The sequence below is a fragment of the Neomegalonema sp. genome, from assembly GCF_028688855.1.
In the GTDB taxonomy this organism is placed as follows: Bacteria; Pseudomonadota; Alphaproteobacteria; order Rhodobacterales; family Rhodobacteraceae; genus Neomegalonema.
In genome coordinates, this window is record NZ_JAQTXI010000024.1 from 1 (window position 1) to 49,645 (window position 49,645).

At 69.8% G+C, this 49,645-nt stretch carries 46 protein-coding genes and 1 tRNA gene; 32 read left to right on the forward strand and 15 right to left on the reverse strand.

Going from position 1 to position 49,645, the window contains the following annotated elements; genetic code table 11:
• On the forward strand, positions 1-339 hold a 339-nt coding region (locus tag PHN62_RS14785; RefSeq protein ID WP_300151962.1), incomplete at its 5' end, for an isocitrate/isopropylmalate family dehydrogenase.
• A gap of 381 nt (positions 340-720) precedes the next feature.
• On the opposite strand, the gene PHN62_RS14790 is transcribed toward PHN62_RS14785, so the two are convergent.
• Positions 721-2,517, reverse strand: coding sequence for a DUF5939 domain-containing protein (locus tag PHN62_RS14790; RefSeq protein WP_300151964.1), 1,797 nt, complete (start codon positions 2,515-2,517; stop codon positions 721-723).
• 266 nt (positions 2,518-2,783) lie between these two features.
• On the opposite strand from PHN62_RS14790, the gene PHN62_RS14795 reads away from it, so the two are divergent.
• The gene (locus PHN62_RS14795) at positions 2,784-4,664 is read left to right on the forward strand and encodes a SurA N-terminal domain-containing protein (RefSeq protein WP_300151966.1); all 1,881 of its coding nucleotides are present in this window, start codon (positions 2,784-2,786) and stop codon (positions 4,662-4,664) included.
• 118 nt (positions 4,665-4,782) lie between these two features.
• Here PHN62_RS14795 and PHN62_RS14800 read toward each other — a convergent pair whose 3' ends face one another.
• On the reverse strand, positions 4,783-4,980 hold the full coding sequence (locus tag PHN62_RS14800) for a hypothetical protein (RefSeq protein WP_300151968.1): 198 nt from the start codon (positions 4,978-4,980) through the stop codon (positions 4,783-4,785).
• A 207-nt stretch (positions 4,981-5,187) separates the two neighbouring features.
• On the opposite strand from PHN62_RS14800, the gene PHN62_RS14805 reads away from it, so the two are divergent.
• The 8 genes from PHN62_RS14805 (at position 5,188) to PHN62_RS14840 (ending at position 12,761) form a co-directional block, all read left to right on the forward strand.
• Entirely contained in the window at positions 5,188-5,670 is a 483-nt protein-coding gene (locus PHN62_RS14805) for a 2Fe-2S iron-sulfur cluster-binding protein (protein ID WP_300151970.1), read from the forward strand.
• Between the two features lie 26 nt (positions 5,671-5,696).
• Positions 5,697-6,527: an FAD binding domain-containing protein gene (locus PHN62_RS14810; protein WP_300151972.1), complete on the forward strand. Its 831-nt coding sequence runs from the start codon at positions 5,697-5,699 to the stop codon at positions 6,525-6,527.
• Positions 6,528-6,638: 111 nt separating this feature from the next.
• Positions 6,639-7,055 (forward strand): hypothetical protein, encoded by a 417-nt coding sequence (locus PHN62_RS14815; RefSeq protein ID WP_300151974.1) that lies wholly within the window; start codon positions 6,639-6,641, stop codon positions 7,053-7,055.
• Positions 7,056-7,196: 141 nt separating this feature from the next.
• Positions 7,197-7,739, forward strand: coding sequence for a hypothetical protein (locus PHN62_RS14820; protein ID WP_300151976.1), 543 nt, complete (start codon positions 7,197-7,199; stop codon positions 7,737-7,739).
• A gap of 419 nt (positions 7,740-8,158) precedes the next feature.
• Complete coding sequence (locus tag PHN62_RS14825; protein ID WP_300151978.1) at positions 8,159-9,499, forward strand: hypothetical protein; 1,341 nt, start codon at positions 8,159-8,161, stop codon at positions 9,497-9,499.
• Between the two features lie 183 nt (positions 9,500-9,682).
• The gene (locus tag PHN62_RS14830) at positions 9,683-10,795 is read left to right on the forward strand and encodes an NUDIX domain-containing protein (RefSeq protein WP_300151980.1); all 1,113 of its coding nucleotides are present in this window, start codon (positions 9,683-9,685) and stop codon (positions 10,793-10,795) included.
• Positions 10,796-10,861: 66 nt separating this feature from the next.
• On the forward strand, positions 10,862-12,274 hold the full coding sequence (locus PHN62_RS14835) for a nicotinate phosphoribosyltransferase (protein WP_300151982.1): 1,413 nt from the start codon (positions 10,862-10,864) through the stop codon (positions 12,272-12,274).
• Positions 12,275-12,377: 103 nt separating this feature from the next.
• The gene (locus PHN62_RS14840; protein WP_300151984.1) at positions 12,378-12,761 is read left to right on the forward strand and encodes a VOC family protein; all 384 of its coding nucleotides are present in this window, start codon (positions 12,378-12,380) and stop codon (positions 12,759-12,761) included.
• A 7-nt stretch (positions 12,762-12,768) separates the two neighbouring features.
• Here PHN62_RS14840 and PHN62_RS14845 read toward each other — a convergent pair whose 3' ends face one another.
• Positions 12,769-14,634, reverse strand: coding sequence for a transglycosylase domain-containing protein (locus PHN62_RS14845; protein WP_300151986.1), 1,866 nt, complete (start codon positions 14,632-14,634; stop codon positions 12,769-12,771).
• Positions 14,635-14,940: 306 nt separating this feature from the next.
• On the opposite strand from PHN62_RS14845, the gene PHN62_RS14850 reads away from it, so the two are divergent.
• The 5 genes from PHN62_RS14850 (at position 14,941) to PHN62_RS14870 (ending at position 18,492) form a co-directional block, all read left to right on the forward strand.
• On the forward strand, positions 14,941-15,279 hold the full coding sequence (locus tag PHN62_RS14850; RefSeq protein ID WP_018631971.1) for a P-II family nitrogen regulator: 339 nt from the start codon (positions 14,941-14,943) through the stop codon (positions 15,277-15,279).
• Between the two features lie 59 nt (positions 15,280-15,338).
• Positions 15,339-16,760: an ammonium transporter gene (locus PHN62_RS14855; RefSeq protein ID WP_300152046.1), complete on the forward strand. Its 1,422-nt coding sequence runs from the start codon at positions 15,339-15,341 to the stop codon at positions 16,758-16,760.
• Positions 16,761-16,934: 174 nt separating this feature from the next.
• Complete coding sequence (locus PHN62_RS14860; RefSeq protein ID WP_300151989.1) at positions 16,935-17,666, forward strand: heme ABC transporter permease; 732 nt, start codon at positions 16,935-16,937, stop codon at positions 17,664-17,666.
• On the forward strand, positions 17,663-17,887 hold the full coding sequence (ccmD, locus tag PHN62_RS14865; protein ID WP_300151991.1) for a heme exporter protein CcmD: 225 nt from the start codon (positions 17,663-17,665) through the stop codon (positions 17,885-17,887). The genes PHN62_RS14860 and ccmD overlap by 4 nt, the downstream gene beginning before the upstream one ends.
• Entirely contained in the window at positions 17,884-18,492 is a 609-nt protein-coding gene (locus tag PHN62_RS14870) for a DsbE family thiol:disulfide interchange protein (RefSeq protein ID WP_300151993.1), read from the forward strand. Before ccmD ends, PHN62_RS14870 begins: the two co-directional genes overlap by 4 nt.
• A gap of 301 nt (positions 18,493-18,793) precedes the next feature.
• On the opposite strand, the gene PHN62_RS14875 is transcribed toward PHN62_RS14870, so the two are convergent.
• The 4 genes from PHN62_RS14875 to PHN62_RS14890 all read right to left on the reverse strand — a co-directional run bounded on the left by PHN62_RS14875 (position 18,794) and on the right by PHN62_RS14890 (position 22,291).
• On the reverse strand, positions 18,794-19,261 hold the full coding sequence (locus tag PHN62_RS14875) for a MarR family winged helix-turn-helix transcriptional regulator (RefSeq protein ID WP_300151995.1): 468 nt from the start codon (positions 19,259-19,261) through the stop codon (positions 18,794-18,796).
• Positions 19,262-19,448: 187 nt separating this feature from the next.
• A complete protein-coding gene (locus PHN62_RS14880; RefSeq protein ID WP_300151997.1) occupies positions 19,449-20,006 on the reverse strand; it encodes a septation protein A in 558 nt (185 codons plus the stop codon).
• Positions 20,007-20,179: 173 nt separating this feature from the next.
• Positions 20,180-21,100: a signal recognition particle-docking protein FtsY gene (ftsY, locus tag PHN62_RS14885; RefSeq protein ID WP_300151999.1), complete on the reverse strand. Its 921-nt coding sequence runs from the start codon at positions 21,098-21,100 to the stop codon at positions 20,180-20,182.
• A gap of 120 nt (positions 21,101-21,220) precedes the next feature.
• A complete protein-coding gene (locus tag PHN62_RS14890) occupies positions 21,221-22,291 on the reverse strand; it encodes an HdeD family acid-resistance protein (RefSeq protein ID WP_300152001.1) in 1,071 nt (356 codons plus the stop codon).
• A gap of 310 nt (positions 22,292-22,601) precedes the next feature.
• On the opposite strand from PHN62_RS14890, the gene PHN62_RS14895 reads away from it, so the two are divergent.
• Positions 22,602-23,342, forward strand: coding sequence for a thioredoxin family protein (locus PHN62_RS14895; RefSeq protein WP_300152003.1), 741 nt, complete (start codon positions 22,602-22,604; stop codon positions 23,340-23,342).
• A 61-nt stretch (positions 23,343-23,403) separates the two neighbouring features.
• Here PHN62_RS14895 and PHN62_RS14900 read toward each other — a convergent pair.
• Positions 23,404-23,479: transfer RNA gene (locus PHN62_RS14900), tRNA-Val, on the reverse strand.
• Between the two features lie 145 nt (positions 23,480-23,624).
• Between PHN62_RS14900 and PHN62_RS14905 the strand changes: the two genes are divergently transcribed.
• A complete protein-coding gene (locus PHN62_RS14905) occupies positions 23,625-24,395 on the forward strand; it encodes a DUF3108 domain-containing protein (RefSeq protein WP_300152005.1) in 771 nt (256 codons plus the stop codon).
• Between the two features lie 275 nt (positions 24,396-24,670).
• On the opposite strand, the gene PHN62_RS14910 is transcribed toward PHN62_RS14905, so the two are convergent.
• Positions 24,671-25,093, reverse strand: a complete 423-nt coding sequence (locus PHN62_RS14910) for a tellurite resistance TerB family protein (RefSeq protein ID WP_300152007.1) — start codon at positions 25,091-25,093, stop codon at positions 24,671-24,673.
• A 183-nt stretch (positions 25,094-25,276) separates the two neighbouring features.
• Between PHN62_RS14910 and PHN62_RS14915 the strand changes: the two genes are divergently transcribed.
• Positions 25,277-26,125, forward strand: a complete 849-nt coding sequence (locus PHN62_RS14915; protein ID WP_300152009.1) for an MBL fold metallo-hydrolase — start codon at positions 25,277-25,279, stop codon at positions 26,123-26,125.
• 435 nt (positions 26,126-26,560) lie between these two features.
• On the opposite strand, the gene PHN62_RS14920 is transcribed toward PHN62_RS14915, so the two are convergent.
• Both PHN62_RS14920 and ubiG read right to left on the reverse strand, forming a co-directional pair.
• The gene (locus PHN62_RS14920; protein WP_300152011.1) at positions 26,561-27,076 is read right to left on the reverse strand and encodes a L,D-transpeptidase family protein; all 516 of its coding nucleotides are present in this window, start codon (positions 27,074-27,076) and stop codon (positions 26,561-26,563) included.
• Complete coding sequence (gene ubiG, locus PHN62_RS14925; RefSeq protein WP_300152012.1) at positions 27,073-27,861, reverse strand: bifunctional 2-polyprenyl-6-hydroxyphenol methylase/3-demethylubiquinol 3-O-methyltransferase UbiG; 789 nt, start codon at positions 27,859-27,861, stop codon at positions 27,073-27,075. Before ubiG ends, PHN62_RS14920 begins: the two co-directional genes overlap by 4 nt.
• Before the next feature lie 63 nt (positions 27,862-27,924).
• On the opposite strand from ubiG, the gene pip reads away from it, so the two are divergent.
• The 14 genes from pip to PHN62_RS14995 all read left to right on the forward strand — a co-directional run bounded on the left by pip (position 27,925) and on the right by PHN62_RS14995 (position 41,503).
• Positions 27,925-28,887 (forward strand): prolyl aminopeptidase, encoded by a 963-nt coding sequence (gene pip / locus PHN62_RS14930; RefSeq protein WP_300152014.1) that lies wholly within the window; start codon positions 27,925-27,927, stop codon positions 28,885-28,887.
• Positions 28,888-28,996: 109 nt separating this feature from the next.
• Positions 28,997-29,746 carry a UMP kinase gene (gene pyrH / locus PHN62_RS14935; RefSeq protein ID WP_300152016.1) on the forward strand — a complete coding sequence of 250 codons (750 nt, stop codon included), beginning with the start codon at positions 28,997-28,999 and terminating at the stop codon, positions 29,744-29,746.
• Between the two features lie 41 nt (positions 29,747-29,787).
• Entirely contained in the window at positions 29,788-30,348 is a 561-nt protein-coding gene (gene frr / locus PHN62_RS14940) for a ribosome recycling factor (protein WP_300152018.1), read from the forward strand.
• Positions 30,349-30,411: 63 nt separating this feature from the next.
• Complete coding sequence (gene uppS / locus PHN62_RS14945; protein ID WP_300152020.1) at positions 30,412-31,161, forward strand: polyprenyl diphosphate synthase; 750 nt, start codon at positions 30,412-30,414, stop codon at positions 31,159-31,161.
• Between the two features lie 78 nt (positions 31,162-31,239).
• Positions 31,240-32,067 (forward strand): phosphatidate cytidylyltransferase, encoded by an 828-nt coding sequence (locus tag PHN62_RS14950; RefSeq protein WP_300152022.1) that lies wholly within the window; start codon positions 31,240-31,242, stop codon positions 32,065-32,067.
• Complete coding sequence (gene dxr, locus PHN62_RS14955; RefSeq protein ID WP_300152023.1) at positions 32,064-33,245, forward strand: 1-deoxy-D-xylulose-5-phosphate reductoisomerase; 1,182 nt, start codon at positions 32,064-32,066, stop codon at positions 33,243-33,245. Before PHN62_RS14950 ends, dxr begins: the two co-directional genes overlap by 4 nt.
• An 11-nt stretch (positions 33,246-33,256) precedes the next feature.
• Positions 33,257-34,612 (forward strand): RIP metalloprotease RseP, encoded by a 1,356-nt coding sequence (gene rseP, locus PHN62_RS14960; protein WP_300152025.1) that lies wholly within the window; start codon positions 33,257-33,259, stop codon positions 34,610-34,612.
• 62 nt (positions 34,613-34,674) lie between these two features.
• Entirely contained in the window at positions 34,675-37,002 is a 2,328-nt protein-coding gene (gene bamA, locus PHN62_RS14965; protein WP_300152027.1) for an outer membrane protein assembly factor BamA, read from the forward strand.
• A 40-nt stretch (positions 37,003-37,042) separates the two neighbouring features.
• On the forward strand, positions 37,043-37,615 hold the full coding sequence (locus PHN62_RS14970) for an OmpH family outer membrane protein (RefSeq protein ID WP_300152029.1): 573 nt from the start codon (positions 37,043-37,045) through the stop codon (positions 37,613-37,615).
• Positions 37,616-37,754: 139 nt separating this feature from the next.
• Positions 37,755-38,261: a 3-hydroxyacyl-ACP dehydratase FabZ gene (gene fabZ, locus PHN62_RS14975; RefSeq protein ID WP_300152031.1), complete on the forward strand. Its 507-nt coding sequence runs from the start codon at positions 37,755-37,757 to the stop codon at positions 38,259-38,261.
• A 225-nt stretch (positions 38,262-38,486) separates the two neighbouring features.
• A complete protein-coding gene (lpxA, locus tag PHN62_RS14980; protein ID WP_300152032.1) occupies positions 38,487-39,296 on the forward strand; it encodes an acyl-ACP--UDP-N-acetylglucosamine O-acyltransferase in 810 nt (269 codons plus the stop codon).
• Complete coding sequence (locus PHN62_RS14985; RefSeq protein ID WP_300152033.1) at positions 39,293-40,165, forward strand: LpxI family protein; 873 nt, start codon at positions 39,293-39,295, stop codon at positions 40,163-40,165. Before lpxA ends, PHN62_RS14985 begins: the two co-directional genes overlap by 4 nt.
• Positions 40,166-40,298: 133 nt before the next feature.
• Complete coding sequence (locus PHN62_RS14990; RefSeq protein WP_300152034.1) at positions 40,299-41,144, forward strand: alpha/beta hydrolase; 846 nt, start codon at positions 40,299-40,301, stop codon at positions 41,142-41,144.
• 20 nt (positions 41,145-41,164) lie between these two features.
• Positions 41,165-41,503, forward strand: coding sequence for a YnfA family protein (locus tag PHN62_RS14995; RefSeq protein WP_300152036.1), 339 nt, complete (start codon positions 41,165-41,167; stop codon positions 41,501-41,503).
• Positions 41,504-41,571: 68 nt separating this feature from the next.
• Here PHN62_RS14995 and PHN62_RS15000 read toward each other — a convergent pair whose 3' ends face one another.
• From PHN62_RS15000 to PHN62_RS15015, 4 genes are all read right to left on the reverse strand, one after another.
• Entirely contained in the window at positions 41,572-42,699 is a 1,128-nt protein-coding gene (locus PHN62_RS15000; protein ID WP_300152038.1) for a branched-chain amino acid ABC transporter substrate-binding protein, read from the reverse strand.
• A gap of 199 nt (positions 42,700-42,898) precedes the next feature.
• Positions 42,899-45,313, reverse strand: coding sequence for a M10 family metallopeptidase C-terminal domain-containing protein (locus PHN62_RS15005; protein ID WP_300152040.1), 2,415 nt, complete (start codon positions 45,311-45,313; stop codon positions 42,899-42,901).
• Positions 45,314-45,537: 224 nt separating this feature from the next.
• Positions 45,538-47,979 (reverse strand): M10 family metallopeptidase C-terminal domain-containing protein, encoded by a 2,442-nt coding sequence (locus PHN62_RS15010; protein ID WP_300152042.1) that lies wholly within the window; start codon positions 47,977-47,979, stop codon positions 45,538-45,540.
• A gap of 224 nt (positions 47,980-48,203) precedes the next feature.
• Positions 48,204-49,645 (reverse strand): calcium-binding protein (locus PHN62_RS15015; RefSeq protein WP_300152044.1); only part of this gene is annotated, 1,442 nt, incomplete at its 5' end.

The following is a 49,645-nucleotide window of genomic DNA, read 5'->3' on the forward strand; positions in this document are numbered from 1 at the left end:
CTGATGACCCCCGACGGCAAGATCGTCGAGTCCGAGGCCGCCCACGGCACCGTGACCCGCCATTACCGCGAGCATCAGAAGGGCAAGGAGACCTCGACCAACCCCATCGCCTCGATCTTCGCCTGGACCGGCGGCCTCAAGCACCGCGCCAAGCTCGACGAGAACGCGGCTCTGGCCAACTTCGCCGCCACCCTGGAGAAGGTCTGCGTCGACACCGTCGAGGCGGGCGCCATGACCAAGGATCTGGCGCTGCTCGTCGGGCCCGACCAGAGCTGGCTGACCACCACCGGCTTCCTCGACAAGATCGACGCCAACCTGAACAAGGCCCTCGCGGGCTGAGTCCGGCGAGGCCGCCGCCTGACCGGAAGATCAGGGGATGAAATATTTCGGGCGGCCTTCGGGCCGCCCTCTTTTTTTTCCGCGAAACGCCGCCTAGCTCCATGAGAGCGGCGAGGTCGCCGCGACGGCCCGGGACCGCGCGCCGGGGCTGAAACTCGTCATGGATTTCGAATCATGGCCGACAAGAAAGACTCCGGCAAGAAAGCCGCTCCCGCCGCCAAGACCGCCGCCGCCGCGCCGAAAGACGCCAAGGCCGCTCCGCCCAGGAAAGGCAAGTGAGCGGGCCTGACCGCAAGGCTCCCCCCTCAAGGCTCCACAGATGAATCGGCGGCCCCTCTCCGCAAGGAGGGGGGCCTCATGTTTCGCGGAGGACGCCGGACTTCAGACCGCCCCGAGCCGCCAGAAGGGCTGGATCTCGCGGGCGGGGCCGACGGGGCCTTCGTCGGCCTGAGCCGCCACCGAAGTCAGGCGCGTCTGGGCCGAAGGGTGGGTCAGCAGCTCCGCCGAGACTCCCGCTTCTCCGGGCCGCGCCAGCGCGCAGAGCGCCGCCGCCCTCAGGATGGTCTCGCCCCGGAAGACCACGCCGCCTTCGGGTCCGTCCTCGGCCTGCATGGGGCCCATGTGCAGCCCCACCGCCAGATCCGCCACGTCCGGACGCCGCCCGCTTTCGGGATCGGGCGCCAGATCCAGCAGCCAGATCGCCGCGCCCAGAGCGTCGGCCGGATCGGCGAAGACGAAGAGCGCGCCGTCTTCGGCGGCCTCGGTCAGGGCGCCCTTGCAGAGCCGCGCCAGTTCGGCCAGAGGCTCCACGTCGAGCGCGACCTCCGGGCCGGTGGGCCGCAGCGCCAGAGCCGCCGCCGCCTCGACCCGCGCGGGCGAGGCCCGTCCCAGCTGCATCGCGGGCCAGAAGCGCCGGAAGTCATGGTTCATCAGCAGCGCCGAAGGCCGCAGACGCAGCGCCGCGCCTTCGTCCACGCGTTCGAGGTTCAGCACGATCCTGCGCTGGCTGCGGTTCTCGAAGACCAGCGAGCCGTCGGGGGCTGCGCGTCCGCAGCGGGGGAGGTCGTCGGAGGCCATGCAGATGGGCGTCGGCTGGCCTGAGCCGAGGGCGAAGGGGTCGCCCTTGCGCCCGAGATGGTCGCGCAGCCGGTAGAGCCCCGGCGGAACCATGGCCGGAAACTCCCGGCGCTCTCCCGCCGCGAGGCACTGGCGCACCGCCACATGAGGCGAATCGGAGGGGGATTCGGCCGCGAAACGCCCGATGGCCAGAGGTCGGCCTTCGAGGCGCGGCGTGAACATGGGCTCCACGGTTTCGTCGAGCGCGCCGGGCTCCTCGCAGCCGCAGACGGGGCAGGGGGGCGCGAAGAGCGCCTCCTCCAGCCTGGCGTGACGCCCGGCCCTCACGCCACAGGCGGGGCAGATCCGCCGCCAGGCGAGATCCAGAGCGCCGCCGCGCGCCGCCGCCAGACACCAGGCCAGAGCCTTGGCGTCCTCCGCCCCGAGCGCCCGGGCCAGAGCCGCAGGCCGCAGCGGCAGGATCGCCGATTCCGGCGCGGAAAGCAGGAACAGCGCGAATCCTTCGGCTTCGGCGCGGGGAATCTGGGCGGCGCGCAGCCGGGCGGCCAGCTCCGAGACCTTCGCCTCAGGCGGAGGCTTCGCGCCGCCCTTGAGCAGGAAGGGGGGTCTGGCGGGATCGCGCAGATGGGCTTCGGCGGCTCTGGCCTGCCTGTCGAAGGCGGAGACGGCCTGCTCCAGATAGCCCGCCGAGAGCATGGCCTTGCCGATCACGCCGACGGCCTCGGCCTCGACGGAATAGACCAGCCGCGTCCCGTCCTCGCCGTCGGGCTGGACGTGGAGCGCCGCCTGAGTCCGGGCGAAGGGCCCGGAGTCGTAGAATCTTTCGGCCCGCCACCAGAGCCCCTGGACCCATTCGCAAGGCTTTTCGCGCCAGCGGGCCGCGCCGCGACCTCCGGATCCTGCGCTCTCCATCAGCCGGGCGAGCGAATCGTCGAAGGCGGCCTTGACGGGCCTCATGCGGGGCGCGCCCAGCGCCTCGCCGAGCGCGGCCAGGTCGGAGAACAGCGCCCAGACGCGCGCCGGCGACGCCGGCAGCCGCCATTCGCGCGCGGCGCTGCGGACGACGCCGCCCGAAGGAGCCGGATGGGTTCTGACCGCCAAGATGCGCGCGTCCTCCTGGAGGGGTTGCGGAGAATCCCGATGGGGGATGGGTCTGGTTCAGGGGCGCCACCATACCGGACGCCAGGATGCGCGCAACCCTTCCGGCGCGGATCCTTCTGCGGATGAACTTCCCTCCGGGACGAAATCTCCGGCCCGGGCCTTCGCCCATGCGGCTGCGCCGCTTGCGCGGGTGGGGTCGGGCGCCTATCATCCGCGCCCCAGGAAGACCCCCCTCCGAAGCCCCCCGATCTCCGAAAGACCTCCTGATGCTCGAAGCCCTCCGCAAATCCGCCGGCTCTCTGGTCGGCAAGCTCATCCTCGGCCTTCTGGTGGTCGCCTTCGCGGTCTGGGGGATCACCGACGTGCTGATGGGCAACGCCGGAACCACGGCGGCGCGGGTTTCGGGCAAGGAGATCACCACCCAGCAATACGCCCGCGAATTCTCGGCTCTGGCCCGCAGCCTGCGCCTCACCGCCGAGGACGCCCGCAACATCGGCGTGGACCGCATGGCGCTGGACCGCCTCGCGGCGGGCGTCGCCATGGACGCCCAGGCCGAGTCCTTCGGGCTGGTGGCGGGCGACGCCCAGGTCACGCGCGACATCGCCGCCGACCCGAGCTTCGCGGGCGCGACCGGCGGATTCTCCCAGACGAACTACGTCGCGGTCCTGCGGCGCATCGGCATGCAGCCTCAGGATTACGAGGCGGGCGTGCGCTCGCGCCTGACCCAGGAGATGTTGCTTCAGGCCGCCGCCGGAGGCGCCGCTCCGCCGCGCTCCGCCGTCGAGGCGCTGGAGATCCACGAGAACGAACGCCGCGCCGCGCAATATCTCCTCTTCTCCTACGCCGAGGCCCCCGAGCCCGAAGCGCCCTCCGAGGAGACGCTGAAGGCCTTCCACGAAGCCGAGGCGTCGCTCTTCACCACGCCGGAGCTGCGCGCGGGCGACTGGGTGCAGCTCTCCGCCGCGACTCTGGCCAAACCCGGCGATCTGACCGAAGCCGAGATCCGCGCCGCCTACGACGCCGCGATCGCGCGGTTCAGCACGCCGGAATCGCGCCGCGTCGAGCAGGTGCTCTTCGAGGACGAGGCCTCGGCGCGGGCCGCCGCCCTGCGCGTGAAGGAAGGCGAGACGCTGATGCAGGTCGCCGCTTCTCTGGGGCGCTCGCCCGGCGAGGTCCAGCTCGGCTGGACCACCCGCGACCGTCTGCCCGCCGATCTGGGCGCCGCCGTCTTCGGCCTCGAGGGCCCCGGCCTGGCCGAGCCCTATGCGGGCGGCTTCGGCTGGACTCTGGCGGGCGCGACCGAAGTCCGCCCGGCCAGCGTCACGCCCTTCGAGGAGGTCCGCGAGCGGCTGGCCGCCGAGATCGCCGCCGACCGCGCCCGGGCGCGTCTGCCCCAGGCGATCCTCGACATGGAGGATTACATCGCGGGCGGCTCCACCCTGGCCGAGGTGGCCGGACGCCTCGGACTGGAGGACCACCGGATCTCCGAAACCGACGCCGGGGGCTTCGACGCCCGCGGCCTCTCCGCCGAGAACCTGCCGCCGAACTTCCCCGGCTTCCTGGAGGCGCTCTTCGCGGCGCGGCCCGGCGCGGCGCCGACCCGTCTCGACGGCCCCGGCGGCGACGCCTCGGTCTACTTCCTCCAGGCCTCGGCCTCGACGCCCGCGGCGCTGAAGCCCTTCGAGAGCGTGCGCGAGGAGGTTCTCCGCGCCTGGACCGACCGTCAGAAGCGCGACGCCGTGGCGGCGCGCGCGAAGTCCGCCGTCGAGCGGATCGCCGGAGGGGAAAGCCTGCTGGAGGTCTCGGCGGATCTGGGGACGACCGTCCAGGAGGCGCCGCTCTTCGGACGCCGCGAAACGCCGCTGGATCTGGGCGCCGAGGCCGTCTCGCGGCTGTTCCTCGCGGCCGAGGGCGCGCCCGTCGAGGCCGCCGCCCGCGACGACGCCGGACGTCTGGCGGCCGTGGTCGTCGAGATCAGGGATCCCTCCGCCGAGGAGGTCGCGGCCAACGTCGAGACCCGTCTGACCCAGTATGCGGAGCAGCTTCGGCGCGATCTCGAACAGGCCCTGATCGCCGAGACCCTGCGTCAGGGCGATCTGCGCGTCTATCCGGAGGCCATGGCCGCGGTTTCGCAATCGCTCTATTGAGGGGCTCGGGAAGGGATGCGGGCGGGAGGCCGGAGCCTTCCGCCCGTCGTGCCGTCCGGCGGCCTCCCGTCAGGAGGCCCGTTTCTCCCGGGGCGCGCCGGGGCTCGGCGGGAGCGGCTCAGGGCTGGTCGGCGGCGCGGCGACGCTCTTCGGCGCCCTCGGCGGGGAGCGGCGCGGCGTTGGGCTCCGGCCGGGCGACGGCCCGCGCCAGAGTCTCGGGCGGCGGAGCCATGTCCAGCCCGAAGTCGGCCTCTTCCGGCGCCTTTTCGGCGACGGGGGTCAGATCGCTCAGCCACTGCATCAGTTTTTCGCGCATTTCCATCCCCCAGTTGTTCTGGTTTGGATCATCCTACCCTAAAGAAGCGGGCTTGAGAATAACGCCTGTGTGTTTCCCTGAAGGCCGAAGTCTTGTAGGCTTCCGGCGACGCGGGCGTGACGCCGGTCCTCATTCCTCTTCGCCCGGGATCTTCGCCGGAGAATCCTTGCAGAAACGGCGCCAAGCCCCCTCCTTCCGGAGCCCCGCATGTCCGTCTCCTCCACTTCCGTCCGCATGACCGTGAACGGCCGTCCCGTCGAGGCCGAGGCGCAGGCCCTGACCACGCTGGCCGAATATCTCGCCGTGGTCCTGGAGGCCGAGACGCCCGAACGGCGCCGCGCCGAAGGCCTGGAAGGGCCGGCGGTGGTCATGATGAACGGCGAATCGGTGAAGGCGGGGCGGGTTCTGGCGGTTTCGGCGGCTTCGGCCCAGATCCGCAGCTTCGGCGGCCTGGCGCGTCATGACGGCGTGCTGACGCCGCTTCAGCGGGCTTTCGTCGAGGCGGGGGCGATGCTCTGCCCCGACTGCGCCCCGAGCCTCGTCATGAGCGCGCTGGATCTGCTCAACCGCAACCCCATCCCCTCCGGGGAGGAGGTCCGGGACTGGCTGGAGGATTCGCTCTGCCCGGTCTCCGACGCCGACCGCGCGGTGTCGGCCGTTCTGGCCGCCGCCGCCGCGACGCGCTCCTGAGTCTCCGTCCTGAAGGAAGTCGAAGCATGGCCGCTCCGGATCATCTGCGCCCCTCCACGCTGCCCGAGGCTCTGGAGGCCCTGAAGCGCCCCGGCGCGCGGGCTCTGGCGGGAGGTCAGGCGCTGCTGCCCCTGCTGCTCGACGGGAGCGAGCAGGCGCGCAGCCTGGTGGAGATCGGGCATCTGGCCGAACTGCGCGGCCTCGACCGCGACGAGGAGGCCTTCTTCGTGGGCGCGGGCACGCGGCCCGTGGACGTCGCGGACACGCCCGTCGTCTGGACGCTGCTGCCCGCCTTCGCCGAGATGGCGGGCGCCATGGGCGATCCGCAGTTCCGCAACCGCGCGACGCTGGGCGGCGCGCTCGCCGAGAATCACCCTTCCTCCTGCTGGCTGGCGGCGGCTCTGGCGCTGGAGGCCCGGATCCAGACCGACCGGCGCGAATTCCTCGCGGAGGAATGGACGCTCGGCGCCTTCGAGACGCCTCTGGAGCCGGGCGAGGCTCTGGTGGGGCTGCGTCTGCGGATTCCGCGTCGGGCGGGCTGGGCGCGGATCCGCGCGGGTTCGGGCTCGGGTTCGCCCTTTCCTCTGGCGAGCGTCTTCGCCGTCGAGACCCGCGAGGGCGCGGCGCGTCTGGGCGTGGCGGGCGGGCGCGACGGCGCCTTCCGCTGGCGGGCGGGCGAGGCGGCGCTGGAGGAATCGGGCTTCGCGCCGGACTCCCTGGCGGGGCTCGCGCCCCGCTCCGACGGGATGTCCGCCGACGAGCGGGCCGACGCGGCGCATCGGGCGCTGCTGGCGGGGCGGGCGGCGGCTCTGGCCGTGGCGCGGGCTCTGGAGATCCGGTCGGCGCCGGGGCTCTGAGGTCCGGAATCCTTCCGCCTGGCGGTTGATCCCGCCCCGGGCCTTACCTTCTCGCAAGAAGTGGCGGCTATCCTCGCGGCAGGACCTGAAAGGTCGGCGGGAGGATGGACGATGAAGCGTATGGTGATGGAGGCCCTCGCGGCCTATGCGCTCTGCGTGGTTCTGGAGTCTCTGGTTCTGGGCGGCGCGGGCGCGCAGGTCTGGGGCGGGGTGCTGGGAATGAACGTCTTTGCGGCGTCCTTTCTGGCGGGCTGGGCGCATCTGCGGCGGCTCGGCGAGGGGGCGGCGCGGCCCGAGGGCGGCTTCTGGTGGAGCGCCTCGCTGGGGATCGGCCTGGGGCTGGCTCTGGGCGCGGTGGGCGCGGCGAACGCCTTCCGCGCGGTGGCGGCGATGCTGCCCGGCGGCGATTCGAATCTTCTTCTGGCGTGGATCTTCGTCTTCGGGACGCTCTGCGCGCGCATGAGCTTCCGGACGCTGGCGGCCTGGCGCGACCTGCCGCCGCTGGAGAAGGGCGAGCCCGCCGCCTGAACCGGAGTTCGCCTGAGGCGCACATTTCCGGGGCGAGGCTGGATCAAGGCGGAAACGGGGCGCGGATCATCATAATATGGTCCGAATCCTGCGTCAGATTGCCTGTCATGACGGCGCCGGAGGCGCCCTGGAGGACCTGACATGAACAATCCCTTCTCCCGACCGGTTCTGCGTGGCGGCGTTCTGGCTCTTGCGGCTCTGAGCATGGCGGCGGTCTCCGTCGATCAGGCCGAGGCGCGCGGCCGCAACGACAACGCCGGCGCGGCCATCGCTGCGGGCGTGGTGGGTCTTGCGGTCGGCGCGATGATCGGCTCGGCTTCGGCCAGTTCGCCGACCTATTACGCCGCTCCGCCCGCGACCCCCTATTACCCGACCTACTCGGCCCCGACCTACGTCGCGCCGACCTATGCGGCCCCGACCTACTACCCGGCCCCGACCTACTACGCGGCCCCGACCTACGTGCAGCCGGCTCCGGTCTATGTGCAGCCCGCTCCGGTCTATGTGGCGCCGCCGGTCTACCGGGCGCCCACGACCTCGATCAACATCGGCGTGGGCGGCGGCTGGTCGAGCGGCCCGCGCTGGTCTCCGCCGCGCGGCCATGGCGGCTGGGGCGGCGGCGGACGCTGGGACGACCGCGGCCATCGCGGCGGCGGACGCTGGGACGGCAAGGGCGGATGGCGCTGAGCCTCCGCAGTCCGCGGCGATCTCCTTCATGACTTCAGACGGCCCCGCGAGGGGCCGTTTTCCGTTCTCCGCGCTCCGGATCCGCAGCGTCCGGAGGGCCCGCGCCAGATTCCACGCCAGATTCCACGTCCGCTTGCGGGGGCTGGGAGAGCGGGGCGATTCGGGCGTCGGCTTTCCTCGGGCGTCCTTGCGCGGGGTCGGCGCGCGTCCCGGGCGAAGAGATTCCGGCTCTGGAATGAACCATTTCCGGATCTGCGTATTCCGGCTGCAACGTTTTCCCGGATCTTCTCTGTTTACGGCGTATCGGGGGTGATCTTCAAGATTATATCTTGGAGATTGTATTAATTTGAACCATAGTGCGAGGACATATCTAAACAGGAAGAGCCTTCTGGCTCCCGGATCGTTTCAGAGAGGCCCCCATGCCCGCATTCCGCAAACTCGCCGCGTCCGCCGCCATCGCGGCTCTGCTCGCGGCTACGGCGCAGATTCCCGCCGCCCACGCCGACGGCAAACGCTGGGGCGGCGGCCACGGCGGAGGCTGGAGCGGCTACGGCGGCCCGTCGCGTCCCTCGGTCCATTACGGCAATTCGCGCGGCGGCGGCGTGCTTCTGGGCGCGGTCGCGGGTCTGGCGGCGGGCGCGATGCTCGGCGCGGCCAGCAGCGCCTCGGCCGGAACCACCGTGATCCAGAACAACGGCTACGGCTACGGCGGCGGCTATTACGGCGGCGGCCAGGTGATCGGCGGCTACGGCGGCGGCTATTACGGCGGGGGTCAGGTGATCCAGTCCGCGCCGGTCGTCTCCGGCTGGACGACGGTCGTGCAGCCCGCGGTGCGCACCACCACCGCGACGCGCGTCTACTACCCGCAGGCCCAGACGACCTATGCGCAGGTTCCGCGCACCGTGGTCGACCGCCAGGCCGTGACCACCATGGAGACCGTGCCCCAGACGACCTACGTGCAGGTTCCGCGCACCGTCACCGAGACCGTGCCCCAGACGACCTACGTGCAGGTTCCGCGCACCGTCACCGAGACCGTGCCGCGCACCACCTACGTGCAGCAGGAGAAGACCGTCTACGAGGAGCAGTCGCGCACCGTCACCGAGACCGTGCCCAAGACCGTCATGCAGAACGTGGACCGCGTGGTCACCGAGACCGTGCCGCGCACCACCTATCAGCAGGTCGAGGAGACCGTCTACGACACCGTTCCCGTGGTGGTCTACAAGCAGGTTCCGCGCACCGTGACCAAGACCGTGCCCCAGACCACCTATGAGGAGGTCCAGCGCACCGTCACCGAGGCCGTGCCCCAGACCGTCTACGAGAACGTGCAGCGCGTGGTCACCGAGACCGTGCCCCGCACCGTCACCGAGACCATCCCCCAGACCACCTACGAGCAGGTCGCCCGCACCGTCACCGAGACCGTGCCCCAGACCACCTATCAGCAGGTCGCCCGCACCGTCACCGAGACCGTGCCCCAGACCACCTACGCGCAGGTTCCGCGCACGAGCTATCAGGACGTGGCGCGCACCGTGATCGACACCGTGCCCCAGACCTCCTACGGCTACGTCGCCGGCCCGACCACCTATTCCCAGAGCATCGCCCCCATCGGCGGCGCGGTCTGGGGCGGCGGCTTCGGCGGCTGCGGCGGCGGCGGAATCGTCGTGGGCTCGCCCTGCGGCGGCGGTCTGGGCGGCGGCGGCTTCATCGGGGGCGGCGGTTTCGGCGGCGGCGGCTTCATCGGCAAGCCCTGCGGCGTCTGCTGATCCGGCCTTCCGGAGATTTCGACGAGGTCCAGGCGAAGGCGCGCTCCCGGAGACGGGGGCGCGCCGTTTTCGTGCGGCTTCGGCGGAGGCGTCGTTTTTTCTTGATAAGCTTTTGCGAATCGGGCCTGATCCTCCTGTCGCGGGGAGGCCCCGCGGCGTTCGTCGACCGCGGAGGACGCGATCATGCGCGAGAAGCGCCACAAGCTGGCTGTCGTCGTCGGACGATTCCAGCCCTTTCACGCAGGTCACCTCGACCTGCTGCGCCAGGCCGCCCGGGAGGCGGATCATCTGCTGATTCTGGTCGGCGGAGCCTGGCGGCCCCGCAGCTGGCGGAATCCCTTCACCCACGAAGAGCGCCGGAGCTTCATCCTCGCCCATCTGGCGGCGGCGGATCTCGGAGTCGAGGCGGCGATCCTGCCCCTGCTCGACACGCTCTACAGCGACCGCGCCTGGACGGCCAATCTGCGTCTGGCGGTGCGGCGACGGATCCAGGCCCTCGGGCTGGAGCCCGAAGCGGTCGAGATCCGGCTCTTCGGGCATGAGAAGGACTCGAGTTCGCGTTATCTGCGCTGGTTCCCCGAATGGAGCTGGCGCGACGTGCCGCCTCATCTGCATCGGGGCGAGGTGGTCAGCGCCACCGATCTGCGCGAGGCGGCCTTCCTCGGGAGCCTGACCGGCGCCGAGGCCGAGCGGTTCGGCCCCCTGAGCCTCGCCCTTCTGGAGGACTGGATGGCGCGTCATCCGGCGGAGGCCGGGCGTCTGCGGGCCGAAGGCGCCTATATCCGCGGCTATCGCGCCAAGATCAAGGCCGCCGAAGCGGCCTTCGGCTGGCCGATCACGATCAACGCCGTGGATGCGGTGGTGATCCAGTCGGGTCATGTGCTGCTGGTGCGGCGGGGCGTGGCGCCGGGCGAGGGGCTATGGGCTCTGCCGGGGGGGCATCTCGCCCCCGGAGAGACGGCGCTCGACGCCTGTCTGCGCGAGCTTTACGAGGAATGCCGTCTCGACGCGCCGCGCGGCGCGGTGGCGGCGCGTCTGAAGGGGCGGCGGGTCTTCGACCATCCCGAGCGCTCCGAAAGGGGCTGGGTCCGCACCGAGGCCTTCTTCTTCGAGCTCGAGGACCGCCCGAAGCTGGAGAAGATCAAGGCGGGCGACGACGCGGCGGAAGCCTTCTGGACGCCCCTCGCCGAGGTCACGCCCGAACGCATGTTCGAGGATCATTTCGACATCCTTCAGGCCTTCACGCCGGAAGCGCCTCTGGCCTACGGGCCCTTGCTGATGGCCCATGGCGCCTGAAGCCTGAAGGTCTGGCTCCCACGGCCTCCGGGAGGACCGGAGGCCCGCAGTCCCGAGGAGGACTCGATGACTCCGAATTTCTTCCCGCCGCTGGATGCGGCCAATCCCATCCTCGACAGCGACAGCTACAAATATTCCCATCCGCGCCAATATCCCGAGGACGCCGACCTCGCGAGCGCCTATGTCGAGCCCCGCAAGGCCTGGGAGGGGATCGAGGAGATCGTCTTTTTCGGCCTCCAGGCCGAGCTTCTGAAGCTTCAGGGCCCGGTGGTGACGGCGGCCCATCTGGCGGAGGCCGAGCCTTTCCTGAGGGCCCATGGCCTTGATCTCCACGTCCAGGGCTGGCGGCGCATCGTCGAGACCCATGGCGGACGCCTGCCCATCCGCATCGAGGCTCTGCCGGAGGGGACCATCTCGGGTCCGGGCGCGCCTCAGATGCGGGTGGAGAACACCGATCCGGCCTGTCCCTGGCTCCCGGCCTTCCTGGAGACGCGGCTTCTGCGGAGCGTCTGGTATCCCTCGACGGTGGCGAGCCTCTCGCGCCATGTGGTCGGCGAGATCCGCAAGCGCATGCTCCTCACCGACGGAACCGACGAAGGCGTGGAGTTCAAGCTCCATGACTTCGGGGCGCGGGGCGCGAGCAGCCATGAATCGGCGGCGCTCGGCGGGGCGGCGCATCTGATCAGCGCGCGGGGCACCGACACCGTTTCCGGGCTGATCCTCGCGCGCAACGTCTACGGCGCGGAGATGGCGGGCTTCTCGATCCCGGCCACCGAGCATTCCACCGTGACCAGCTTCGGGCGCGAGGGCGAGCTCGCCTTCATGGACCGGCTTCTGGACCTCTTCCCGACGGGAATCCTCGCCTGCGTTTCGGACAGCTACGACCTGATGCGGGCGGTGCGGGAATATTGGGGCGAGGCCCTGCGCGAGAAGATCCTCGCCCGCGACGGGGTTCTGGTGGTGCGTCCCGACAGCGGCGACCCTCTGCAGATCGTGCCCGAGGTGATCGAGGCGCTGATGGAGAAATTCGGCTTCTCGGAGACTCCGACCGGCTACCGGCTGCTGAATCCCAAGGTGCGCGTCATCCAGGGCGACGGGGTCAACCGCTTCTCCATCGTCGAGATCATGGAGGAGATGATGCGGCGGCGTCTGGCCATCGGCAACATCGCCTTCGGCATGGGCGGGGGTCTGCTCCAGAGCGTCAACCGGGACAACTTTTCGTATTCGATGAAGCTTTCGGCGATCCGTCGGGGCGGCGTCTGGCGGGACGTCTTCAAGGATCCGGTCACCGCCAGCGGCGGGAGCAAGACCTCGAAGCGCGGGCGTCAGGGCGCGGTCCGGGAGGAGGGGCGTCTCGTCGCGCGCCGCAAGGAGGAGATCGCCAAGGGCCGCGACGCCCTCGAACCGGTCTTCGAGAACGGCGAGATCCTCCGCCGCTGGAGCTTCGGGGAGATCCGCGCGCGGGCGAAGGGCGGCTGAGGCTCGCAAGAGAGATATTCGCGGAATATTCTGCGAATAATCTTGATATGTTCTGTGATTCCCTTGAGACAGGGCGCTCCAGAGTCCAACCCGGAGCGCCCTGATGAATTTCTACGTCACCCTTGGAGACCGCGATCCCGAGGCCTCCGCCGCCTTTTACGACGCCGTCCTGGCGGTTCTCGGCTGGTCGAAGCTGACGGAGTTCCCCGGCTGGCGCGCCTATTCCGAAGGCGGCCTCCCCGGGGGCTTCACCTTCTGGATCGTCAGGCCCTTCGACGGCGAACCCGCTTCGGTCGGCAACGGGACGATGGTCGGCTTTCCGGCGAAGACCCGCGCCCAGGTGGACGCCTTCCATGCGGCGGCTCTGGCCCATGGCGGATCGGAGGAGGGCGCGCCCGGCCTCCGGCCCCATTACGGGCCGGACTGGTATGCGGCCTATCTGCGCGATCCCTCCGGGAACAAGCTCGCGGTGGTCTGCGCCCCCTGAGTCCGGCTTACTTCTGATCGGCGCCGTAGTTCGGCCATTGCGTCGAGGGGCGCCAGTCGGGAGCGGCGGCGGCGTAGCGCGAATCCTGCGTCCGCAGGCCCGGCGCGGGACGCGGCGGAATCGGCAGGGCGGCGTAGGCCTCGGTCATGATCTCGCGCCAGAGGTCGGCGGCCAGCGTCGCGGCGGCGCCGGAGGCGGGAGTCCCGTCGTCGCGGCCGATCCAGAGCACGCAGATGAAATCCGCCGTGGCGCCCATGAACCACACGTCGTCGCCGGTCTCGGCGCCCATGGCCAGAGCCTCGCGGCCCGGAGGAAGGGCGCGGCGGGCGAGGGCGTCGGCCTGGCTGCGCGCCGCCAGAGCCTGGATGGTCAGGCGCGTCGCCTGATCGGGCGCGGCGCGGATGCGCGTCCCGAGGACCGGAGGCGCGCGGCGGAAGATCGTGCGGCGCGGCGCCTGGGGCGTCTCGCCGGGGCCGAGCGCCTCCACCACGCCGAAGGGCGTGACGGCGAAGCCCTCGTCGGCCAGCGTGGCCAGAGCCCCCGCCACCTGAAGCACCGTGGCCCGCACGCCCATGGCGGTCTTGCCGTGGGCGGGGGGCTCGACGTCGAAGCCGAAGGCGCGCGTGACCTTGCGCAATTCGGCGTAAGGCAGCGTGAGGGCGGCCTTGTTCACCTCGGCGGGCCGGGCGCCCGGCCGCAGCAGAGCCGCCACCGTGGCCGCGCCGCCGCCGTCCTTGGCGATGGAGGCCGTGGCCGCGAAGGGCGCGAAGAGCAGGCCGATGGGGCGTTTCAGGGTGGTGGCGCGGTTCCGGACGCCGGAATCCCCGACCCTCCTGCCTCCGGCCATGGCGCGCACGGCGCCGTCGCGCGAGAGCAGCACGGCGGCGGCCTCGGCGCGCGGATCCAGTCCGGGGACGGCCTCCATCACGGTCTCGAAGGCCTGGTCCATGGCGTGCTGAAGCCGCAGGTCCAGCGTGGTGCGCAGATCGGCGTCGACGCCCGGAGCCCGCGCCTCGGCGGGCGCCTGGTCCAGCGCCCAGGAGATGAAGACCGGATCCGGGCCGGGCGGCGCCGCGACCGAAAGACGGGCCGGAAAGGCCCGGGCCGTCGAGATCTCCTGAGAGCTCGCCAGCCCGGCTTCGGCGAGCAGGTCGAGCGCCCGCGCGGTGCGCCGCCGGACGGCCTCGGGATCGGCGAAGGGATCGGCGCCGGCCGGAGCCTCCAGAGCCCCCGCCAGAGCCGCCGCCTGGGCGAGGTCGAGCCGGGCGGCCGGGCGATTGAACCAGCGGCGTCCTGCGGCGTCGAATCCCCGGATTCCCTCGGCGAAGAGCGCGCGGTTGAGCATGAGCCTCTGACGCTCCGCGGCGTCGTAGCGCCATTGGGCGGCCAGGCTCCGGATCAGCCTTTGCGGCTGGGAGTCGTCCTCCCGGGCGGCCTGGGGCTGGGCGGCGCGGACGGCGCCGAGGCCCTGCGCCAGAGCCCGCGAGACTCCGGATTCCACCGAGCCCGCCCAGAGCCTCGGCTCGACGGCGGCCAGCACCCGCGCCAGATCGGGCGAGGCCTCCTGCAGCCCGAGGACCCGGGTTTCGGGGGCGTCGATCCAGACGTATTCCTTGCCGCGCGCGTCCTGGAGCCTGAGCCCCTGCGGAGGCGGCGCGGCCAGCGCCCGCGCGGCCGAAGGCAGATCGGCCCGATAGGCGGCGACGATCCCGACTCCGACGGCGCCGCAGATCAGCCCGAGCCCGAGGAGGCCGCGTCCGAAGGCGGCGGCGAAGGACAGCCGCCCTCCGGAACGGCGCGCCGGATCCCGCGCAGGCGCCGGACGCCCCTCGAGAGGCGGGTGGGACGGAGCATCGGCGGGGGTGCGGGGCATCTCGACAAGTCTCCTGAGCCGGCGGAGAGGCGCAGATTGGGCGGAACGCGGTCAAGGAATGGTTAACGCGGCGCGAGGCTTCGGGGGTGATCGGGGCGCGGCGGGGATTTGTCAAGGTGATCGTTTTTTGATCTTAACCTGAAATGAAGCCTGTTTTTTAGGCTAATCATGATCGGGAACCTGAAGACCCCTGCGGAGCATGTCGGAAATAATTCATCACAAACAGCATGTTGAATGATGAAGCCCGAAATGGCGCCGAATTTGTATTGCTCTGCAATATCCACCGCAGAGAAGGGCGCCGAAGCCATGAAATTCATCATCGCCATCATCAAACCCTTCAAGCTGGAGGAGACGCGCGAGGCGCTGACCGCCATCGGCGTCACGGGCATGTTCGTGAGCGAAGGCAAGGGCTTCGGCCGCCAGAGCGGACATACCGAAATCTACCGCGGCGCCGAATACGCCGTGACCTTCGTGCCCAAGCTGCGGCTGGAGCTGATGGTGGCGGACGACCTCGCCGACCGCGCCGTGGAGGCCATCCGCGGCGCCGCCCAGACCGGCCGCATCGGCGACGGCAAGATCTTCGTCCTCGACGCCCTTCAGGCCACGCGCATCCGCACCGGCGAAACCGGAGAGGACGCGCTGTGAACCTGCCCTCCGCCCATCAGACTCCGCCCTCGCCGACCAGCAAGAAGGAAGGCTTCTCCATGATCCATCGTTCTCCCTCCCGCTGGCGGCCGTCCGGCCTTGCGGCCGCGGCCGCCGCTTCAGCCGCCGGGCTGCTCCCCGGACTGGCGCGCGCGCAGGAGCTGTCTCAGGAGGTCTCCGCCGAGATCGCCGCCGCCGTGGCCGCGGCTCTGGCCGCCGCCCAGCCCGCCGCCGAGGCCGCGGCGGAAGCCGCGCCCGTCTCCGGGATCGACAGCGGCGACACGGCCTTCATGGCGATCTCCACGCTGCTCGTGCTGATGATGTCCATTCCGGGCCTGGCGCTGTTCTACGGCGGCATGGTGCGCAGCAAGAACATGCTCTCGGTGCTGACGCAGGTTCTGGCCACGGTCTGCATCGCCTGCGTGGTCTGGGTCTTCTGGGGCTACAGCATGGCCTTCACCGACGGCGGCGGTCTGAACGACTACGTCGGCGGCTTCGACAAGCTCTTCCTGCGCGGGGTGGACCTCGCGTCGGAGACCGGGACCATGCCGGAATACATGTTCGTCGCCTTCCAGATGACCTTCGCGGCGATCACGCCGGCTCTGGCTCTGGGCTCCTTCGCGGAGCGCATGAAGTTCAAGGCCATCGTGCTCTTCGTGCCGATCTGGCTGACGCTGGTCTATTTCCCGATGGCCCACATGGTCTGGGGCGGGGGCCTCCTCGCGCAGTGGGGCGCTCTGGACTTCGCGGGCGGCACCGTGGTGCACATCAACGCGGGCGTGGCCGGTCTGATCGGCGCGCTGATGGTCGGCCCCCGGCTCGGCTTCGGCAAGGAGCATCTCGCGCCGCACAGCCTCACCATGACCATGATCGGCGCCTCGCTGCTCTGGGTGGGCTGGTTCGGCTTCAACGCGGGTTCGGCGGCTGCGGCCAACGGCGTCGCGGCTCTGGCGACGGTCAACACCCTCGTCGCGACGGCGGCGGCGGGCCTCGCCTGGCTCTTCGTGGAATGGACCGTCAAGGGCCATCCCTCGCTTCTGGGCCTGGTTTCGGGCGTGATCGGCGGTCTTGTGGCGATCACTCCGGCGGCGGCCTTCGTCGGGCCGATGGGCGCGGTGGCGCTCGGCCTGATCGCGGGTCCGGTCTGCTTCGTCTTCTGCACCACGGTGAAGAACAGGCTGAAGTACGACGACTCGCTGGACGTCTTCGGCGTGCATTTCATCGGCGGCGTGATCGGCGCGGTCCTGACGGGCGTGTTCATGGCGCCGGGGCTCGGCGGCCAGGGCGACGAGAGCTTCAGCATGGGCTCCCAGCTCTACGCGCAGATCGAGGGCGTGGTCTTCACGATCCTCTGGTCGGGCGTGCTGTCCTTCCTGATCTTCAAGCTGATCGACCTCGTGATCGGCCTGCGGGTCGATGCGGACAAGGAACGCGAGGGCCTCGATCTCACGGAGCATGGCGAACGCGCCTGGAATCTCTGAGTTCCTCCACCAGTCGGTCTCCGCAGACCGAAACTCGGCGGCCTCCGCAAGGGGGCCGCTCTTTTTTCATGCGGGGCTTGCGGAGGCTCGCCGGCGATCACGAGACTTAAAGACGACGCGCCGCGACGGCCCGTCCGCTTGCGTCCGGAGGGGGAGGGCGGCTAAATCGGGCTCATGTGGCGAGCTCTGGCGAATCCGAATCGGTTCATGCGCGTCTCGGGGCTGATCCTGCCCTGGGCGTTCCTTCTGGCGACGGCGCTGTTCGCCGTGGGCCTCTACTGGGCGCTCTGGGTCGCGCCGCCCGACTTCAGGCAGGGCGACGGGGCGCGGATCATGTTCGTCCATGTTCCGGCGGCGGCGCTCTCCATCGGGGTCTACGCCGTGATGGCGGCCGCGAGCGTGACGGCGCTGATCTGGCGGCATCCGGTTTCGGATCTGACGGCCAAGTCCTGCGCTCCGGTGGGGGCGGCCTTCACGCTGATCGCGCTGATCACGGGCTCTATCTGGGGCAAGCCCATGTGGGGCGCCTGGTGGGTCTGGGACGCGCGGCTGACCGCCGAACTGATCCTGCTGTTCTTCTATCTCGGCTACATGGCGCTCTGGAACGCCGTCGAGGACCAGACGACGGCGGCCCGGGCGGCGGCGATCCTCTGTTGCGTGGGGTCGGTTTCGGCGCTGCTCTCGAAATATTCGGTGAATTTCTGGAACACGCTGCATCAGCCCGCGAGCCTCTCCGTCGACAAGGCCGAGCATGTCCATGACGCCTTCTATCTGCCGCTGCTCGTCATGATGGGGGCCTTCTACGCCTATTTCATGGCCTTCCTGCTGCTGGGGGTGCGCAAGGAGATCCGGGCGCGCCGGATCCGCAATCTGCGGGGGGCTCTGGCCCGGGAGGCGGGCGCATGAGCCTTCTGCCCGTCTACGACAAATACGCGCCCTACGTCTGGAGCGCCTACGGCCTGACGGCCCTGATCCTGATCGGGCTGGCGCTGTGGCTGGCGCTGGAGGCCCGCCGCGCCGCCCGGACCCTCGCCGAGCTGGAGGCGAAGCAGGCCCGCAAGACCTCTCCCGCCTCCGCGGCGCCGGGGCCCTCCGCTTCGGCGGCCAGATTGCGCGAGGCGCCATGAGCGAAACCCCCGAGGCCTCTCCCTCCCCTCCGCAGACGCCGACGCCTCCGACGGGGCGCGCGCGGCGGCTCTGGCTGAGGTTCCTGCCTCTGGCGGCCTTCGCCTGTCTGGCGGCGGCCTTCTTCATGGCGCTGATGCGTCCGGCCACCGACGCCTTGCCTTCGCGGCTGATCGGCGTCCCGGCGCCGGCCTTCGCCCTGCCCAGCCTTAAGGAGGGAGGGGGCGAGATCACGCTGGAGAGCTTCAAGGGCGAGGGCCCGGCTCTGGTGAATTTCTTCGCCTCCTGGTGTCCGCCCTGCCATGCGGAGCATCCGGAGCTGATGAGGCTGGCGGCTTCGGGCGAGGCGCGGGTCTATGGCGTCTCCTACAAGGACGCTCCGGCCGACACGCTGAATTTCCTGGAGAAGCTCGGCGATCCCTTCCGCGAGGTGGCGGTGGATCAGCGCGGGCGCACGGCCATCGACTGGGGGGTCTCGGGAGCGCCCGAGAGCTTCGTCCTCAGCCCGGAGGGCGTGGTGGCCTACAGGCATTTCGGGCCGATCAATCCCGGCGATCTGGACCGGCTGATCCTGCCCGCGCTGCGCAAGGCCGCGCAAGGGCGCTAGGGCGCCTTCCAGCGCAGCCGAAGGGCTTCGCGTCGCGCACATGCGGCCACACAAGACGTGGGAGCGTTTGAACGATCCGACATGATCCGGAAAGGCTCTCGAGCCTTCTGCGGCCGAGGGGTCGGCTCCGGCGCCGCGCAGCCGCGACAAGGCGCCGTGGTCGGTCCGGACGCGATCCGGCGCGACTGGAGGAGGCTCCGGGTTTCCTTCGGGCCGCTTTCCCCGCGCGGCCTTCCGGGTAGGCTGACGTCCTTCCTGCTCCGCTCCCTGCGCGCCCGCCCCGACGCGTCGGGATGGCGGCTCAGCGGCGCGAGTCGGCCAGAATCTTCAGATTGGCGAGGAAGCCCTCGCGCTGATCGACGGGCAGCAGCTCGACGATGCGGCGTTCCGCGTCGACCACCTTGGGGGCGGCTTCGTCAAGGGTGCGCTGCCCCTCGGCGGTGATGCGCACGGCGTTGGCGCGCTGGTCCTGCTCGGTGCGGCGCGTGATGACGAGGCGACGCTTCGAGAGCCGGGCGAGCATGTCGGCCAGCGTCGAGCGGTCCACGCCGGTGCGGCGCACGAGTTCCGATTGCGTGACTCCTTCGTTCTGGCTGAGGGCCATGAGCACCGCGAACTGACGGGGGGTCAGGTTCTGGGTCCGCAGCGCCTGAGCCGTCATGTCGGCGGCGCGCTGCTGGGCGCGGTGAAGGAGATGGCCCGGCGAGTCCTCCAGCTGGAAGTCCCCCTCGGCTCCGCCGCCTCCGCGTCTGGTGGATTGTGTCGGCATGTGCGCGTTCCCTTGTCTCGGAGCGCGCTGTCCGGCTTGACCGGCTCATAACTTCAAAATTAAACGCGCCCTGACAGATTATTAATATATTCAGGGCGCGTTTGCAATCGGGTCGTCCCATTATGGCATGATGAGGCGAAAATGCGGCGAGAAATAGTTCCGTATGCCCCGGAAAAGACGCAAGGCCTCAGGGCGCCTTGTCCGGGTCGGGCTCGATTCCGTAGCGCTTGAGGACCGGATATTGCGCGCCCGCGAAGATCATGGTCAGCGGCAGGATGGCCCAGACCTTGAAGTTCACCCAGGCGCCTTCGGAGAAGCTGCGCCAGACCACTTCGTTCAGAACCGCCATGGTCAGGAAGAACAGGCCCCAGCGGATGGTGAGCACGCGCCATCCGCGGTCGGTCAGCGAGAAGACTTCGCCGAAGACGCCCTTCAGGAAGAGCCTGCCCGTCGAGAGCCCGCCGAAGAGCGCCGCCGCGAAGAGCAGATAGACCGCCGTAGGCTTCATCTTCACGAAATCGGGATCCTGAAGCGCCAGCGTGATTCCGCCGAAGACCCCCACCACCAGAAAGGTGATGAGCGGCGCGGCGGGCACCCGCCCGATCTTGAACCAGTAGGCCGCCACCGCGACCAGCGAGGCGAAGATCGCGGCTCCCGTGGCCCAGTAGATGTCGCCGAGGTAATAGGCCCCGAAGAAGAGCAGGAGAGGGCCCGCTTCGAGAGCCGCCTTCCACAACGGGCTCATCTGCGGCGCCTGCCCGGAGGGGGCGACGATTCGAGGCGGGGCTTGATCCACGTTGCGATCTCCATGTGGCGCGCCCCGGAGGGCGGCTTGATCCTTCGAATGGTCCGGCGAATGGTCCGGTCGGGCGCCCTTGCGGGCTCGGGCTCGGGCGCGGGGGCGCCTGCGAGGATGGCTCAGAGCGCTTTCGCGCCCGTCAACGCGCGGGCGAATTCCTGAGCCTCGAAAGGCTGCAGGTCGTCGATGGCCTCGCCGACTCCGATGGCGTGGATGGGCAGGCCGAACTTCTCGGCCAGAGCCGCCAGCACGCCGCCTTTCGCGGTTCCGTCGAGCTTGGTCATGATTAGCCCGGAGACTTTGGCGATTTTTTGGAAGACCTCGACCTGGCTGAGGGCGTTTTGTCCCACCGTGGCGTCCAGGACGAGCAGGGTGTTGTGCGGCGCGGTCGGGTCGAGCTTCTGGAGGACGCGCACGATCTTGTCGAGTTCGGCCATGAGGTCGCCGCGATTCTGGAGCCGTCCCGCCGTGTCGATGAGCAGCACGTCCGCGCCGCGCTCCTGAGCCTCGCGCAGGGCGTCGTAGGCGACGCCCGCGGCGTCGGCGCCTTCGGCCTTCGCGATCACCGGGACGCCCGCCCTCTGGCCCCAGATCCTGAGCTGTTCGACGGCGGCGGCGCGGAAGGTGTCGGCGGCGGCCACCACCACCGATTTCCCCGCGCCCTTCAGCTGCGAGGCCAGCTTGCCGACCGTGGTGGTCTTGCCGCCTCCGTTCACCCCGACGACGAGAATCACCTGAGGGCGTTTTGCGTAGAGCGGCAGGGGCCGCGCCACGGGGGCCAGGGTCCGGGCGACCTCGGCGGCGAGCAGGCGCTTGACCTCTTCGGCGGGGATGCTCCGGCCGAAGCGCCCTTCGGCCACGGCGGCGCTGGCGCGCCGGGCGAGGCTCACGCCGAAATCGGCCTGGACGAGCAGGTCTTCGAGCTCCTCCAGCAGGGCGTCGTCGACCACGCGCTGTTCGACGACGATCGCGTCCACGCCCTGCTCGATCCGGGCGTTGGACTTGAACAGGCGTTCCTTGAGCTTTTCGAAAAACCGCATGGGGCCTCGCTGGGAAGATCGGATCTCAGATAAGGCTTCGCGCGGCGCTTGGGAAGCGTCGCGCCGTCGGGAAGCCTGCGTGCGGGAGCGTTCGGGGCGCGGGAGGCGCTGCGGGGCCCTTCAGTCCTCCTCGGCGAGGGGCGGCGAGGCCGCGGCCGGAGGGGCGACGGGAGTCCGGATCGGAGAGCTGGGCGCGGAGAAGCTGCCCGGCGGACGCGCGGGACGGTTCTTCGGCGGAACGAAGGGCCTGGGCGGCGCTTCCGCCGCGACCGTCCGGGCCTCGGGCGGCGCGGCGGCGGGGGCGGCGGTCGGCTTGACGGGGTCCGGGCTGGGGGGGGCGGCCTGCGCCTCCGGACGCGAGGCCGCCGCAGGGGAAGGGGCGGCGGCGGGCTGGACGGGAGAGGGCTGGGCGTCAGGAGGCTCCGCGGCGGGCGGCGGCGCGGAAGGCCGCGGGACCGCCGCCAGCGGCGCCGGAGGCGGCGCGGGCGCGCGCAGGGCCCCCTGCGGCGCGACGGGCGGGGCGGGCGGAATCAGCGGCGGCTCGAAGGCTTCGTCCGGGTCGATCTCCTCCAGATCCTGCGGCAGGGCCAGCGCGAGGAAGAGATAGCTCCAGCCCTCGAAGATCATCGAGATCCCCACCGCCAGCCCGAGCAGGCTGAAGAGTCCGAGGATGCGCGTGGCGGCGCCTTCCTCTCCTGCGGCCTGGGCCAGATCGGCGGGCGAGGTGAAATAGGCGTTCATCAGCCAGAGGCCGAAGCCCAGCGAGATCAGGCCGCTCAGCATCACCCATCCCCAGCCCTTCTGGGGCCGCGCGGCCATCGCCAGAGCCACCCGCGCGCCGCCGCCGAGCAGGATCATCACGATCAGCAGCGCCGTGAGCGTCAGCACGCCTTCGAGCGGGTTCCAGACCAGCAGCGCGCCGCCGATCAGCGCGATCAGCCCCGTGACGAAATGCCAGAGCCTCGGCCTCCAGCCGGGGACGTTCAGCGCGTCCCAGAACTGCACGGCGCCCTGGACCATCAGCGCCGCGCCGACCACCGCCGTCACGGCCACGCTGGCGAGCACGGGCCAGAAGAGCGCCGCCGTCCCGCCGAGCAGCGTCAGCAGGCCCAGCGTGATCAGCAGGCCTCTGCGCGGCCGCAGGAGCGCGGAGGCGTCCGACGGCTGTCCGGAGGAGGTGGGATGGGTCATGATGAGGATCGCCTGTCCAAAGCCTGGGCCGAGACGCGCGTCAAGACGCGCAGGAGGATGCTCCTTCAGGAAAGCATGCGGCGGCGCGGCGGCGCAAGCGGCGAATGCTCGGGAGGCGGAGGAGCGCCGGAAGCCGCGCCGCAGCCCGCCGAAGGCCCCGCGCCGGGGGCGGAGCGAGCACGGGCTTGTGAAAAACGGGTTTTCCATTTGAACGAATTTGGCGCTATCTCCGGATGGTCCGGCCGGAGAGGGCTGACGGAATGCGCGGAGCGCGGCGGCCTCCGGAGGCGCGGCGAAAGGGGCCTGAAGCATGGGATTCGTGCGAATCGATCTGGCGGCTGCCGTTCTGGCTCTGGGCTGCGCCGTGGCGGCTCCGGCTTCGGCGGAGATGGTTCTGGTGGAGCTTTTCACCAGCCAGGGATGCAGCGCCTGCCCGCCCGCCGACGCCCTGCTCGCCGAACTCAGCGAGAAGGAGGACGTCATCGCCCTGGCCTTCCATGTCGATTACTGGGACGCCTTCGGCTGGAGCGACCCCTTCGCCTCGCCGGAGTTCTCGCGGCGTCAGGAGGATTACGGCCGCCGTTTCGGCGTGCGGCGCTACACGCCCCAGATGATCGTGAACGCCTCCGCCGAGATGGTCGGACACGAGCGGCGCGCGGTGGGCAAGGCCGTGCGGGCCGCGATGCGCGACTGGCGGCCTCTGGTGCGGGTGTCCCTCTCGCCGCCGGGCGAGGGGAGGAAGGGACGCGTCAGCCTCTCCGCCCTGACGGAGGGCGCGCCCGTCGCCTTCGGCGAGGCGACCGTCTGGCTGGCGGGCTATGATTCCTCGAGCGAGATGCTCGTGGAGGGCGGACAGAACGCCGAACGTCGCCTGTCCTATTGCAACATCGTGCGCGAATGGCGGCCTCTGGCGGTCTGGAACGGCGAGGCCCCGCTCTCCCTGGAGTTCGAGAGCCCCGAAGGCGACGGCGGATTCGCGGTGATCGTGCAGGAAGGCGGCGTCGGCCGGATTCTCGGCGCGGCCCAGACGCGCCATCAGCCCGAACCCTGAAGCGGACATGAAAAAGCCCCGCCTTGTCACGGGCCGGGCGCTTCGAAGATCCTGAAAACCATGGTGGGCGGTACTGGACTCGAACCAGTGACCCCAGCGGTGTGAACACTGTGCTCTACCAACTGAGCTAACCGCCCTCCCGGGTGCCGCGTTGATAGCGGGGCCGCGACCGGGGGTCAAGGGGGTTTCTCGCGGGAAAGCTCACGGAATCGTCAGAATTCCGCGCGGAGGGCGTCGGCGGCCGCCTTGAGCTCGCCGTTATCCTCGGCGAGAAGGCGGCCCATGAGCTTCATGAAACGGCGCGTCGCGGCCTTGACGGCGGCTTTGACCCTCGGCCTGGGCGCGATCCCCGGCCTGGCCCAGACCTCTCCCGGAGGGGATCCGCCTGCGGGCGGCTTCTCCTACGAGTTCCGCGTCTATCTCGGCGGGATTCCGCTCGGGACCCTGACCGCCCGGGGAGGGAGCGCGGGCGGCGCCTACGCCGCTCAGGGCGAATTCCGCATGGCCTCCCTTCTGGCGATGGTGATCGATTCCGACGCCTCGGCGGAGGCCTCGGGGCGGATCGGGCCGGAGGGGCGCGCGATTCCCGAACGCTTCTCCTATCGGCTGCGCGACCGCAAGGAGAGCTCGGAGCTGATCCTGAGCTATGATCCGCAAGGGCGTCCCCTTTCGATCCAGCGCATCCCGGACGCGCCGAAACGGGACAGGGAGCCTGATCCCTCCGAGGTTCCGGACGCCATAGATCCGGCGACGGCCATCTATCTGCTGGGGGCGCCGCGGGTCGATCCCTGCGCCTTCGACCATCAGGTCTTCGACGGGCGCAAGCTGCATGGCGTGCGGCTTTCGGGGCCCGCGCGCCAGGAGCCCGACGGATCCGTGGTCTGCCAGGGCCTTTACGAGCGCCTGAAAGGCTTCAGGGACAAGGACATGACCCCGGAGCGCGCGCGTCACGTCTTTCAGGCCCGCCTGACCGCCCTGCCGGAAGGCGGGTGGCGTCCGGAGCGGATCTGGGCCGACACGACCTGGGGTCAGGCCTCGGTGCTGAGGCGCTGAGGGCTCGGGGCGGCGGAGAGGTGCGGCTCTGGCGCCGGACTTGCTTTCCTTCGCTCCCGACAGTTTCGCAGTTTGTCTTCGACCCTCGACCTTGCGCCCGGCGTCTCGCACCGCCGGGCGTTTTTTTGCGTCCGGCGCGGGATCGGGCCTGCGGGCGGGAGCTCTGGCGCCGGACTTGCTTTCCTTCGCTCCCGACAGTTTCGCAGTTTGTCTTCGACCCTCGACCTCAAGCCCGGCGCCCGCAGCGCCGGGTTTTTTTTGGTCGGGCGCGTCGGTCAGGCGCGGGTGTGGCGGGCGCGCGATCCGCGTTCGATGGCGGCGGCGTTCAGGCGGTCGATGCCCAGTTCGTGGCGGAGCATCTCCAGGAAGCGCATCTCCGGAGCGTCCACCTTCTGATCGGCGGCGGCCACGTCGCAGGCGAGGGCGTAGGCCGTCTCGAAGAGATGCGGCGGCAGGGCCTTGCGCACCAGACCCACCAGAGAATCCAGGCCGTCTTCGCGCTGCAGATGCCGCAGCGTCAGATCGGTCAGGGCGGTCAGGCGCCCCCCGTCATAGCCCTCGAAGACGGGCAGCAGCCCGACGATGGACTGAATCTCGCGTCTTTCGCTCTCGCGCATCTCGCCGCTGGCGGCGGAGGTGACGAGCATGACGGCGATCAGCGCGTCTTGCGCCGACATGGCGTAACCGGACAACGGCATGGCTTCCCCTCTCTGAGCTCCGCCCCGAGTCTGGACTGGCGCGACGGGGCTTGGCAAGAGGCGCGGCGGACGCACAGGAATCCCTTGGGGCGCTTGCGCCGGAGCGCCGGATCTGCGACCCCGACCGGACGGAGGCCCGGCCGATTCGCGAAGGTCCGGCCGAAGCGGAAGGATGGAGGGAGAATGACCGGCGACCTCTGGCGGACCACCATCATGGGCTGCGGCTCCTCCGGAGGCTCGCCGCGCCTGGGCGGCCCGGACGGGCGCGGCAACTGGGGTCTCTGCGATCCGGCCGAGCCGCGCAACCGGCGTCGGCGCTGCGCGCTCATGGTCGAGCGGATCGGGGCGGCGGGCCGCACGCGTCTGCTGATCGACATGGGGCAGGATCTGCGGGTTCAGCTGCTCGACGCGGGGGTTGGCGAGCTCGACGCGGCGGCCGTGACCCATCCTCACGCCGACCACATCCACGGGCTGGACGATCTGCGGGCGGCCGCGCTGAACATGAAGCGGCGGATTCCGCTCTGGGCCGACGCGCCCACCCAGGAAGTCCTGCTGCGGAGCTTCCATTACTGCTTCACGACTCCGCCGGGCTCCAGCTATCCGCCGATCTTCGAGCTGCGCGCCATGGCGGGCGCGGCGCGGATCGAGGGCGCGGGCGGCGACATCGACCTGCGCAGCTTCCGGGTGGGGCATGGCGCCATCGAGGCTCTGGGCTACCGCTTCGGCGACGTGGCCTATACGCCGGACGTGAACCGCATCCCCGAAGAGGCCTGGGAGGCTCTGGCCGGGACGCGGGTCTGGATCGTCGATTGCCTCCAGCGCCGCCCTCACGGCAGCCACGCCCATCTCGACATGACCCTCGGGTGGATCGAGCGGCTCAAGCCGGAGCGGGCGATCCTGACCAACCTCAACGTGGATCTCGACTACCGCGCGCTTCTGGCGGAGCTGCCGCCGGGGATCGCCCCCGCCTATGACGGCATGACCGTCGAGCTTCCGGCCGCGCCGGGGGGCGGGATTCGAATTTCGTCTTGACCGGGGGCGCCGCGCCGTTTAGGCAGGACGCCGCCCGCAAGCCTCAGGCTTCGGGCCGCATCGGTTTGTGAGCTCGTAGCTCAGTCGGTAGAGCAACTGACTTTTGTCTACGGGAGCCCGCTCCGGAAACGGAGCGGTGAACAGGCGTCAAATTCGGGGAACCCCTCCGCGTCACGGCGAAGGCGATCCCGAGCCAAGCCCGAGCCTTCATCAGGCCCGGGAAGGTGTAGAGGCCAGACGGCGCCCGCCTCAAGCTCCTTCGGGAGACTGGCGAAGGGATGGTCCAGACCACGAACTCCGGAGCCTCCGGAGGCGGCGAAAGCCGAAGTGGGAGGTAATCAGTGGGTCCCGGGTTCGAGTCCCGGCGAGCTCACCAAACCGAAGCCTTTTTGCGAGACGGCGGAGAAGGATCCCTCCTCGGGGGCCGGGCGCGGTTCAGTCCCGGATCACGATCCTTCCGCGCGGCGACCAGCGCCGCAGGATCCATTCGAGATCCGCGCGCCTGAAGGCCAGACATCCCGCCGTAGGCCGCCTCGGGCTCCGATGCAGATGCAGGAAGACCGCGCTCCCCGCGCCCGGCTCGACGGGACGGCGGTTGTGGTCGATGACGCCCACCAGATCATACATGCGGTCGCCGCGCCGCATCCGCTCCGCCGAGAAGCGGTTCTCGCGGCGCAGGTCGTTATAGGCGGGGTCTTGCGGATCGTCCGACCAGCGCATCCAGGGCAGGATCGGGCGCCAGCCCTTCAGCGGCGCCGGGCCGGGCCGGTCGGGACGGCGACGCACGGCCTCCAGCCGCCAGACGCCCGCCGGAGTCGCGCCGTCGCCCTCGCGCTTTTCGGCGGCGGGCCTGATTCCCCCGCGCCCGATGGAGCAGCTCAGCCGCCGCCCCCGGAACCGCGCGACTCCGCGCCGGTCCACGACGAGATCCGCGAATCCGGGGGTCTTCACGCTTCCGCCGCGATCAGCAGGGCCGCTGCGGGCTTCACGGCGGCGGCGGCGTAATTGCAGCGCAGATCCCGCGGATCGCGCCGCCAGGAATCGCGGAAGGGCGAATAGACGAATCCCGAAACATCCGCCGTCTCCAGCCCCGCGACGATGAAGGCCGCGTCCAGCTCGACGGGATTGACGAACTTGCGCCAGTCGTGAGTCCTGCGCGGCAGCCAGCGCAGCAGATATTCCGCCCCCACGATGGCCATGGCGAAGCTCTGCGGCGTGCGCGCGAGCGTCGAGGCGACAAGGATGCCGCCCGGCCGCACGACCTCGGCGCAGGAGGCCACGAAGCCCGCCAGATCCGCCACATGCTCGACCACTTCGAGGCAGACCACGGCGTCGAAGACCTCGCCCGCCTCGGCGAGGGCCTCCACCGTCCCGGCGCGGTAATCGATGTCAAGGCCCATGCGCTCGGCGTGGAGCTTCGCCACGGGGATGTTGCGCTCGGCGGCGTCCACGCCGACGACCTGCGCGCCCATCCGCGCCAGAGGCTCCGAGAGGAGCCCCCCGCCGCAACCCACGTCGAGGATGCGCAGGCCCTCCAGCGCGCGCGGCGCCCTGGGGTCGCGGTCGAACTGGCCGCAGATCTGGTCCCGGACGTAATCCAGCCGCACCGGATTCATCTTGTGCAGAGGCCGGAAAGGCCCCGTCGGATCCCACCAGCTTTCGGCCATGCGGGAGAATTTCTCGATCTCCTGCGGATCGGCGCTGGGGGCGTTCAGAGGATCGCTCGAGGCCGTCATGAAGCTGTCCTTCCGTGGTTCGGTCGGTATAAGGGGAGCTTCCGCCCCCTGCCGGAGAGCGCGATGATCCTCGCCCGTTCGCTGCACCCGCCCGTCGAGCCCTACGCCGTCCACCGGCTGAAGGTCTCGGATCTGCACGAGATATATGTCGAGGAATGCGGCGACCCGCAAGCGCCCGCCGTCCTGACCGTGCATGGCGGGCCGGGCGCGGGGACCAATCCGCTGATGCGGCGTTTCTTCGATCCGCGCCGCCATCGCGTGGTGCTCTTCGACCAGCGCGGATGCGGGCGCTCGACGCCTCTGGCGGAGGTGCGCGAAAACACCACCTGGGATCTCGTGGCCGACATGGAGCGCATCCGCGCGCATCTCGGAATCGAGACCTGGGCGCTCTTCGGGGGCTCCTGGGGCTCGACCCTGGCGCTGGCCTACGCCCAGACCCATCCGGAGCGGGTGCGGGCGATGATCCTGCGCGGCATCTTCCTGCTGCGCAGGAGCGAGCTCGACTGGTTCTACGGCGGCGGGGCGGCCCATGTCTGGCCGGAGCTCTGGGCGCGGCTGATCGCGCCGATTCCTCTCGAGGAGCGCCACGACCTGATCGGCGCCTATCACCGGCGGCTGATGGGCCCGGATTCGGAGGAGCGCCGACTCTGCGCCCATCTCTGGGGGCAATGGGAGAGCTCGACCATCGCCCTGCGTCCGCCGCCGCCCCATGCGACGCCGAATCTCTTCAACGCCCATGCTCTGGCCTTCGCGCGCATCGAGGCGCATTATTTCGTGAATGGCGGCTTCCTCCGCGAGGACGGGCAGCTGCTCAAGGAGGCGGGGCGCCTCGCGGGGATTCCGGGCGTGATCGTCCAGGGCCGCTACGACATGATCACGCCCCCCGTCAGCGCCTTCGACCTCAAGGCGGCCTGGCCGCGGGCGCGTCTGGTGGTGGCGCCCGAGGCGGGCCACGCCGTCAGCGAGCCGGGGATCGCCTCGGCCCTGCTGGAGGCGGTGGAGGATCTCGCCGCCGGGAGGCTTTGAGGGGCCTTCCGTCCAGGGTCTCCGATTTGGTCTTGCCAGAGGGCCGCGCATCGCCGAGTTTGCGAGCCGTTTCCGCCTCGCCCCCCTTCCGCCTGTCCGGAGTCTCCCCATGACCTCGCCCGCCCCGACGGCCCCCGCTCCCGACGCCGCGCGTTGGCCGCGCGTGCTGCTGAAGCTCTCCGGCGAGGCTCTGGCGGGGCCTCAGGGCTACGGCCTGCATCAGCAGACGCTCGACGATCTGGCGCAGCAGATCAAGGCCGCCCATCAGCGCGGGGTCCAGCTCTGTCTGGTGGTGGGCGGAGGCAACATCTTCCGCGGGCTTTCGGGCGCCGCCAACGGCATGGAGCGCGCCTCCGCCGACTACATGGGCATGCTCGCCACGGTGCTGAACGCCCTGGCGCTCCAGAACGTCCTGGAGAAGGCCGGGCTGGAGACGCGGGTGCTGTCGGCGATCCCCATGGAGGCGGTCTGCGAGCCCTACATCCGCCGCCGGGCCCTGCGCCATCTGGAGAAGGGCCGCGTGGTGATCTTCGCGGCGGGCACGGGCAACCCCTTCTTCACCACGGATTCCGGCGCGGCCCTGCGCGCCATCGAGATGGGATGCGGCGCCCTGCTCAAGGGCACCCAGGTGGACGGAGTCTATGATTCCGATCCGCACAAGAACCCCGACGCGGTCCGCTACGACCGCGTGGGCTATGACGAGGTGCTCGCGAAGAACCTCAACGTGATGGACGCGACGGCCATCGCCCTGGCCCGCGACAACGTCCTGCCGGTGGTGGTCTTCGACCTGCACGCGCCGGGCGCCCTTGCGGACGTCTTGTCCGGCAAGGGAAAATTCACCATTGTGGAGGAGCGTTAGGGGGCTCGTCGCGCCCCCGCGCACAGAGCATGGATTCGCACATGTCCGACGCCGATTTCGACCTTGATCCCATCAAGCGCCGCATGGAGGGTGCCATCGCCTCGCTCAAGCAGGAGTTCCAGACCCTGCGCACCGGGCGGGCCGCCTCCTCGATGCTGGAGCCGATCACCGTGGTCGCCTATGGCGCGCCGACGCCGCTCACCCAACTGGCGAGCGTCAGCGTGCCCGAGGCGCGCATGCTGGCGGTGAACGTCTGGGACCGCAGCCTCGTCGGGGCGGTGGAGAAGGCCATCCGCAACTCCGGCCTCGGGGTCAACCCGATGGTCGACGGCCCGATCATCCGCATCGTCGTGCCCGAACTGAACGAGGAGCGCCGCCGCGAGCTGACCAAGGTCGCCGGCAAATACGCCGAGGCCGCCCGCGTGGCCGTGCGCAACGTGCGCCGCGACGGGATGGACCAGCTCAAGAAGGCGAAATCCTCGGGCATGTCCGAGGACGAGCATGATCTTTGGGGCGAAGAGATCCAGAGCCTGACGGACGTCTACGTCAAGCGGGTCGACGAAGCCCTGACGGTCAAGGAAAAGGAAATCATGCAGGTCTAGGGCTCCGGCCCGAAACCCGCCGGAGCATCAGGCGCCACGGGGGCGGCGCGACAGGAGCGAGGAATGCTGAAGCTGCGCCCGCAGACGCCCTCCGCCACGGGAGAAGGCGCGCCCTCCGCGCCTCCCCGGCATGTGGCGATCATCATGGACGGCAACGGCCGATGGGCCAAGGCGCGGGGTCTGCCGCGCCTGGCGGGCCACAAGCGCGGAGTCGATTCCGTGCGCGAGGTGGTCCGCGCCGCCGCCGAGGCGGGCGTGGGGCGGCTGACGCTCTACGCCTTCTCGACCGAGAACTGGCGGCGCCCCGAAGAGGAGGTGGCGGGGCTGATGGATCTGCTCCGCTATTACCTGCGCCATGAGGCGCGCAAGCTCGGGCGCGACGGAATCCGGCTGAAGTTCATCGGAGACCGGGGCGGCCTGGCGGCGGATCTGCAGATGGCCATGGCCTCCGCCGAGTCCGCCGACTGCGAGGGCGAGCGCATGGTGCTCCAGATCGCGCTGAACTACGGCGGGCGGGCGGAGATCCTCGCGGCGACGCGGCGTCTGGCGCTGCGGGTCGCGGAGGGCGAGCTCTGCGCCGAGAACATCGACGAGCGCGAATTCGCTGCGGCCCTGACCACCAGAGGCGATCCCGACCCGGATCTGGTCATCCGCACCAGCGGCGAGCGGCGGATCTCGAATTTCCTGCTCTGGCAGGCGGCCTATGCGGAATACATCTTCACGCCGGTCCTCTGGCCGGATTTCGGGCGCGAGGCCTTCTTCGCGGCTCTGGAGGAATATGGCGCGCGCGAACGCCGCTACGGCGGAGTCTGATCCGGCGTTTCTTCAGAGGCGCGGGGCTGATAGACACGAAGACCGTCGGGAAGACGGAAAAGCCGGAAAAGGGACCTCATGAGCGGCGGTTTGCGGGAGAAGCTGGGCGCCGATCTCGGCGCGCGGGCGAAATCGGGCGTGGTCCTCGTGGCCGTGGCGGCGCTGGCTCTGGGCCTCGGGGGCGGAACCACGGCCCTTCTGGCGGCTCTGGCCGGAGCGGCCATGGGTTGGGAATGGCGCGGAGTCTCGCTGGGGCGTCAGGAATCCGACGGATTGTCGAGCGCGCCGCTCATGGCGGCTCTGGCGGGGGCGGCTCTGGCGACCTGGGCTTCCGGGCCTCTGGCGGGGGTCGCGCTTCTGATCCTCGGCGGCGGCCTCGGGGCCTTCCTCGACCAGCGGCGCGGCCTCGACTGGCGATGGGGCGTGCTCGGGGCTTCGGCTCTGGGGGCGGCGCTCTGCGCCTTCGTCTGGCTGCGCGGCGACGCCGTTTCGGGTCTGCGGACGGCGGTCTGGCTGATCGCCGTGGTCGCGGCCACCGACATCGGCGCCTGGGCGGCGGGGCGTCTGATCGGCGGGCCGAAGCTCGCGCCGAAGATCAGCCCGAAGAAGACCTGGGCGGGGCTGGCGGGCGGCGTGACGGCGGCGGCGGTCGTCGGGGGCCTGGGCGCGCTCTGGATCCCCGAGGGCGGCGCGGCGGGACTTGCGGTCTTCGGCGCCTTGCTGGCGGTGGCGGCCCAGGGCGGAGACCTCGCGGAATCGGCCTTCAAGCGGCGCTTCGGCGTGAAGGACGCCAGCGCGCTCATTCCCGGACATGGCGGCGTCATGGACCGCGTCGACGGCCTCATGGCGGCGAGCCTCGTTCTGGCGCTGATCACGGCGGCTCTGGGCGGGGGGGCGCTCTCATGACGCGCCGTCGCGTGACGCTGATGGGCTCCACCGGATCGGTCGGAGCCAACGCCGTGGACGTGATCCGGCGCCGGGGCGGAATCGAGGCCTACGAGGTCGTCGCGCTCACGGGCGGACGCAACGTCGCGGTTCTGGCCGAGCAGGCGCGGGAATTGCGCCCCGAGCTCACGGCGATCCAGGACGAAGCCGCCTGGCCGGCGCTCAAGGAGGCCCTCGCGGGCGAGGGCCTGCGGATCGAGGCCGGAGACGCCGCCGTCGAGGCGGCGGGCGGCCTGCCTGCGGACTGGCGTCTGGCGGCCATCGTGGGGGCGGCGGGTCTGCGGCCTTCCCTGGCGGCGGCGCGGGCGGGGGGCGTGCTGGCTCTGGCGAACAAGGAATGTCTGGTCGCGGCGGGCGAGGCCTTCCTCGCGGCGGTGGAGCAGGGCGGCGGCAAGCTCATCCCGGTGGATTCCGAGCATAGCGCCCTGTTCCAGATCTTCGAGGCGGACCAGATCAAGGCCGTGGACCGGCTGATCGTCACGGCTTCGGGCGGTCCCTTCCGCGAATGGAGCCGCGAGCGCATGGACTCCGCCACGCCCGAGCAGGCGGCGGCGCATCCCAACTGGTCGATGGGGCTGAAGATCTCGGTGGATTCGGCGAGCCTCTTCAACAAGGCCCTCGAAGTGATCGAGGCGGCGCGGCTCTTTCCGGTGCGCCCCGACCAGATCGAGGTGCTGGTCCATCCGCAATCGGTGGTCCATGCGATGGTCGGCTATGCGGACGGCTCGGTTCTGGCGCATCTCGGGGCGCCGGACATGCGGACGCCCATCGCCTACGCCCTCGGCTGGCCGGAGCGCATCCCGGCCCCGACGCCGAAGCTCGATTTCGCGGCGCTCTCCCGCCTCGACTTCCAGGCGCCCGACGAGGCGCGTTTTCCGGCCCTGCGCCTCGCGCGGGAGGTTCTGGAGGCCGGAGGGCTCGCGCCCTGCGCCCTGAACGGCGCCAAGGAGGCGGCGCTCGAAGCCTTCCTTGAGCGCCGCATCGGCTTCCTCGACATGGCCGCCGCCGTGGAGGCGACTCTGGAGGCCCTTGCGCCGGGCGGAGAGGCCTACGATCTGCAGGACGTCTTCGCCATGGACGCGCGCGCCCGCCGCTTCGCCACGGACTGGACTCACGACCACCGCCGCGCCTTCGCCTGAAAGGGATTCCCGTGCTCGACGCCATCTCCTCCATTCCCTATCTCGGCGTGCTGCTGACCTACGTCCTGCCCTTCCTTCTGGTGCTGAGCGTGGTGGTGGCGGTGCATGAATACGGCCATTACATCGTCGCGCGCTGGCGGGGCGTGCATTCCGAGGTGTTTTCGGTGGGCATCGGCCCCGAGGTCTTCGGCTGGAACGACAGGCGCGGCACGCGCTGGCGGATCTCGGCGCTTCCGCTGGGGGGCTACGTGCGCTTCCGGGGCGACGCCGACGAGGCCAGCGCCACCGTGGACGAAGCCGCCATGGCCAGGCTCACGCCCGAGGAGAAGGCGCGCAGCTTTCCCGCCGCCTCGCTGCTGAGCCGCGCGCTGATCGTGGCGGCGGGTCCGGTGTTCAACTTCGTGCTGGCGGCCTTCATCTTTTCGGCGATGGCCTTCGGGCGGGGTCTGCCGGGCGACGCGCCGGTGGTGGGCTCGGCCCCGCAGACCAGTCAGGCCTGGGAGGCGGGCCTGCGTCCCGGAGACCGCCTCGTCAGCTACGACGGCCGGGCTCTGGAGAGCTTCTCGCAATTCCTGAACGCCCTGGATCCCGCCGATTCCGCGCCGAAGCCTCTGGTCCTGCTGCGCGACGGGCGCGAGATGACGCTCCCCTTCGCCTATGTCCGGACGGCCCGCGTGACGGGGGTGAGCCCCGGTTCTCCGGCGGCCGAGGCGGGCCTGCGCAAGGGCGACGTGATCCTGTCCCTCAACGGCGAGCCCACCCCCAATTTCGACGAATTGTCGCAGCGGATCGAGTCCCTGGGCGCGGCTCCGGCCCTGATCGAGGTGGCGCGCGGCGACGGAAGGCTGACCCTCTCCGTCACGCCCGAGATCCGCGAGATCCGCCTCCCGACGGGCGAACTCAAGACCCGCGCCCTGATGGGGCTGCGCAACGACGAATTCTTCGGCGCCTCGGCGGGCTTCGAGCGCATGGGGCTGGCCGAATCGGCCGTCCACGGCGTGAAGGAGACGGGCATGATCCTCGGCCTGACGCTCCGGCATCTGGGCGACCTGATCGTCGGGAGGGGGGATCTGGACACCATCAGCGGACCGGTCGGAATCGCCGAGGTTTCAGGCCAGGCCGCCCGCATGGGGCTGGATACGGTGATCCGCCTGACGGCCATCGTCTCGGCCTCTATCGGACTTCTTAACCTTTTCCCAATACCAATTCTGGACGGGGGACGGTTAGTGTTCTATGCCATAGAGGGAATTCTGGGACGGCCCCTGAGCCTGCGCGCGCAAGAAATCGGCGCGGGCGTGGGGGTCGCGCTGATGTTGATGCTGATGGCTTTCGCCACCTTCAACGATCTGACGAGGATTTTCTCCTGAGCCCGTCGCGGCGGGCGCGGCGCAGCGGAGCGGACATGTCGATGAGGGCCGGAATGAGGCGCGTGAGGATCTTGGATAAATCGGCCGGGCGCCTCTGCGCCGTCAGCCTTCTGGCTCTGGGGCTGGCCTGGGCGGCGCCTTCGCCGCTCGGAGCGCAGCAGACGGCCGTGATCGGCCGCATCATCGTCGAGGGCGTCCAGCGCGTGGACGCGGCGACGGTCCGCAGCTACATGCGCGTCCAGGAAGGCTCGCCCGCCGACGCGGTGGCGATCAACGAATCGTTGCGGGCGCTCTACGACACGGGCCTCTTCGCCGACGTGCGCGTCGAGCCCGCCGGGTCGGATCTGCGGGTGACGGTGGTCGAGAACCCCGTGATCAACGAGATCGCCTTCGAGGGCAACCGCCGCATCGACGACGACGCCCTCGCGGGCGTGGTCCAGAGCCAGGCGCGCCGGGTCTTCACCCGCGCCCGCGCCGAGGCCGACGCCGCCGCCATCCTGGAGGCCTACCGCAGTTCGGGCCGCCATGCGGCCACCGTCGAGCCCAAGATCATCCAGCTCGACCAGAACCGCGTGAACCTCGTCTTCGAGATCGTCGAGGGCGAGCGCGCCGAAGTGCGGCGCATCGACTTCGTGGGCAATCAGGCCTTCTCCTCGGGCCGTCTGAGGGATGTGGTCTCGACGCGCGAATCGGCCTGGTGGCGCTTCTTCTCGACCACCGACTTCTACGACGCCGACCGCATGGACTACGACCGCGAGCTGCTGCGGCGCTTCTATCTGAACAACGGCTACGCCGACGTCCAGGTGACCGCCGCCACCGCCGAGGTCGCGCCCGGCGACGACGGCTTCTACATGACCTACTCCATCGAGGAAGGCCCGCTCTACCGCTTCGGCGCGGTGGACGTCGAGGTCGACGTCGAGGGCGTGGATCCCGAGACCCTGCGCGGCGCCATCCTGACCCGCTCCGGCTCCTGGTTCAGCGCCGAGCAGGTCGAGAAGAGCGTCAGCGACATGACCTACAAGCTCGGCGAGAACGGCTACGCCTTCACGCGCATCGAGCCCCGCCTCGACCGCGATCCCGAGGCCCTGACCGTCGGCGTGACCTACGCCGTGACCTCGGGCCCGGCGGTCTACGTCGAGCGCATCGACGTCACGGGCAACAGCCGCACCCTGGACCGCGTCGTCCGCCGCGAGTTCGAGCTCTCCGAAGGCGACGCCTTCAACGCCGTGCAGCTCCAGCGTTCGCGCACCAACATCCGCGCGCTCGGCTTCTTCAAGACCGTCGAGCTGACCTCGCGCGAGGGCTCCGCGCCCGACCGCATGATCGTCACGGCGGCTCTGGAGGAGGCGTCGACGGGCTCGCTGCAATTCGGCCTCGGCTTCTCCTCCAGCGAGAACGTGTCGGGCGAAGTCGCGCTGATCGAGCGCAACCTCCTGGGCCGCGGACAATATCTGCGCCTGCGCGGCCGCCTCTCCAGCACCCGCACCCTGGTGGACATGAGCTTCACCGAGCCCTATTTCCTCGGGCGCGATCTGGCGGCGGGCTTCGACGCCTATCACACCGAGGTCGACAACCAGTCCTCCTCCTCCTACGACACGCGCAACACGGGCTTCCGTCCGCGTCTGAGCTTCCCGGTCGGGCAATACGCGACCTTCTCGCCGCGCTACCAGATCTCGCGCGACGAGTTGCGCGACGTGCCTTCCGACGCCTCGCCCTTCATCAAGCGCGACGTCGGCCAGGAATGGACCTCCTCCGTCGGCTACAGCGCGAGCTACGACCGCCGCAACGACCCCATCGAGCCGACGCGCGGCTACATCCTGCGCGCCGATCAGGACATCTCGGGCCTCGCCGGAGACACGCGCTACGTCCGCACCCGCCTCAGCGGCAAGGCGCACATGCCCATCTACCGCGACAGCGTGGTGGGCAGCCTCGAAGTCGAGGGCGGCGCGATCCTGGGCTTCGGCGGCTACGACGTGAAGACCACCGACCGCTTCTTCCTCGGCGGCGACAGCTTCCGCGGCTTCGAGCCCGGCGGCCTCGGCCCGCGCGATTCGGGCGACTCGCTGGGCGGCAACTATTTCGCCATGGCCCGCGCCGAAGTCACCTTCCCGCTCGGCCTGCCCCAGGAATACGGCGTTTCGGGCGGCGTCTTCGCCGATGCGGGCACCGTCTGGAACGTGGACAAGCCGACCACCAGCTACACGGACGCGAGCGGGAATCCCGCCGTCGCCACGGTGGACGACGGCCTCAAGTTCCGCGCTTCGGTGGGCGCGAGCCTCTTCTGGTCTTCGCCCTTCGGCCCCATCCGTCTGAACTTCGCGACTCCCATCGTGAAGGAGGATTATGATGAGGCCGAGTATTTCCGCCTGACCGCCGGCACGCGCTTCTGACGCCTGACGGAACCCAGGCTGACGCAAGAGGGCCCTTCTCATGGCGCGAGTCCTTCCCTCTCCGCGCCGCCTTGCGGCGGCGTGGATCGCGGCCTTCCTGCTGACGGCGGCTCCGGCCTTCGCCGAGGAGGCCGCGCCGCCGCCTCAGGTGGTGACCATCAAGATGGATCGGGTGCTCGCGGAATCCGCGGCCGGCAAGGAGGCGGGGCGCAAGCTCGAAGCTCTGGCCGAGGGGCTGCGCAACGACTTCCGCGCCCGCGAACGCGAGCTCAAGACCGAGGAGCAGGCCATCGCGGTGGTGCGCTCGCAGATCGACGAGGCCGAGTTCCTGCGCCGCGTCCAGGCCTTCGAGCAGCGGCGGCGCCAATATGACGAGGACCGGCTCGATTCCGAGGAGCGCCTCGCCGCGACCCGCAAGGGGGCGCTGGTGGAGCTGCGCCGTCAGCTCGCGCCGGTGCTCCAGGAGATCATGATGCGCCGTCAGGCGCGGGTCATGCTCGACGAGAGCCAGATCATCCTCGCCGCCCGCGAACTGGACGTGACCGAAGAGGCCATCCGCGCCTTCGACGCCGTGGCCCATCCCTTCGAGGTGCGCCTCCCGGATCCGGAATGAAGGGCCGCAAGACGACGCGGCGGGGCGCGCTTGACCTTGGTCGGGCGCTTCCGGCAGATTGATCGACCGGGCGGACGCGGAGGAGTCGGGGGATTCGCGGTCCGCAGGACATTCAGGGCCCCCGGAGGGAGATGACGGCATGGCGCCTGCGGAGGCTTCGGCGGAGCCGGCGGAACGGAGCGAAAAGGGCGAGAGCTTCGGTCTCGACCGCATCCTGCGGATGATTCCGCATCGCTATCCGTTTCTGATGATCGACGCGATCCGCGACCTGCATCAGCGCGAGCGGGCGGTGGGGATCAAGAACGTCACCATCAACGAGCCGCATTTCACCGGGCATTTCCCCGATCACGCGATCATGCCCGGCGTGCTGGCGATCGAGGCCATGGCCCAGACCGCCGCCGTGCTGGTGGTGCACAGCCTCGGCATGGAGGGGCGGGGCATGCTCGTCTACTTCATGACCATCGACGAGGCGCGCTTCCGCAAGCCGGTCTTCCCCGGCGACCGGCTGGAGCTGCATGTGGCCGTCGAGCGCAACAAGGGCCGCGTCTGGCGCTTCAAGGGCGAAGGCCGCGTGGAGGGCGTCGTGGTCTCCGAGGCGACCTTCAGCGCCATGATCATGGATCCGCCCGAGAAGCCCGCCGTCTGACCCCGCCGCCCGATCCCGGACGCCTTCCCGGCTCCGCCCTGCGGAAAGCCGGGGCGGAGGCCTCCGGCTCCGTCGCGCGGGCGGGAAAAGGCCGCGACCTCTCCGGAGGAGCCGACGGAAAGGGCCGCTCCAGCGCGTATGGAGAATTCATCCGCAGCGCAAAAGGCGCCAGGCTGAAGACCCGATTCCGGACATCCGCCCCCCTCCCTCGGAGCATGACCCCCCATGAGCGTCCATCCATCCGCCCGCATCCATCCTTCGGCCGTCGTGGAGGCCGGGGCGAGGCTCGGCGCCGATTGCGTCGTGGGGCCCTTTTCGGTCGTCGGGCCGGAGGTGGTTCTGGGCGAGGGCTGCGTCCTGCATTCTCACGTCGTGGCGGTCGGCTGGACCGAAATCGGCCCGCGCACCGAGATCTTTCCCTTCGCCTCGCTCGGGCACAAGCCGCAGGATCTGAAGTTCCGGGGCGAGCGCTCGCGCCTGAGCATCGGCGCGGACTGCCAGATCCGCGAGGGCGTGACCATGAATCCCGGCACCGAAGGCGGCGGCGGCGTCACCACGGTGGGCGACGGCTGCATGTTCATGGCGGGCGCCCATGTGGCGCATGACTGCCGGATCGGCGACCGCGTGATCTTCGCCAACAACGCCACCTGCGCGGGCCATGTGACGGTCGGCGACTTCGCCTTTCTCGGCGGACTTTCGGCGGTGCATCAGTTCGTGCGGATCGGGACTCAGGCGATGCTCGGCGGCATGAGCGGGCTGGAGCGCGATCTGATCCCCTTCGGCATGGCGGTCGGCGACCGGGCGCGGCTCTCGGGGCTGAACGTGGTGGGCATGAAGCGCCGGGGCTTCAACCACTCCCAGGTGCTGGAGCTGCGCGGCGGCTATCGGCGCATCTTCGAGGAGCCCGAAGGCGGAAGCCTCGAAGAGCGCGCCCGCGCCGCGCTGGCGGCCGCGCCGGAGAATCCCGCCCTCCGCGAGATGGCGGAGTTCATCCTCGAAGGCGGCGACCGGCGTTTCTGCACGCCCGCGACATGAAGGCCGCGCCGGAGGCTCTGGGGCTGATCGCCGGGAGCGGCGCCCTGCCCCGGGAGATCGCCGAGGCGCGCCGCGCGGCGGGAGATCGCTGTTTCATCATCGCTCTGGAGGGCGCTTGCGGCGCCTGGGTCGAGGCTCATCCGCACGAGCGTCTTGCGGCGGGTCGGGCGGGGGCGATCTTCGCGGCCCTGCGGCGGGCGGGGGTGAGGCGCGTGGCCTTCGCGGGCGGCTTCCTGAGGCCGCGTCTGCGGGCGCTCCGCTTCGACTGGACGGGGCTGCGGATGGTCTTCCGGGCGGCGCGTCTGATGCGGCGCGGCGACGACGGGCTCTTGCGGGGTCTGGCGGAGATCTTCGCGGAGCAGGGATTCGAGCTGGTCGGGGCGGCGGAGCTGCTGCCGGAGGCGGTGGCGCGTCCGGGACTTCTGGCGGGGCCTGCGCCCTCGGCGGAGGATCTGGCGGACGCGCGGCGCGCGGCGCGGATCGTGGCGGCGCTCGGGCCGCTGGACGTGGGACAGGGCGCGGTGGTGGCGCGGGGGCTCTGCCTGGCGGTGGAGGCCATCGAGGGCACCGACCTCCTCCTGGAGCGGCTCGCGGCCCTGCCTGCGGCGCGGCGAGCCTCGGCGCCTGCGCCTTCGGGGGCGCTGTTCAAGGGCCGCAAGCCCGGTCAGGATTCCCGGCTCGACCTGCCCGCCATCGGCCCCCGCACCCTGGAGAAGGTCGCGGCGGCGGGGTTGAAGGGGGTGGCTCTGGAGGCGGGCGGAACCCTGATTCTCGAAGCGGGCGCCTGCCTCGAACTGGCGGACCGGCTTGGGCTTTTCGTCTACGGGCTGGAGCTTTCGCCGCATCCGGAGTCCGGGGAGCGGGTCTGAACCTCCGGACGCGCCCGGAGCGGGATCTTGCGGCGCAAGCGCCACAGGACGCAGGGCGCTCAACCGTCGCGCGATCCGGTCATGGCGTCCGGGGCCGGGCTCTGGCAGATTGCCCCTTCTGAAGGAGGGGACGATGCGCCCGTGGACCGCGACTCTCAAGGCGGCGCTTCCGGCGGCGTTCCTCGCCGCGCTCCTGGCCTATGGGCTGACGCTGCTTTACGCGTGGATGAATCCGGAAAGGCTGATCTATCAGCTGGATCGCCGTCCGGTCACGCCGGAGGAGGCGGGCCTTGGAGGGCTCTTCTCCGCCGAGGAGATCCGCGCCGCCGACGGCACGATCCTGACCGTCTGGGCGACGCCCGGCGCGCCGAGGCGTCCGGTGGTGCTTTATCTCATGGGCGAGGCGGGCGGTCTGGCGGATCGGGCGGCGCGTCTGCGGCGCTTCGCCGAAGAGGGCTACGGCGTGGCGGCTCTGGCTTGGCGCGGGTCGAGCGGCGCCCCGGGCGCGCCCTCGGAGGAGGCTTTCCTCGCGGATGCGGCGGCCGTCTATGACGCCCTGCCGGAGCTGCTCGGCCAGCGCCCGACGAGCTGGCGCGTGGTGGCCTATGGCGAGAGCCTCGGGAGCGCGGTGGCGGCGCGTCTGGCCGCCGAGAGGCCTCTGGGGGCGGTGGTTCTGGAATCTCCCTTCGTGTCGATCCGGGCTCTGGCGGAGGAGAATTTCGCCTTTCTGCCTGCGGGAGTCGCGCCGGACTCCTTCGACATGCTGACCTCCGTGCAGGCATTGCAGATTCCGGTCCTGGTGATGTATGGCGGGCGCGACGCCGCCGTGCCGCCCGAGCAGAGCGCGCGCATCTTCGACGCCGCTCCGGAGCCCCGACGCGTCTTCCATGCGCCCGAGGCGGGACATGGGGCGCTCTGGAGCCATGGCGGCTTCGAGGTCACGGCGGGCTTCATCGAATATTTCGCCCGCTTCCGATAGGGCGGAAGGAAGGGGGATTCATGCCGGTCTGGCTGACGACGGGCGCGGTCTATGCGGGGGCGGCCCTCATGGAGATCGCCGGATGCTTCGCCTTCTGGGCCTGGCTGAGGATGGGGAGGTCGGTCTGGTGGCTGGCGCCGGGGATGCTGGCTCTGGCGGCCTTCGCGGCCCTGCTGACCCTCGCGCCGACCGAGGAGGCGGGCCGGGCCTACGCCGCTTACGGCGGAGTCTACATCGCGGCCTCGATGCTCTGGCTGGCGCTGGTCGAGGGACAGAAGCCCGACCAATGGGACATGCTCGGGGTGGCTCTGGCTCTGGCGGGGGCGGCGGTGATCCTCTTCGCGCCGCGCGGCGGCTGAGGCCTTGACGCAGAAGGCCCGCACGGTCTCCCGCGCGGGCCTCCCGAAGCTCGATGAGGCGCCGAAGCTTATTCGGCGGGCTCGACGACCGCGGCCGAAGCCGGAACCGAGGCGCCTTCCACCCATTCATAGACCACGAAGGCCGGGGATTTCAGATCGCCGTTCTCGTCATAGGACAGCGCGCCGAGCACCGTCGGGATCTCGAGGCCGCCCTTGAGCGCCTCGGCGACGGCCGCGGCGTCCTCGGCGTCTGCGGCCGCCTCGATGCCCGCCTTCAGCACCTGCACGGCGGCGTAGGCGTTGATGGTGAAGGGCTCCACGGCGAAGCCCTTGGCGGTCAGGTCGTCCACGGCCTCCTTGGCGATGGGGTTGTCGGTGGTGTCGAGGGCGCTGGTGAAGAGCGTGCCTTCGCCCGCTTCGGTGGCGATGGCCCAGTATTCGTTGGTCGAGAGGCCTTCGCCGCCGAGGATCCGCGCCTCGACGCCCTGATCCTTCAGCTGACGCGCCAGAAGGCCCGCCTCGGGATGATAGCCGCCGAAATAGATGGTGTCGGCGCCGGCGGCCTTCAGACGGCCGACGAGGACGCTGAAGTCCTTCTCGCCGGGGGTGACGGTCTCGTAGAGGACTTCCGTGACGCCGCCCTTGTTGACGGCCTCCTTGAAGGCGTCGGCGAGGCCCTTGCCGTAGGGGGCCTTGTCGTGGATCACGGCGACCTTGGCCTCGGGCAGGTTCCGGAGCACATGCTCGGCCAGAACGAGGGCCTGCTGATCGTCGCGACCGCAGGTGCGGAAGATGGTCTCCAGGCCGCGCTGGGTGAGCGCGGGCGTGGTGGCGGTGGGGGTGATCATCAGCACGCCGTTTTCGGCGAGCAGGTCCGAAACCGGCATGGCGTTGCCCGAGGTGACCGGTCCGATGACGAAGTGCACGCCCGCGCCGAGGAGATTGTTGGCCGCCGAGACCGCCTGACGAGCCTCGCCGGCGTCGTCTTCGAGGCGCACGACGAGCTGCTGGCCGAGGACGCCGCCCGCCTTGTTGATGACGTCGACGGCGCTTTCGACGCCCTCCTTGACCTGAATGCCGTAGGCGGCCACGCCGCCCGTGACGGGGGCGATGACGCCGATGACGATCTCCGCCTGCGCGACGGATCCGAAGGTCACGCCCGCCATCAACGCCAGAGCAGTCGCAGTGAGACGCATGTCTTTCCTCCACGGGAGGCCTTGTTTCGGCCTCCGCAATCTTCCGGGCCGGAGGACCCGATGTCCGGCGCTCCTCGTGTTCAGGCTTCGAGCCTGAGACTTTCGGGCGCCCCTGAAGCTCAAGATGTCGGTCGGATTCCCGCAAACCGCAAGCCTTTTCGCGATGAGGGAAAAGGCTCCGGTCGGTTCGGGAGGGGACTCAGAAGAGGAAGTCGCTGTCGGCCAGAGCGGTCACGCCCTCGAGCCTGATGGCGAATTCGGCGGCTCCGTCTGAATCGGTGTTGCCGTAGAGCGTGCCGGTCGCGGCGTCGAAACGCAGCTGGCCCGCCGTCGTGAAGGCCGCGTTCGCGGCGATCAGCCCCGTGAAGCCCTGACGACCGGCGACGGACGGATCCGCGTCGAAGGCCGAGAAGTCGATCAGATCCTGACCTCGCGTGAAATCGCCGATCACGTCCGCCGTGGCGGTCGTGGCGCCGCTGTCCAGAGCGCTGCGGAAGACGAAAAGGTCAGACCCGGAACCGCCATAGAGGACATCGCGCCCATGCCCGCCTTCAAGCGTGTCGTTCCCGCCTCCGCCCCAGATGATGTTGTCGCCCGCGTCGCCGCGCAGATCATCCGCGAAGTTCGAACCCTGGAGGTTCTCGATGGAGACGTAAGTGTCTCCGGCGGCCTCGCCGGTGTTGAAGGCGGAGTTCCCCAGATCCGCCGTCAGTCCGACGGCCGCATTGGCGTAGGTGACGCGGTCGCTGCCCGCTCCGCCGTCCAGACGATCGGCTCCGAGCCCGCCGTTGAGGACGTCGTTGCCGTCCTGGCCATAGAGGACGTCGTTCCCGGCGCGGCCCCGGAGGATGTCGTTCCCGAGCCCGCCCCAGATGATGTTGGCTCCCGCGTCGCCGCGCAGATCATCCGCGAAGCCCGACCCCTGGAGGTTCTCGATGGAGACGTAAGTGTCTCCGGCGGCCTCGCCGGTGTTGAGGGCGGAGTTCCCCAGATCCGCAATCACTCTGACGGCCGCATCGGCGTAGGAGGCGCGGTCGCTGCCCGCTCCGCCGTCCAGACGATCGGCTCCGAGCCCCCCGTTGAGGATGTCGGTGCCGTCCTGACCATAGAGGACGTCGTCTCCGGCGCGGCCCCGGAGGATGTCGTTCCCGAGCCCGCCCCAGATGATGTTGGCTCCCGCGTCGCCGCGCAGATCATCCGCGAAGCCCGACCCCTGGAGATTCTCGATGGAGACGTAAGTGTCTCCGGCCGCTTCTCCGGTGTTGAAGGCGGAATTCCCCAGATCCGCAATCACTCTGACGGCCGCATCGGCGTAGGAGGCGCGGTCGCTGCCCGCTCCGCCGTCCAGACGATCGGCCCCGAGCCCCCCGTTGAGGATGTCGTTGCCGTCCTGACCATAGAGGACGTCGTTCCCGGCGCGGCCCCGGAGGATGTCGTTCCCGAGCCCGCCCCAGATGATGTTGGCTCCCGCGTCGCCGCGCAGGTCGTCCGCGAAGCCCGACCCCTGGAGGTTCTCGATGGAGATGTAGACGTCTCCGGCGGCCTCGCCGGTGTTGAGGGCGGAATTCCCCAGATCCGCAATCACTCTGACGGCCGCATCGGCGTAGGAGGCGCGGTCGCTGCCCGCTCCGCCGTCCAGACGATCGGCCCCGAGCCCGCCGTTGAGGATGTCGTCCCCGTCCAGCCCGAAGAGTTCGTCGTCTCCGGCGGCGCCCTTGAGGGTGTTGGTGAAATTGTTGCCGGTGATCTTGTCGGCTCCGGAGCCGCCATAGCCGTTCTCGATCACGACGCCATAGGCGATGGTGTAGACGGTCAGGATGTCGAGGGTGGGATTCGGAGCGTAGGAGGCCCATCCGCCTCCGCCCTCCTCGACGAGAAGCGAGGCGGCGCGCAGATCGATGATGGTTCCGAAGGTCGAGGCGCTGAAGTCGATGGCGTCGACGCCTCCGGCGTCCCAGATCGCGCGGATCTCGCTGGTCAGTCCGTAGGAATCCTTGCCGGTCCTGTAGGAGGAGTTCGCGCCGTAGATGGCCTGAAGCGCCGCGATGTCGAGCGCGCCGTAATGGTTGACGTCGATGTTGGGCGTATAGGACGGGAAGTAGATATCCTTCTCTTCGTTGGAGTTGAAGTAGGACATGCGCGTGTCGAGGCGGGGGAACATATCGGAGAGCGCCCTGCTGGAGCGGGGATGCGTCAGCCCGACGGCGTGTCCGATCGCGTGGACCACCGTGAAGTCATGCTCCGTGAGCGTGCCGGTCCCGATCACCACCGTCGACTGATGGGCCGAGAGCTCCCGATAGGCGTATCCGGGGTCGCTGCCGCCCGGAAATTTCAGGCTGTGGAGCAGGATGTCCGAGGCGGCGGTGTCGGCGACCTCCGAGAAGGTCAGGGTGGTGAAGGAGGAGATTTCGGCGAAGGCGTCGCGCGCGAGCGTCTTCTGACTGTCGCTCCAGGCGTTGGATTTGGACGACATGTGCGCATAGTAGCCGTAGAAGCCCCCCGCTGGCGCAAAGGCGTAGGTCAGGCTCGTGGCGGTCCACTTGTCGGACGCGCACGTGAGCGCCCCCAGAAGCGGATGCGTGGAGGGATCGATGTTGCTGGCGCCGAGGGACATCCCGTTCTCCATGGATCTGCGTTCATGTCACGCCCCTCCGGAAGCATGGTTTCGGCCTCCGCAATCTTCCGGGCCGGAGGACCCGATGTCCGGCGCTCCTCGCGTTCAGGCTTCGAGCCTGAGACTTTCGGGCGCCCCTGAAGCTCAAGATGTCGGTCGGATTCCCGCAAACCGCAAGCCTTTTCGCGATGAGGGAAAAGGCTCCGGTCGGTTCGGGAGGGGACTCAGAAGAGGAAGTCGCTGTCGGCCAGAGCGGTCACGCCCTCGAGCCTGATGGCGAATTCGGCGGCTCCGTCTGAATCGGTGTTGCCGTAGAGCGTGCCGGTCGCGGCGTCGAAACGCAGCTGCCCCGCCGTCGTGAAGGCCGCGTTCGCGGCGATCAGCCCCGTGAAGCCCTGACGACCGGCGACGGACGGATCCGCGTCGAAGGCCGAGAAGTCGATCAGATCCTGACCCCGCGTGAAATCGCCGATCACGTCCGCCGTGGCGGTCGTGGCGCCGCTGTCCAGAGCGCTGCGGAAGACGAAGAGATCGGACCCGGAATCGCCATAGAGGAAATCGCGTCCACGGCCTCCTTCGAGCGTGTCGTTTCCGGCGCCGCCGCTCAGGGCGTCGTTCCCGGCGCCGCCCCAGATGATGTTGTCGCCCGCGTCGCCGCGCAGATCATCCGCGAAGTTCGAGCCCTCGAGATTCTCGATGGAGACATAGGTGTCTCCGGCGGCCTCGCCGGTGTTGAAGGCGGAGTTCCCCAGATCCGCCGTCACAGCCGACGTCGCCTCGGCGTAGGAGGCGCGGTCGCTGCCCGCTCCGCCGTCCAGACGATCGGCTCCGAGCCCGCCGTTGAGGATGTCGTCCCCGTCCTGGCCATAGAGGACGTCGTTTCCGGCGCGGCCCCGGAGGATGTCGTTCCCGCCTCCGCCCCAGATGATGTTGGCTCCCGCGTCGCCGCGCAGATCATCCGCGAAGTTCGAGCCCTGAAGATTCTCGATGGAGACGTAGGTGTCTCCGGCCGCCTCGCCGGTGTTGACGGAGGATTGCGCCAGATCCGCCGTCAGCCCGACGGCCGCATCGGCGTAGGTGACGCGGTCGCTGCCCGCTCCGCCGTCCAGACGATCGGCTCCGAGCCCGCCGTTGAGGATGTCGTTGCCGTCCTGACCATAGAGGACGTCGTTCCCGGCGCGGCCCCTGAGGATGTCGTTCCCGGCGCCGCCCCAGATGATGTTGGCTCCCGCGTCGCCGCGCAGATCATCCGCGAAGCCCGACCCCTGGAGGTTCTCGATGGAGACGTAAGTGTCTCCGGCGGCCTCGCCGGTGTTGAGGGCGGAATTCCCCAGATCCGCAATCACTCTGACGGCCGCATCGGCGTAGGAGGCGCGGTCGCTGCCCGCTCCGCCGTCCAGACGATCGGCTCCGAGCCCGCCGTTGAGGATGTCGTTGCCGTCCTGACCATAGAGGACGTCGTTTCCGGCGCGGCCCCGGAGGATGTCGTTCCCGAGCCCGCCCCAGATGATGTTGGCTCCCGCGTCGCCGCGCAGATCATCCGCGAAGCCCGACCCCTGGAGGTTCTCGATGGAGATGTAGACGTCTCCGGCGGCCTCGCCGGTGTTGAGGGCGGAATTCCCCAGATCCGCAATCACTCTGACGGCCGCATCGGCGTAGGAGGCGCGGTCGCTGCCCGCTCCGCCGTCCAGACGATCGGCCCCGAGCCCGCCGTTGAGGATGTCGTCCCCGTCCAGCCCGAAGAGTTCGTCGTCTCCGGCGGCGCCCTTGAGGGTGTTGGTGAAATTGTTGCCGGTGATCTTGTCGGCTCCGGAGCCGCCATAGCCGTTCTCGATCACGACGCCATAGGCGATGGTGTAGACGGTCAGGATGTCGAGGGTGGGATTCGGAGCGTAGGAGGCCCATCCGCCTCCGCCCTCCTCGACGAGAAGCGAGGCGGCGCGCAGATCGATGATGGTTCCGAAGGTCGAGGCGCTGAAGTCGATGGCGTCGACGCCTCCGGCGTCCCAGATCGCGCGGATCTCGCTGGTCAGTCCGTAGGAATCCTTGCCGGTCCTGTAGGAGGAGTTCGCGCCGTAGATGGCCTGAAGCGCCGCGATGTCGAGCGCGCCGTAATGGTTGACGTCGATGTTGGGCGTATAGGACGGGAAGTAGATATCCTTCTCTTCGTTGGAGTTGAAGTAGGACATGCGCGTGTCGAGGCGGGGGAACATATCGGAGAGCGCCCTGCTGGAGCGGGGATGCGTCAGCCCGACGGCGTGTCCGATCGCGTGGACCACCGTGAAGTCATGCTCCGTGAGCGTGCCGGTCCCGATCACCACCGTCGACTGATGGGCCGAGAGCTCCCGATAGGCGTATCCGGGGTCGCTGCCGCCCGGAAATTTCAGGCTGTGGAGCAGGATGTCCGAGGCGGCGGTGTCGGCGACCTCCGAGAAGGTCAGGGTGGTGAAGGAGGAGATTTCGGCGAAGGCGTCGCGCGCGAGCGTCTTCTGACTGTCGCTCCAGGCGTTGGATTTGGACGACATGTGCGCATAGTAGCCGTAGAAGCCCCCCGCTGGCGCAAAGGCGTAGGTCAGGCTCGTGGCGGTCCACTTGTCGGACGCGCACGTGAGCGCCCCCAGAAGCGGATGCGTGGAGGGATCGATGTTGCTGGCGCCGAGGGACATCCCGTTCTCCATGGATCTGCGTTCATGTCACGCCCCTCCGGAAGCATGGTTTCGGCCTCCGCAATCTTCCGGGCCGGAGGACCCGATGTCCGGCGCTCCTCGCGTTCAGGCTTCGAGCCTGAGACTTTCGGGCGCCCCTGAAGCTCAAGATGTCGGTCGGATTCCCGCAAACCGCAAGCCTTTTCGCGATGAGGGAAAAGGCTCCGGTCGGTTCGGGAGGGGACTCAGAAGAGGAAGTCGCTGTCGGCCAGAGCGGTCACGCCCTCGAGCCTGATGGCGAATTCGGCGGCTCCGTCTGAATCGGTGTTGCCGTAGAGCGTGCCGGTCGCGGCGTCGAAACGCAGCTGCCCCGCCGTCGTGAAGGCCGCGTTCGCGGCGATCAGCCCCGTGAAGCCCTGACGACCGGCGACGGACGGATCCGCGTCGAAGGCCGAGAAGTCGATCAGATCCTGACCCCGCGTGAAATCGCCGATCACGTCCGCCGTGGCGGTCGTGGCGCCGCTGTCCAGAGCGCTGCGGAAGACGAAGAGATCGGACCCGGAATCGCCATAGAGGAAATCGCGTCCACGGCCTCCTTCGAGCGTGTCGTTTCCGGCGCCGCCGCTCAGGGCGTCGTTCCCGGCGCCGCCCCAGATGATGTTGTCGCCCGCGTCGCCGCGCAGATCATCCGCGAAGTTCGAGCCCTCGAGATTCTCGATGGAGACATAGGTGTCTCCGGCGGCCTCGCCGGTGTTGAAGGCGGAGTTCCCCAGATCCGCCGTCACAGCCGACGTCGCCTCGGCGTAGGAGGCGCGGTCGCTGCCCGCTCCGCCGTCCAGACGATCGGCTCCGAGCCCGCCGTTGAGGATGTCGTCCCCGTCCTGGCCATAGAGGACGTCGTTTCCGGCGCGGCCCCGGAGGATGTCGTTCCCGCCTCCGCCCCAGATGATGTTGGCTCCCGCGTCGCCGCGCAGATCATCCGCGAAGTTCGAGCCCTGAAGATTCTCGATGGAGACGTAGGTGTCTCCGGCCGCCTCGCCGGTGTTGACGGAGGATTGCGCCAGATCCGCCGTCAGCCCGACGGCCGCATCGGCGTAGGTGACGCGGTCGCTGCCCGCTCCGCCGTCCAGACGATCGGCTCCGAGCCCGCCGTTGAGGATGTCGTTGCCGTCCTGACCATAGAGGACGTCGTTCCCGGCGCGGCCCCTGAGGATGTCGTTCCCGGCGCCGCCCCAGATGATGTTGGCTCCCGCGTCGCCGCGCAGATCATCCGCGAAGCCCGACCCCTGGAGGTTCTCGATGGAGACGTAAGTGTCTCCGGCGGCCTCGCCGGTGTTGAGGGCGGAATTCCCCAGATCCGCAATCACTCTGACGGCCGCATCGGCGTAGGAGGCGCGGTCGCTGCCCGCTCCGCCGTCCAGACGATCGGCTCCGAGCCCGCCGTTGAGGATGTCGTTGCCGTCCTGACCATAGAGGACGTCGTTTCCGGCGCGGCCCCGGAGGATGTCGTTCCCGAGCCCGCCCCAGATGATGTTGGCTCCCGCGTCGCCGCGCAGATCATCCGCGAAGCCCGACCCCTGGAGGTTCTCGATGGAGATGTAGACGTCTCCGGCGGCCTCGCCGGTGTTGAGGGCGGAATTCCCCAGATCCGCAATCACTCTGACGGCCGCATCGGCGTAGGAGGCGC

Bases quoted from the DNA above. Each gene is read 5' to 3' on its own strand.
- ubiG (WP_300152012.1), bottom strand. From the start codon at position 27,861: ATGACGGCCTCGAGCGATCCTCTGAACGCCCCCAGCGCCGATCCGCAG.
- PHN62_RS14830 (WP_300151980.1), top strand. From the start codon at position 9,683: ATGCGCGAGAAGCGCCACAAGCTGGCTGTCGTCGTCGGACGATTCCAG.
- PHN62_RS14800 (WP_300151968.1), bottom strand. From the start codon at position 4,980: ATGCGCGAAAAACTGATGCAGTGGCTGAGCGATCTGACCCCCGTCGCC.
- PHN62_RS14860 (WP_300151989.1), top strand. From the start codon at position 16,935: ATGTGGCGAGCTCTGGCGAATCCGAATCGGTTCATGCGCGTCTCGGGG.
- PHN62_RS14810 (WP_300151972.1), top strand. From the start codon at position 5,697: ATGGCCGCTCCGGATCATCTGCGCCCCTCCACGCTGCCCGAGGCTCTG.
- PHN62_RS14855 (WP_300152046.1), top strand. From the start codon at position 15,339: ATGATCCATCGTTCTCCCTCCCGCTGGCGGCCGTCCGGCCTTGCGGCC.
- PHN62_RS14850 (WP_018631971.1), top strand. From the start codon at position 14,941: ATGAAATTCATCATCGCCATCATCAAACCCTTCAAGCTGGAGGAGACG.
- PHN62_RS14910 (WP_300152007.1), bottom strand. From the start codon at position 25,093: ATGCCGTTGTCCGGTTACGCCATGTCGGCGCAAGACGCGCTGATCGCC.
- PHN62_RS14840 (WP_300151984.1), top strand. From the start codon at position 12,378: ATGAATTTCTACGTCACCCTTGGAGACCGCGATCCCGAGGCCTCCGCC.
- PHN62_RS14905 (WP_300152005.1), top strand. From the start codon at position 23,625: ATGAGCTTCATGAAACGGCGCGTCGCGGCCTTGACGGCGGCTTTGACC.
- PHN62_RS15010 (WP_300152042.1), bottom strand. From the start codon at position 47,979: ATGTCCCTCGGCGCCAGCAACATCGATCCCTCCACGCATCCGCTTCTG.
- PHN62_RS14845 (WP_300151986.1), bottom strand. From the start codon at position 14,634: ATGCCCCGCACCCCCGCCGATGCTCCGTCCCACCCGCCTCTCGAGGGG.
- ftsY (WP_300151999.1), bottom strand. From the start codon at position 21,100: ATGCGGTTTTTCGAAAAGCTCAAGGAACGCCTGTTCAAGTCCAACGCC.
- PHN62_RS14880 (WP_300151997.1), bottom strand. From the start codon at position 20,006: ATGAGCCCGTTGTGGAAGGCGGCTCTCGAAGCGGGCCCTCTCCTGCTC.
- PHN62_RS15000 (WP_300152038.1), bottom strand. From the start codon at position 42,699: ATGCGTCTCACTGCGACTGCTCTGGCGTTGATGGCGGGCGTGACCTTC.
- PHN62_RS14995 (WP_300152036.1), top strand. From the start codon at position 41,165: ATGCCGGTCTGGCTGACGACGGGCGCGGTCTATGCGGGGGCGGCCCTC.
- PHN62_RS15005 (WP_300152040.1), bottom strand. From the start codon at position 45,313: ATGTCCCTCGGCGCCAGCAACATCGATCCCTCCACGCATCCGCTTCTG.
- PHN62_RS14835 (WP_300151982.1), top strand. From the start codon at position 10,862: ATGACTCCGAATTTCTTCCCGCCGCTGGATGCGGCCAATCCCATCCTC.
- dxr (WP_300152023.1), top strand. From the start codon at position 32,064: ATGACGCGCCGTCGCGTGACGCTGATGGGCTCCACCGGATCGGTCGGA.
- PHN62_RS14985 (WP_300152033.1), top strand. From the start codon at position 39,293: ATGAAGGCCGCGCCGGAGGCTCTGGGGCTGATCGCCGGGAGCGGCGCC.
- PHN62_RS14795 (WP_300151966.1), top strand. From the start codon at position 2,784: ATGCTCGAAGCCCTCCGCAAATCCGCCGGCTCTCTGGTCGGCAAGCTC.
- pip (WP_300152014.1), top strand. From the start codon at position 27,925: ATGATCCTCGCCCGTTCGCTGCACCCGCCCGTCGAGCCCTACGCCGTC.
- PHN62_RS14895 (WP_300152003.1), top strand. From the start codon at position 22,602: ATGGGATTCGTGCGAATCGATCTGGCGGCTGCCGTTCTGGCTCTGGGC.
- PHN62_RS14805 (WP_300151970.1), top strand. From the start codon at position 5,188: ATGTCCGTCTCCTCCACTTCCGTCCGCATGACCGTGAACGGCCGTCCC.
- PHN62_RS14825 (WP_300151978.1), top strand. From the start codon at position 8,159: ATGCCCGCATTCCGCAAACTCGCCGCGTCCGCCGCCATCGCGGCTCTG.
- uppS (WP_300152020.1), top strand. From the start codon at position 30,412: ATGCTGAAGCTGCGCCCGCAGACGCCCTCCGCCACGGGAGAAGGCGCG.
- fabZ (WP_300152031.1), top strand. From the start codon at position 37,755: ATGGCGCCTGCGGAGGCTTCGGCGGAGCCGGCGGAACGGAGCGAAAAG.
- PHN62_RS14915 (WP_300152009.1), top strand. From the start codon at position 25,277: ATGACCGGCGACCTCTGGCGGACCACCATCATGGGCTGCGGCTCCTCC.
- PHN62_RS14990 (WP_300152034.1), top strand. From the start codon at position 40,299: ATGCGCCCGTGGACCGCGACTCTCAAGGCGGCGCTTCCGGCGGCGTTC.
- frr (WP_300152018.1), top strand. From the start codon at position 29,788: ATGTCCGACGCCGATTTCGACCTTGATCCCATCAAGCGCCGCATGGAG.
- PHN62_RS14815 (WP_300151974.1), top strand. From the start codon at position 6,639: ATGAAGCGTATGGTGATGGAGGCCCTCGCGGCCTATGCGCTCTGCGTG.
- PHN62_RS14970 (WP_300152029.1), top strand. From the start codon at position 37,043: ATGGCGCGAGTCCTTCCCTCTCCGCGCCGCCTTGCGGCGGCGTGGATC.
- PHN62_RS14875 (WP_300151995.1), bottom strand. From the start codon at position 19,261: ATGCCGACACAATCCACCAGACGCGGAGGCGGCGGAGCCGAGGGGGAC.
- PHN62_RS14870 (WP_300151993.1), top strand. From the start codon at position 17,884: ATGAGCGAAACCCCCGAGGCCTCTCCCTCCCCTCCGCAGACGCCGACG.
- PHN62_RS14950 (WP_300152022.1), top strand. From the start codon at position 31,240: ATGAGCGGCGGTTTGCGGGAGAAGCTGGGCGCCGATCTCGGCGCGCGG.
- lpxA (WP_300152032.1), top strand. From the start codon at position 38,487: ATGAGCGTCCATCCATCCGCCCGCATCCATCCTTCGGCCGTCGTGGAG.
- PHN62_RS14890 (WP_300152001.1), bottom strand. From the start codon at position 22,291: ATGACCCATCCCACCTCCTCCGGACAGCCGTCGGACGCCTCCGCGCTC.
- PHN62_RS14820 (WP_300151976.1), top strand. From the start codon at position 7,197: ATGAACAATCCCTTCTCCCGACCGGTTCTGCGTGGCGGCGTTCTGGCT.
- pyrH (WP_300152016.1), top strand. From the start codon at position 28,997: ATGACCTCGCCCGCCCCGACGGCCCCCGCTCCCGACGCCGCGCGTTGG.
- ccmD (WP_300151991.1), top strand. From the start codon at position 17,663: ATGAGCCTTCTGCCCGTCTACGACAAATACGCGCCCTACGTCTGGAGC.